Consider the following 57,671-nt stretch of genomic DNA (forward strand, 5'->3'; position numbering starts at 1 on the left):
TATTTCATTGGGTCACTTCACTTAGTATGCGAATTCAGGAGGTGTTTTTTCATGTACCACTATTCGGGTTCACTTCATTCTTTGTTGCTTTTTCTATATTTAAGGCAGGATTGTAGTGTAATTGGCGAGAAGGGGTATATAAGGAGATGGGAAAAATGATAAATAATACAATTCCAAATTTTTTAAAATTATGGGAAAGTGAAGATGTAGAATTAGAAATTCTTAATCAATACTTCATTTTACATCCTGAGGTATTTGAAGAATACTTTAAGTATCATTGTCCTAAAACGAGAGAACGTATTTCTACTGCCATTAAACAATATCCCGTGAAACTAGAAGATATTCATATCATTGCAGAAACATTACCGAGTATTATTCAAGAGATAACGAATGAATATCATAATAAATATAATCTTGATGTAAATATGCGGTTTCATTTATTTGTTGGAACTTTTGGCTCTAATGCATTTGTAGAAAGGGAAATCATTGGTGACATATTTTTTGCAGCAGAAAAATTATCTTCAGATGTAAATCATCTTCGTGTTATTGTCGCTCACGAAATAGGCCATATATATCATAATGTTATGTTACAAAATGATGGGATGGATTGGGAAAAAGCTGAGTGGACTGACGCGGCAGTTATTTTGTATCGTGAAGGTGTTGCAACATATTTATCAAAACAAATTATAAAAGGCGTAAATGAATCAGTGTACTACTCATATAACAATGAAGGTGAACGTTGGTTACAATGCTATATAGAAAATGAAGAACATATAAAGAAACGTTTTTTGGCAGATTATATAGAAGGATGGACGTTCGAAAAAGAGAAAGAGTGGTTTCGGTTATCTGGCGGGCAATACTTTGGATACAACCGACTTGGTTATTTTTTAGGAACAGCTTTTGTAGAGGATGTTGTACAAGCACTAGGAGAAAGTGAGGCATTTACTTTTGGGAACAAATATAATTTGAAAAGTAGCGTAATGGATTGGTTATCAAAATGAATAGGATTACAATAGGAGGCTGAAATGTATGAAAGTGTATGTAAAGATAGCTATGTTATTTCTCGCTTTTACGTGCCTATTTGCATTAGCAGCATGTAAAGGGACCGATGAACAAAAGGAAACAAGCCGAACATCAGAAAATAGTAAAAATGAACATAATAATTCTGCTGAAGAAAAGAAAGAATCTGATGCAAAATCAAATAATGAAGGATCAACAAAATCAGGTACAGATTCACGCTCGAAAGATACAGTAATTAACCAAAAATCAATTAACCACGTTAAAGAATTGTTTGAATTAGCGAAAGAAGGAAAAGTACCTAACGTTCCGTTCGCAGCACATACAGGAGATATTGAAGAAATAGAAAAAGCATGGGGAAAAGCTGATAAAACGGAACAAGCAGGGAATGGAATGTACGCTACCTTTACAAATAAAAATGTTAGCTTTGGTTTTAATAAAGGATCACAAGTTTTTGATGTACGCTCCTATCATGCTGAACTAAAATCAATTACATTACAAGATATAGAGAAAGCATTAGGAAAACCAGCTGCAGTTAAGATAAATGGGGAAGACAAAATATATGTATATAAAGTAAACAATCAGTTTGAGTTAAAATTCATTATTCCAAAATCGATTGGTAAAGTAAATCATATTTCGGTATTTTCGCCAGAAGATAGTATTAATAAAATGGCAGGGTAATAAAAAAGGATGTCACAATAGTCTCGGGACTTTTGTGACATCCTTCTTTTTATAAAGAAAGCATCCTATAAAATATGAGTAGTATGCTCCGAAACGTTTTTATTTATTTTATTACGTTCTACATTTTGGATAAACAGTGCTTGAATAATTCCTCCAGCTACTAGGAAACAAGCACAAATATAAAATAGCATGCTACCGTTTAATTGACTTAATAAAACCGCACCTAGTACAGGACCACACGTTCGAGATATATCCCAATGTAACCCGTGAATTGAGAAATACAATCCGCGTTTATCCGTAGGAGCGATTTCTGAAACGAATCGAAGTAAATGGTTGAAAGCAATACTTTCTCCAATGACTAAAAAGAGTAATGTGAAAAATAGTGACAAGATTGTTGCTGAAAACCCATAGCCAATTGCAGCTATCGTAAAGCAGATATAAGAAATAAGTATAATTTTCGTCATGGAAAATCGTTCAGACCATTTCACGAGGAAAATTTGTAGAATGATTTCCATAATAGCTTTGCATGTTGAAATAAAGGCGAGTATGAATACGAAATCTGGAAATATATCTTTAGCGAAAATGCGATAATTTGTCTCAGTTTGTGCATAAAAAAAGCTAATAGGAAGTGTAGTAATCATAAGTCCCAAAACAGCGTAATGTTTGTGTACAAATTGTTTTGGAGATGATACTTCAAGTTTTTGCTTAGGTTTTGTAAGTACTGGAGCGGTTTCTGGAAGCTGTGTCCATACAACTACTGCATATACCATAAGTGTAATGCTTTGCATGATAAATAAATATTCAGGATGAGTTTGATAAAAGATAGCACCAATTATGGGACCAATTACGGAACCAATTGCAGCCATCGTATGCAAAAGAGCAAAAATTGCTGCTTGCTGTTTTTGTTTTGTTAAATCAGCAATTTGTGCACGTTGAGCGGGAATATATAAGGAACGGCCAACCCCATTTATGACGTATAACAATGCAAATATAAAAACAGATTGAGCAAAGACGAAGCTGCCGATTGCAACGCCTTGCAGCAATAAGCCGAGTAACATAATTTTCTTTCGCCCATATTTATCAGTAATTCCCCCAGCAATAAGTGTAAATATGATATCTGAAAGAGGTTGTAGTCCAAAAATGAGCATGGTGATTATTATATTACCGTTTAACATTTTATTAACGTAAATAATCATTATGAGGGCTAACATAGATTCAGTCGTGCGGGTTAATAATTCGCCGCCCAGTCTTATAATAATTGGTTTGTTATAACGTAGTAAGAGATTGTTCAATATTAATTCCTCCTTTCTATATTGAAATGATAAGATGAAAGGAGAAATGGAAAAAGGGTAGAAAGAATAGGGAGTATTTTTCACCTTTTAGGGGGATTATGATGTTTATTTTAGATCAATACATTGAACTATGGTATGCCTATGGTAAAGGGAGACGAGAAGGAGAACGATTAGAAGTAACCGTACAGATGATAGCAGAAACATTATTTTGTACGGAGCGTAATAGTAAATTAATAATAAAAAAATTAGAAGAACTACGTTGGATTGTTTGGTTTCCAGGTCGCGGGAGAGGGAATCGTTCTAAATTAATATTTCAAAAGCAACCAATTCCACTAATTTTAGAAAGAGGAAAAGAACTAACGAAAAAAGGAGATGTGAAAAGTGGAATTTCATTTGTGGAACGCTACAGCTCACAATTTCCATCGGTAAAGAAAGAGTATGAAGCTTGGGTAGATTCCATATTTGGTCATCAAATAGAACGGACACCTGAAGGAAGAAAAGATGTCCTTCGTTTACAAGTACAAATGAACCTGGACATCGCTTTAGATCCGGTTTACGCTACAATGCGCTCAGAATGTCATATGGTTAAACATATTTTTGATACACTTGTATATGTAAATGAAGAAACAAACTCTATAGAACCAAGGATTGCTTTTCATTGGGAATTTGATGATGTTGAAAAGGTATGGACTTTTTATTTACGAAAAGGAGTTCGTCTTCATAATGGAAAACGACTTACCGCACATCATGTTATACATTCATTGAATCGATTTATGAAAGCTGAAAACAACCCACATGCATGGATGTTGCAACATGTTGAAAATGTCCGTGCGGTGGATGAATATGTTGTTGAAATTCGATTACATACGGAAAATAAGATGTTTTTACATATGCTTAGCGCAGAACAGTGTTCTATCGTACATGAAGATGAAGCAGGAAACTTCATTGGTACAGGGCCTTTTTCATTACGAGAGAAGAATGCAAATCTATTTGTACTAGAAGCCCATGATTTATATTATCGCGAAAGACCTTTCCTTGACCGAATTGAACTATTGAATGTGGAGCGAAGTGTAAATACATATGACGTGTTAGTAAAGGCGCAGTATAAAGATAAAGAAAAACATAATAAAGAAATTTCTCGGCTTGAATCGAACGTGACATATGTAACGTGTAATCTTGTAAAAGAAGGGCCAATGCAAGATGAGCTATTGCGAAAGGCGCTACATCAAATTATTCATGGCGATAAAATTGTTCAAGAACTTAGCGGAGAACGTGGAGAAGTAGCGAAGAAACTAATATTAGCAAATGAAAGCATAGTAGAAATTGAGGAAGATATAGAAAGTTTAATTAAGAGAAGTATGTATCATAATGAAGTGCTACAACTCTATACATTTACAGGACGAGATCACGTTGAAGATGCACAATGGATACAAAAGGAGTGTGCGAAGTACGGGATTCGTGTAGAAACTAATTTTCTTGACATAGAAGAGTTATTGGAAATAAGTACGATACAGAAGGCTGATATGATGCATGATAGTGCAACTATTAGCGAACGAATTGAAGATAGTCTGCTATATATGTTTCTTACAAGAAATAGTTTTATTCATGGGCAAAGCAGCATGGACTTTCATAAAACGTTGTCCTCTTATTTTAAACAAGAACAATTAGAGAATAGAGTTACATTGTTACGTGAAATTGAAGACACTTTGTTACGTCACATTCATATAATTCCTTTATACCGTAACAAACAACAAGTGACTTCTCATGAAAAAGTACAAAATATAATGATTAATTCACAAGGCTGGATTGATTTTTATGACATATGGTTTACATGGTGATATATAAGGGTTTTTACGCATTTTATAAGATGCGTGAGAACCCTGTTTTTGTGTGTGAAACAGGGTTGTTTTACACATTGTTACGCTACTTATGATAAAAGTCTATTTACAGCGTAACAGTGTTATGTTACATTGTTGTCAGGAAGGAGTGTTATACAGTTGAGTACAGATTTAATTTCAAAAAAAGATTTATTAGAACTAACTGGTATTTCATACGGACAGTTATATAGGTGGAAAAGAAAAAATTTAATACCGGAAGATTGGTTTGTACGAAAGTCAACATTCACGGGTCAAGAGACATTTTTTCCGAAAGAAAAGATATTAGAGCGTATTGATAAAATCCAAACGATGAAAGAGGATTTATCACTTGATGAACTAGCAAATATGTTTTCACCGAGTGTAAGAGAAATCCTTTTAACAAAGGAAGACATATTACGTAAAGGGATTGCATCAGAGCCAGTTTTACAATTCTTTATAGAACAAACGAATAAAACAACAGAGTATCAGTTTGCAGATATTCTGTATGTGTATATGTTAGAAGAATTACTGCAATCGGGAGAAATTAGTTTAGAAGAAGGAAAAATGATCTTGCAAGTTTTATGTGAAAATTATGAAGCGATTAAGCATAAAACTTGTGATTTAATTATCGTCCGAAAGTTAGGGATTTCTACTTGTTTCTTAGTTTCAAACGTAGACGATTTAATTTTTGAAAAAGGCACCAAAATTGTTTTACGTGAAGCGATTATGAAATATACGGAAGCATTAAAAACGAAACTATTGTAGTGGGAGAGAAATTATGCGTACAGAAAATTTAATTATAAATGGTTACGGTTCATCGAATGGCGGCGAGTTTCATAAAGTGCAATTAAATGGAAAAGGGACTGTGAATGGAAATGTTGAATGTGAAAAATTTGAATGTAACGGTTACGGTGCCGTTACTGGCGATTTAAAAAGTAACAGTGCACGAATTAGCGGATCTGGTAAAGTCGATGGCACAGTTCATGCTGAAACGATGCGAATAGATGGAAAAGCAACTATTACGAAAGATGTGAAGGCAAACAGTTTGAAAATTGCAGGAAAAGGTACGGTAGGTGGGAATGTCACTGGTGAAGAATTTAAAATCAATGGTCAAGCGACGATTGATGGCAACTGTGAAGTGGATACTTTTTCTTCTGATGGACAGTTTACAATTGGTGGATTATTAAGCGCGGATGAAATAAATATAAATATTCACGGTACATGTCGAGCGAAAGAAATTGGTGGTCAAACGATTAAAGTAAAACATAGGATGGGTACTTTTAGTAGATTGTTTAAATCAGTATTTGGTTTACAATTAGAAGCTGAACTGTTAGAAGGTGATAATATCGATATTGATTATGCTCACATAAGAACGGTAAGAGGAAATAATGTTACAGTAGGACCGAACTGTGAGATTGAACTCATTGAATATACCGGTGTTCTTACTGTTGATAAAAGCGCAAATGTAAAAGAAATAAAGCAGGTTTAATAGGAGGGAGAAAGTAATATGGAACATTCACATAGTCTTACTGTCAATGGTTCTGGTAGTTCAGCAGGCGGGGATTATAACAAAGTGAAGATACGCGGTGAAGGAACAATTTCTAATGATATGAGCTGTAATGAATTTAAAACGTACGGCACGAGTGAAGTGCGCGGTAATATGAAAGTGAAAAACTATGTCGTGTATGGTGATAGTGAAGTACAAGGAAATGTAACTGCGGAATATGTAAAAGTATATGGAAACACACAAATGCATAGTGATGCACATATTGAAAAAACAAAAGTAAGAGGTATGATAGAAGTTAAGGGAAAGTTTACTGGTGATTTCGTAGATGTGAAAGGCGCTTTAAATGTGAAAGGAGATATTGAAGTAGAGGAATTATCACTAACGGGTGGTCTTGAAAGTGATGGATTACTTAATGCTGAAAATATTGAAATTTCACTTCGTTATGAAGGGAGCAAAGTGAGAGAAATCGGTGGTAAAAAGATTTCTGTTCGTAAAAAAGCGAGATTTATTCCATTTACAAGTCATGCTGGAAGCCTCCAAACGTCTATCATTGAAGGAGATGAAATTTATTTAGAGCATACTATCGCTGAAGTAGTAAGAGGAAACAACGTTACTATTGGTCCAGGGTGTAAAATTAGTGTTGTAGAATATCATACTAGCTTTAACCAAAAAGGTAATGCAGTTGTAAAAGAACATAAACAAATATAAGTAGTACGAGGGAGAGCAAGGTTATGGTTGAAAAGAATAATAAGCTCGGCTTTGTTGTGGCGGGCTTATTGCTAGGCATTTTAATGGCATCAATGGATAATACCATTGTCGTAACAGCGATGGGAACGATCGTTGGTGACTTAGGAGGCCTTGAAAACTTTGTATGGGTCGTTTCTGCCTATATGGTCGCAGAAATGGCAGGTATGCCGATATTCGGTAAACTATCAGATATGTATGGTAGAAAGAGATTCTTTATTTTCGGTTTAATTGTCTTTATGATTGGTTCGGCACTTTGTGGTACTGCTGAAAATATTACACAGTTAGGTATTTATCGTGCCATTCAAGGTATTGGCGGCGGGGCATTAGTGCCGATCGCGTTTACTATCGTTTTTGATATTTTCCCTCCAGAAAAGCGCGGGAAAATGGGTGGATTATTCGGAGCGGTATTTGGTTTATCCAGTATTTTTGGTCCATTACTTGGTGCGTATATTACAGATTATATTAGCTGGCACTGGGTATTTTATATTAACTTACCGCTTGGCGTTTTAGCACTTATTTTTATTACATTCTTTTATAAAGAGTCACGAGTTCATAGAAAGCAAAAAATTGACTGGTTTGGTGCAATTACTTTAGTTGGTGCAGTAGTTTGTTTAATGTTTGCTTTAGAGCTTGGTGGACAAAAGTATGATTGGGATTCTAGTTTTATTTTAAGTTTATTCGGTGGATTCGCTATTTTAATCATTGCATTCATTTTTATTGAACGTAAAGTAGAAGAACCGATCATTTCATTTGAAATGTTTAAACAGCGATTATTCGGCATGAGTACTATTATTGCATTATGTTACGGTGCTGCGTTTATGTCAGCAACTGTGTATATACCGTTATTCATTCAAGGTGTATACGGCGGGAGTGCAACAAACTCGGGATTATTACTTTTACCGATGATGTTAGGCTCAGTCGTAACGGCGCAATTAGGTGGATTTTTAACGACGAAGCTTAGCTACCGAAACATTATGATTATTTCTGCGGTTATTATGCTAATTGGACTATTTTTATTAAGCACATTAACACCAGAAACAAGTCGTGCATTATTAACAGTGTATATGATTATTATCGGGTTTGGAGTTGGATTCTCATTCTCTGTACTAAGTATGGCAGCTATTCACAACTTCGGTATGGAACAGAGAGGATCTGCGACTTCAACGAGTAACTTCATTCGTTCGTTAGGAATGACATTAGGTATTACAATCTTCGGAATGATCCAAAGAACAGGTTTCCAAGATCAATTAGAAGAAGCGTTTAAAGGGATGAGCGGGGGAATGAATACAAACGCTTTAGGAGATTCAAGAGCTATTCTATCAGAATCGGCAAGATCTCAAATCCCGCCGCAAATATTAGATAAAATTATTGACGCTCTTTCTAGCTCAATTGTTCAAACATTTATGTGGGCATTGGTACCAGCTGGTTTAGCATTCATATTTATTTTCTTTATGGGAAATGAGCGTATGGTAATTAAGAAACAACAAACGAATAAAAAGAATGAAACATCAAAAGCGTAATGAAAAAGCTCCTTTCCAATTGGAAGGGAGCTTTTTCGTATGTACGGATTTAGATTAGCCTTCAATGATTTCGTATTCTTCGTCTGCTAATAATAAAATTTGTGTTTTCTTACCTTTGTTTTGTACTTCGATTACATCATAAGCACCTAAGTCTCTTACTTTGTTTTGAGAAGCGTTAACCATAACTTCAATAGAATCAATTAAGATATCTTCTTCAATGTATGATTCAGGCAATGCCATATCTTCAGTATCTAATACACATGCGTATAGATTTTGTAAGTTTTCAGCAGTTGGATTTTGTTCTTCAACATCAATGATGTTCTTTACTGCTTCCATATTTTCTTCTTTTGCTTGATATACTTTAATTTTAGCCATTGTTTTAATCTCCTTTATAACGTAATCGTAGAGGCTACACTTCATTATAACGTTTTTTTCATGAAAGATGAAATTGTTATATGTATTTATAGCGAAAAATATGTATGATTCCTTAGTGTTAGTGTAAATTCCTTTCGTTAAAGTTATATTGTCCAAGCTTTTTTCATATTCCGCTCATATTATATGAAAGTGAAAGTGGGTTGTGAGCCGAAACGAAACTATCGATGTTGCCAAAATAGGATTTGTGAATTTTTGCGAATTCTAGAGCCTTTTACAAAAGTTGAGAGTATTGTAATCGCCGGAAGCGGGATTGTTGTATCTTATACTTATTATTAGATGTTATAATAATTTTATATTTATGAATATTTTAACAACATGTGGAGTTTAGAAGACGTTTGCTTGTATGTAGCATAAAAGGAATTTTGAAAAAAGTAGAAGTACATTGATGCTAAGGAAAGTGGGAATGTAAATGATATATGAAGCGAATATACATACAAGAAAAAAATTAGTTACTATGTTCCAAGATTTCAATAACGTTGTTTTACTTTCTTATTTACAAGGGCATATGGGTACCGCTTGGGTAAATGATCTTGAAAATCCAACAGTAGCACAAGTTACGGTAGGGATTTTTACATTTTACGCTGGGGATTTGAATGCAAAAGAAACAGAAGAATTACTAGGTAACATTCCTGAGAGAATGTTAGTAATCGTAAATAGTGAAGAGTGGAAAAAGCGTTTAGAAACATACTACGAAACAAAAATAGATAAGTTTTTACGCTATAAATTCAAAAGGAAGGCAGAAGTTTTTGATTGTTTAAAATTAGAATCTTTTATATCAGTGCTTCCAGAAGGATATGAGTTACGAAGAATTGATGAACATATCGTAAATATCCCTACATTACATAAGGTTTCAGAAGATTTTACAAGTCAATTTCAATCAGTCGAAGATTATTTAAACCGAGGTATAGGGTTTAGTATTTTGTATAAAGGAGAAGTTGTATGCGGTGCATCATCATATAGCATTTATGATGATGGGATTGAAATCGAAGTGGCGACTGATCACAATCATAGAAGAAAAGGGTTGGCAACTATAGTTAGTGCGGCGTTAATCTTGGACTGTTTAGAAAAAGGGATATATCCAAACTGGGATGCAGCAAATACTACATCTGCTAAACTAGCAGAAAAGTTAGGATATATTTTTGATAAAGCGTATGATACGTATTTTGTGGATAATAGATGAATTCATTTTTAAATAAAAGAGCAGCTAGCAAAAGCTAACTGCTCCTCTCCAAAGGAGAATGGAGAAATACAATCATGTAATTTACATTATTGACGAAACAGTAATTTTTAATCAAATAACTATAAAAGTTTAGATAAAATATCTTTGATTAAACCTGAGGCTCCGATAAAGAGTACTGATAGAAAAACGATTGAGAATATACTTTTTTTAGGTTTTTTACATTCTAAGTAAATGTTAAAAATGGCACCAATTGCAACTACAATAAAAATAACGAGTCTTACTACATCTATCATGAATAACGCTCCTTTTTATCACTTAATTGTATTATATAGGAATTCGCCTTCTGATTAGTTTGTTGGAATACGATTTAAGGTAATTTTAAACAAAATAATCTTTTATACGAAAGTAATGAGAGGAGAAAAAGGAAACGTATGTAGTAATTGTATAACTTGTAGAAGCTGATGGCGATCAAATTAAGTACGGTTATTATTTGAGTGGTATAGTAATTTGTATTTTTATAGACGCTCTCTTTAGGCGTACTTACAGTTTAAATAATAAAACATGCTTATCATAATGATCTAAACACCAATTATATTTTTTTAGAATAATTGGATGAACTACTTCTTTGGCGGTATCAACCTCAGTATAGCCATATTTCTTATAAAAGTTTTCTAATTCCTCAAAAGGAAGACAATATACATGTTGTACTTGTAATTTCTTCGCAGTTTCTACTAAAAATGAAACAAGTTCCCCAGCTAATTGTAGACCTCTAAATTTAGGGAGAATAAGTATCCCACCCATTTCTATAGTATCTTCATCTATTTGGACTAAACGACCAACACCTGCATATTCATTGTTGTATGTAATGATTGCGACTTTATCCCTTTTTAAATCACTTCGTACAAATCCTATTGAGTCATATTGATTATTAATCCATTCCAGATCATTAGATGTGGCCAGTTGAATATTCATATACATCCTCCCTCCGAATACTAGCTCTATCTCCATATAAATTTAAAATGATTAAATAAAATTAAAGAATTAAATACAAAAACTCAAAAAATTATTCGTGTTATAGAAAAAAATAAAAAGTGCTTAAAATGGCATTACTTTTATTAACAGTTCAAGTTTTGAAGAATAGTGCATACAATATAAAGTCTTTTCCTTTCTTCATTTAAGTTTTACGTATATAATTTAAAAGTACTATTTTTATTTTATATTTTTTATATTTATAACAGAATAGAGGTTTAAAAATGGGTGTTAAAATCATTACGGATAGTGCGGCGGATTTACCTGTAGAATTGCTGCAAGCATATGATATTGATTTAATTCCACTCCGTGTTTATGATGAAGCAGAAACAGAGTATTTAGATGGAGTTACATTAGAGTCAGTTACATTATTGCAAAACATGAGAGAAGGCGCTGTTTATAGAACGTCATTGCCTTCACTTGAAACTTTCCAAGAAAAATTTGTTTCTTATGCAAAAGAAGGTAATCCTTGTATATATTTAGCTTTTTCATCTGAACTGTCCGGTACATATCAATCGTCAGTTGTTATTAAAGAAGAAGTGAAAGAAACATATGCTAATTTAGATTTAGAAATTATTGATACGAAATGTGCTTCGCTTGGCCAAGGGCTTGTCGTATTAGAAGCTGCTAAAATGGCGAAAGAAGGCGCATCAAAAGAAGATATTTTAAAACGTGTTGATTTTCTAATGAACCATATGGAACATATCTTCACTGTAGCTGACTTACAGTATTTAGTGAGGGGTGGGCGTTTAAGTAAAGTAGCAGGCTTTATCGGTGGTTTACTAAACATTAAGCCAATCTTAAACGTGGAAGAAGGAAAACTTGTACCACTTGAAAAAGTACGAGGAAAAAAGAAAGTATTAAGCCGTATTGTAGATATTATGGAAGGGCGCGGAAAAGACCTTCAAGGTCAAACAATCGCTATGACTCACGGTGATGACTTAGAAACAGCTGAAGCATTAAAAGCATTAATTACAGAAAGATTTGGCTGTAAAGTATTTATCGTAAATACAATTGGTGCAGCAATCGGAGCACATACAGGGCCTGGCGTTATAACGTTATTTTTCTTAAATGAAGTAGAGTAAAGGATTGATCTTTTGATCAATCCTTTTTTAATCTAATTTATATGTAATTATTTATTAGCTTTCTCTTTAAAAGGTAAGAAGGTAGATAGGAAAATGATAATCGCGAGTCCAAAGCCGAATCTTTCAGTTTGATCAATTACTAAGTCATTTTTCCACTGATAAATGAAAGAAGCCAATATTAAAAGTAAAGCAGTGCCTCCAGCATATCTAATTATTTTTCGTGAAGATTCATCTTTAATTCTTACAAACATTTGTATCATCCTTTCATTTTTATTGAATAATTTGATAAATTAATTTCTAGGATTTGATATTAATAATTCGTCTATTATATTTATTTAATTTTTTCGGTTTACAATAAATATCTTCTATGTACTAGGTAAATGTAATGAACTATAACTATCTAAATGAAGAATGATAGTTTACATGTAGTTAAATCCTTTTCATTAGTTTGATCGTAATTCAAGTATATGATTCTGGTTTTGTTAATAACAAGTAGTAAAATCATATGAAAAAAATGGACGAAAATCCCCAATTTTAACCATGAAATTTAACAAGCCATCTAGAAATAATCATAGTATGAATGTAAAATTAAAATATGTGATACATTTTTTTACATTTGTAAAATTATACATTTTTTTAATATGAAAGATTAAGCAATACATAATGGCTTATTTAGTAAAAAAGTAAGAAATGGTTAAGCAGGGAGAGTAGAAAGATGGAAATAGGGGAACGTATTCGCCATGTTCGAATGCATAAAGGATTAACACAGGGGGAACTCGTATTAGGAATATGTTCAATAACATATTTAAGTAGAATAGAAAGCGGAAAAATAAAACCGTCATCTTCTTTTATAAAAAAGGTTTCTAAGAAGTTAGAAGTTAAGAGTGATTATCTTATAAATGGAAATTTCGAGGAGATACAGCTTACTATATTAAAGATATGTAATAAATATAAAAAAGATAAAAGTATTACAGAAGGTGACTTATCTTTGTTAGAATTATACGTTCGTGAAGTGGATTCAATCCCTTTATTACTAAAGGTATATGGTGTACTTATATACTATCATGTCCGACAAAAAAAACTGTTATATGCGAAATCGCTTATAGATCAAGCTTCGCAAATGATACCAAGTAAGGTCGAAATGCAAGATCCTGAAGATTATATTTATTATTTAAAAGCTCGAGGTTTATATTTTTATAATTAACAAGACTACAGCGCTGCGCATGATATTTATGTACAAGCTGAGAGTTTACTTGGCATAGAAGAAACTGAACAACATGGTCATATATACTATAATTTATGTCATGTATATAAGGAGCTTTATAAAGATAAAAGTATTAGTCGTTTGTATGCCTTAAAAGCTTACAATATATACAGAAAAAATGGTATGCAGAAAAACGTAATAAATACACTTTTAATGATTGCAATATTGTATATTATGGATGAGTTATATGAAAAGGCACTTGAAATTTTACAAAAAGTAGAAAATAGTTTGGCTACTAATGGTGATTCAAAGTATTTACCTATTATTTCATATGATTACGGTAAAATTTATCAAGGTTTAAAAGACTATACGAATGCCATTAAATACTACGAAAAAACTTTGGAATTAAGTGAATTTTTATCAGAGAAAGATCAAAAAGTATATGCGTTACGTAACATGTTGGAAATTTACATAGAACTTAAAGATTGGAAAAATGTTAATAAGGTTATGAATGAAGCATTTCATTTTTTATCGATTTATGATGTGCCAATTGCATTTGTCCAACTATATGGGTTGAAAGCTAAAGTATTCAAAATACGTGGAGATTATTATGAGTATGAGAAAAATATGCAAAAGGCAATTGAAGTGGGATTAGAAAAAAAACAACATCGCTTAGTTGCTGAACTATCCTATGAACTAGGTAACTTTTATAATGAAAATCGCTCTTATAAATTATCTGCGAAATATTATAAAATATCAGTTGAAAATAAAATGGATTTATAGGGAAGTTTAGTGAAAAACTCAAATGAATTGTAAGGTGTTATCCAAAAGAGTAGTATATTTTATACTTTTTGGATAACCTTTTTATTGCTATTCTATAAGTACTGATCGATATGGTATTGGTGAAGATAAAATCATAGAAGTTTTAACTGTTCCAAATGGTATAACGATATCAATTAATTCTTCTAATTCCTTCATAGAGTGAACTGCTACTTTTAAGTAATAGCTGCTTTCACCTGTTACTCGGTGGCATTCAAGAATCCTCTGTTCTTCGTATATTTTCTCCTCAAATTTTTTGCATGGAATCTTTAAGTTTTCGATTCTTAGAAATGCTTGAATTGATTTTCCAATTATATCAAGTGATATTCGAGCTGTATACTTTTCAATTATTCCTGCATCTTGTAATCTTTTTAGTCTTTCTGTGACACTAGGGCGACTGAGGTGCAGGTGATCAGTCATTTCTGTAATTGTCATTCTGGCATCCTCTTGTAATAAAAGGGTTATTTTCTTATCGATTTCATCCATGAATTATGCTCCTTTACAAAATTGAAAGTAAATTTTTGAAATAAATACATAATATAAAATCTAATATTAAATTACATACACTTTTGTATATTGAATAGACTGATAAGTTTCTATAATTAAAATATAAATGGAGGTGTATGTAATGTCCAATCATTTTAATGAAACAATTTCTATTAAAAAAGGAACAGCTCTATACGTCGGAGCGGTTCTAGGATCAGGAATTCTTATATTACCTGGTATGACAGCGAGTGTAGCAGAGGGGAATGCAATTGTTTCTTGGCTTATTATGATATCACTTAGTATTCCACTTGCATTCACATTCGCATTTTTATCGATTGAGCATCCAAGTGCTGGTGGAATAGCTACTTTTGCAGAAAAAGCTTTCGGTAAAAATATAGGTACTATTATAGGATGGTGTTTTTTTATTGCAGGTAGTGTTGGGCAAATTGTTGTCTCAATGACTGGTGGAATGTATATAGTGAGAGTGTTTGATTTATCATCATATTTTTCTTATGTTATAGCACTTATTATTTTAAGTATTTCAATTGGTTTCAATTTATATGGGTTAAAAATGACTGGGTGGTTTCAAGTATGTATTGGTGTATTAACTTTCTTTATTTTAATTGTAACAATTATTAGTTCACTACCTTATATTGAAATGAAAAATACAAACGTACATATTTCTATGCAAGAAATAGACCCAATCATAAAAGCATCATTATTAATTTTTTGGTCTTTTTTCGGCTGGGAAGCTATTGCAAGTTTAGCTCCTGAATTTAAATCACCTAGAAAAAGAAATATTATTTTATCTACGGGATTTGCGATTGTTATTATTGGAGTTTTATATATAGGTATTGCATTATCAGAAATTGGAACGAAATCCTATCATATCAATGCTGATAATACTACAGCTCTTGTGCTTGTAATGAAGCAAGCATTAGGCGACCAATTTGCATGGATAATTGGATTTGTAGCTTTTATCATTTGTCTAGGGACGACAAATGCATTTATCGCAAGTATGGGGCGCTTAGGTTATTCACTAGGAAAAGAAGAAGTTGCACCGCGTTATTTAGCACATATTAATAAAAAAAGAGGAACACCAACAAATGCAGTAAAAGTTGTAAGTTTTATTGCAATAATAGGTTTGTTAATAAGTTTCGTTTTCCATATTAGCATAGATAAAATTGTTTTAATACCGAATTCGTTAGGAATTGTTACATATATAGTCGGTACTGCCGCTGGGATGAAATTAATAAAGAATAAGTTAGGTAAAATTCTTTCTATAGTGGCTTTTACATGTTGCGTAGTAGTTTATCCTTTTATTGGAGGAGTAATATTGATTCCAGTAGCCGTAGCATTCATATTTTTATGGTATGTGCGTTTCAGTAGCAGAATAAAAGAATATAAATAAGAATGCGCTTATAGAAATCTAAATATTTAAAGATGTTAAAATTTTACCATTTCATATATAATTGTGTAGGGAGAAATATCTGTAACTATTTGTAAAAATAGGGGGCGGCTATAAAAATGCATGAAATCGCTAGGTGGAATTTAGATCGATTGTATCCGGTTGAGGATATTCTAACTCCAATATTGGAATTGAAAGAACAATATTATGAGACAAAGGATGTAGGTGTCCTTTCAAAACTTATACAAGCTATTGAAAAAGCAGAATACTATTTGTATTGCCGAACGGCTGAAGAAAGTGTTTCATCTGACAATACTATATTGACTGTGAAGGTAAAGGAACTAAAAAGCGAAGTACAGCAGGTAATAACACAAAGTGAAGTGGAAATTACCGATAATACTAGATTAATAAAAGATGAACTAAGTGCATGGGAAAATATGTACATACAATTAAGAAATAAATTAGAAATAGAGCACAATAATAAGCAATTATCATTCGGCCAAGCAAATAATATTGCAATGAATAGTAATAATGAAAAGGAAAGAGTAGAAGTATTCGAGTCATTAACATCTGCTTTACATAAGGAAAAAGAAATTTTTGCTACTGTATTGAATCAAATAGGGAGATTACGTAATACAAAGGGTAATGAATTAGAAGACATAGATATTTTAACTCAATCTTTACATGCGAATGGCATTTCTGTAAATGGATTATTACAAATGTGGAATGTGGCAGAAGAAAACCTTAATAAATTAGCGAGTATTGTAAACGTGTATAAGAAGGAAGAAGCTACGATTACATGGCATGAACTTATGACCGTAAAGGAAAATAATGAGGTTCATATCCCTTTTTCAGAAGCGGTTCAAAACATATACGATGCGTTTGAAAATATAGATAAAGAATTAGCAGAATTTGCACGGAATGCAATAGAGAATGGATGGGTAGATGCGGAGCTGAGAGATAATAAAGCACCAGGTGGGTTTTGCGCTCCTTTCTTCAGTGAGAAAGAATCGCGAATTTCAATGCGTTATGATGGAAGTATTGATAGTGTAAGAGTACTTGCACATGAACTAGGACATGCTTGGCATTTTTATAATATGAGCTTTGAACAATCTACTTCTTTTTTAGATGATTATTTGCCAATGAGTACAGCTGAATCAGCGTCTATTTTCTTTGAAACGGTACTCTTAAATTATCTAATTCAAACAACAGATTGTATAGATATGAAAAAGTCAGTGCTTAGTTGGAAAATAAGGAACTGTTTTAATTATGTAATGGCAATACGATCATCATTTGAATTTGAGAAGAACTTTTATGAAAAATGTAAAGAGAGCCCTTTAAGTGCTGATGAAATCGAGAAATTATGTATTGCATCGCAAGAACAAGCATACGGGAATGCATTATTAGAATATCAGCCATTTGTTTGGATGAAATATGTTCAGTTTTACATAGCAGATGTTCCTTTTTATAATTATCCATACACATTTGGGTATTTAGCTAGTTTTAGTTTATTAGAAATAGCTCAAGAAAGTAAAAGTACTTTTCATTCGAAATATAAAGAGTTTTTACGAGAAACAGGAAAAGCTCCAGTGGAAGAGCTTATGAAAAAACATTTTGAAATAGATATAACAAGCTATGCATTTTGGGATAAAGCTTTTAGACAAATTTCTAAAGATATTGATGAATACTTGAGGCTTATGTAAGGAGAGAGTATAGTGGATCACCAACTTATAAAGGGAATACCTTTTTCAACTTTAGAATATGAAAAAGCTATAAGTTTGCTAAAAGGTTGGTTACATGAACAACAAGAGAAACCAAGATTTGTAGTAACTGCAAATCCTGAAATTGTTATGTCTGCAAAGGAAAATACAGAAAAATCAAAGCAGTTTAAAAAAATGTTACTATCTGCGGATCTAATAACAGCGGATGGGATTGGTGTCATAATAGGCTCGAAAATATTAAAAGGAAGTTTGAAAGAACGTGTTACAGGGGCAGATATTACTCATGAGTTAATAAAGTATTGTAATGACAATGAATATCGTGTTTTTCTTTTTGGAGCTGCGCCAGAAAGTAATAAAAAGGCGCTAAAAAAATTAAATGAGCAGTTCCCAGGGGCACAGTTTAAAGGACAACATGGTTTTATAAATGGTGAAGAAATAGAAGAAGTGAAAATAAAAATTAAGCAATTTAAGCCGCACTTACTACTAGTAGGACTAGGTTCACCCAAACAAGAAGAATTCATCTATGAAAACATGCAAACATTAAACGTTCCGCTATCTATTGGTATCGGAGGCATGATTGATATAATATCTGGTACTGTAAAAAGAGCACCAAAAATCATGAGGGATACTGGAACTGAATGGCTGTATAGGTTACTCTCACAGCCGAAAAGATTAAAGAGACAACTTGTACTTCCGAAATTTTTAATTTCAGTTATGGTAGAGAGGATGAAAGGAACACCAAGTTAAGAAAGGATAAACAAGATGATAGTGCCATTATCTAATGAAAAAGCTAAAAAAATTTTTCAAGAGCTGAAAGTGGAGTGCGAATCTTTATTTGAGTTTGAAATTCGAAATGCAATACCTATTCATCGTGGTTGGCTAAATTTGAAGTGGAAACTCGAAACAGATGCAGGATCTTTTGTATTAAAGCAATATAATAAAGAACGATACAAAATGTATAACCCAGAACTTTTAATACAAGCGTTACATCAACAACAAAGATTACATGATAATGGTGTAAGTTGTCCGAAGCTCCTAACTTATAAAAATAATGTAATGCATTTATCAAAAAATAATGAAAGATTTATAGTTTTAGAACATAAAGAAGGTAATCTAATTTCACCTGGAAAATTGAATGAAAAGGAAATCTACTCTCTTGGTAAAACAATAGGTCAAATGCATAATTTGTTAAATGATGGCTCTTTAATAAAAGGAGAAAAACCTAAATTTGTTCTGCCAACTAAAGAGGAAAGGTTAAAACATTGGGAAAATAAAAGGAGAGAAGCAGAACAGTTAGGAAAAGAACATATTCTCTCCCATATAAAATTACAGCAAGACGCAACACAATTAGTAAATATAGATCAATTTTATAGTAGTAAAAAAGGATGGGTGCACCGTGATCTATGGGTAGATAATTTCTTATTCCATAATGATGAAGTCTCAGCCATTCTAGATTTTGATCGTATGGATTATGATTATGTAGAATTGGACATTGGGCGTGCGGTTATATCTTGTGCCTTACATGATGGAGTATTAAATAAGAGTCTTGTTGCATCATTTTTAGCGGGATACCGTAATAAATTAGACTTTCCAGTAGGGAGTATTGTTCGGTCAATTCAAATGCTTTGGTATATGGAGAGTACATGGTGGATTCATACCAATATGGATCAGCATAGTGTACCACCTTCACGTTTTGCGGATGAAATGAATTGGATAGCTAAAAATTACAGTGCATTACATAATATATTAGTAGATTTATAAGAAAAGAGGGGACAACATACATGAACAGAATCGGCATTATCGGAGCAATGCAAATTGAAATAGACTTACTTTTAGAAAAACTAGCTATACAAGAGGAACAGACGATTGCGGGAATGCCATTTTACGTTGGAGAATTCATGGGAACTGAAGTAATTGTTACAAAATGTGGTGTAGGGAAAGTAAATGCAGCCGCATGTACGCAAACATTAATTCATAAATTTGATGTAGATGCTATCATCAATACAGGTGTTGCTGGAGGGTTACACCGAGATGTAAAAGTTGGTGATATTGTTATTTCAACGAATGTTACCCACCATGATGTAAGTAAAACACAAATGAAAAACTTATTCCCGTTCCAAGAAGAATTTGTCGCAAGTAAGAAATTAGTAGAGTTAGCACGTACAGTATGCAACAATAGTAATTTACATATAGGGGTTCATGAAGGAAGAATTGTAAGCGGTGAATGTTTTGTTGAAGACTCAAAACTAAAAGCGAAATTAATAGACGAATATGCACCGCATTGTACAGAGATGGAAGGTGCAGCAATAGGACATGTTGCTCATATAAATGACGTACCATTTCTCGTTATAAGATGTATTTCTGACAGTGCCGACGATGACGCTCAAATTTCCTATGATGATTTCGCAAAAACAGCCGCAAATTATTGTTCAGAAATTATAGTTGAGATGCTGAAAAATATACCGAGTAAAACATATAGAGCCAAAGGAGAAAATGACATGTTAGAAGCATTAATTTTTGATATGGACGGAACGTTATTTCAAACAGATAAAATTTTAGAATTATCGTTAGATGATACATTTGATCATTTAAGATCATTACAGTTATGGGATAAGGTAACACCTATTGAAAAATACCGTGAAATTATGGGGGTTCCATTACCGAAAGTCTGGGAAGCTTTATTACCGAACCATTCTCTTGAAGTAAGGGAACAAACAGATGCATATTTTTTAGAAAGATTAATTGAAAACATTAAAAGTGGAAAAGGTGCTTTATACCCGAACGTAAAAGAAGTTTTTACATATATAAAAGAAAATAATTGTTCAATTTATATTGCTAGTAATGGTTTAATTGAATATTTACGAGCCATCGTATCTTATTATGATTTAGACCGATGGGTTACTGAAACGTTTAGTATTGAACAAATAAATTCACTTAATAAAAGCGATTTAGTGGAAAGTATTTTGAACAAATATGATATAAAAAAGGTAGCGGTAGTTGGGGACCGGTTATCTGATATAAACGCAGCGAAAGATAATGGTTTGATTGCGATTGGATGTAATTTTGATTTTGCACAAGAAGATGAGCTTGCTCAGGCGGATATAGTAATAGATGATTTATTGGAGTTGAAGGGGATGTTGTCAGCTGTGCAGAGATAGTAAAGGTGTTTAATTTATAATAGAGCTATTTAAAAAATAATATAATTGTTAAAAAATTATTCTTCCACTAACGAAGTAGATTAGCTGAATAAGGAATTAAAATAAGAGTTTATAGCTCCTGAAGAAGTGGAAAGAGTAAGGTTTTCTAATTCAAAATAGATGCTGTTATGCAGAGGTAGAATAAGATTTTAATTCATTTACGATGAATTTGTAATAGTTTAATTTCTTAAAAATTGAGTGGTGCATTTTACAGTTTCTGTAGTTTTTGCTAATTCTTATATGTCTTGTTTTACGGAGGAAATATGATTAAAGATTACTTTAAAATTGGTAATATTCCAGTGGTTTTATGGGGAGATAAGAGTGGAAAAATTTTTATTGCAGTACATGGAAATATGTCAAATAAGGAAGATGCAGTTATTCAAATATTAGCTGAAGAAGCTAATCAAAAAGGCTATCAAGTATTAAGCTTTGATTTACCTGAGCATGGAGAAAGAACAAATGATAATACACTTTGCAAAGTACAGGTTTGTGTTAGTGAATTATCTATAATTATGAATTACGCAAAAGAACATTGGAAAGAAGTAAGCGTGTTTGCATGTAGTATCGGAGCTTATTTTAGCCTTGTAGCCTATCAAAATGATGTGATAGAAAAGGCATTATTTTTATCACCAGTAGTTAATATGGAACGAATTATCGAAAATATGATGAGATGGTTTAATGTAACACCAGAACTTTTGCAAAAAGAAATGACTATAGAGACACCGATTGGTCAAAAATTATATTGGGATTATTTATGTTATGTAAAAGAACATCCTATTAATACATGGGATACGGATACATATATTATGTACGGAGCCAAGGATGAACTGTGCGAATTTGAAACTATTAATGATTTTAGAAAAAAACATCGTTGTGAATTAGAAATCATGGAGACGGGTGAACATTATTTTCATACTGCAGAACAGTTAAAGATATTTGAACAGTGGTTACACAAACATATCAATTAACAAAGTATAATTTATCTTGGGTCTGTTTGAGAAGAATGGCGAATATATAAACTAATATAATATTTGAAAGATGTTATAAATGTATTTACTTAAATGGCTTTATCTCATCATATTTGAGTATAAATAGTTTTAAACGTATAGCAATTAGACAATTATATTATCGATTTACATCTGGGGTGAAGAGTAGCCATTCTAAGAATTGAATAGAGCAACAATCATAAAAATGCTCAGAATAAATAATTCTAGGGCATTTTTACGTATTTTCATATTAAGGGGGAATTTATTTGAAAGATATACATATTCAACAAATTGAAGAGTTAATAAAATACGAGCACGATTATCTTGTTCAAGAAAGCAAAAAAGAAGGATTTAATTTCTTAATAAAGCTAAAAAGTGAATATAAAAATAAAACAAATACATTTAATAAAACTGGCGAATGTTTATATGGCCTTTTTCAAGGGGAAAAGTTAATTGGAATAGGAGGGTTAAATGAAGACCCATACTCAGAAAATAATAAGATTGGCCGATTAAGGAGATTTTATATTGCAAAGGATTACCGTCGTATAGGGCTAGGGAACTTGTTATTAAAGCAGCTATTATCTCATGCGGAAAAGTATTTTAAAGTGGTTGTTCTACATACAGATACGAAACAAGGTGATGCGTTTTATATTGCAAATGGATTTGTGAAAGGGGAATTATTTAAAGGATCTAGTCATTATAAAGTATTATATTAGTAAAAAAGGAGACCTCAGCTTCGAAAAATAAGCTTATGAAGTCTCTTTTTTCTAGTCAATTATGTTTAACATTCATTTTTTTCAATAATCCCTTCGGATCACCTTTCACATAATAAAAATGCGGATTATTTTCATCATCGTAAAGCATAATATAAGGCTTTTGATTAAGCGGGAGAAGAATAAGTACTTCATCAATTGTTGTATGTAACCATTGATTTGTAATAGAAACTGGTTTAGATAAAGGGATTTTTATCATGTGACCATCTTTTGGAACGACGTTTAAGTTTTTGAACGGGCCAGTAATGGATTTAGCGTATTGAATAGCTTCTTTTTGAATAACTGGATCTAAAGATTGCTTTTGAACGACCATTTCTTTTTGACAATCAAATACTTCAATTTGTTGATTACTATTTGCGAACACATTTGTCGATAATAAAAAACAAAGTAGAGTAATGACCCCGATTTTTTTCATCATAGTACAACACCTCGTCTTTACTATACCCTTAAAAGGTTCAAATATTTTTCTGTCACATTGATGTAACAAAGAAGTTGTATAATACAATTGGTTTTTGTTTAAAAGTAATGGAGGATCATGTATGAGAGTATTAATCGCAGATGATGAACAAGATATGTTAAGGATTTTAAAGGCTTATTTTGAGAAAGAAGGCTTCGAAGTTTTATTAGCGAAAGATGGAGAGGAAGCACTTCAAATATTTTATGAAGAGAAAATTGATTTAGCTATTTTAGATTGGATGATGCCGAAACATAGTGGTATTACTGTTTGTCAGGAAATAAAAAAGAACTCAAGCGTTAAAGTATTAATGCTTACGGCGAAAAGTGAGAGCGAAAATGAATTAGCAGCGCTTCAAAGCGGGGCAGATGAATATGTAAAAAAACCATTTCATCCAGGCGTATTAATAACTAGAGCGAAAAAGCTAATACAGCATGATGATGTCATTCAAGTTCAAGATTTGAAAATAGATTTCGCTAAAAATAAAGTTTATAAAAATGACAAAGAGTTAGATATTACAAAAACAGAGCTAGAATTAATAAAGTGTTTTTTAAATCATAAAGGCATGATTTTAACTCGTAAAAAATTGTTAGATATCGTATGGGGATTTGATTATTTTGGTGAAGAGAGAACTGTTGATACACATGTAAGAAGATTACGTAAAAAAGTTGGAGAAAATATTATAAAAACGCACCGCGGGCTAGGATATAGTTTGGAGGAACAGAGTGAATAAACTTGGAAAAAAGCTATTTTTCAGCATTTCCTTAACTGTTATTCTTATTTTTACGATATCTTTATTATTAATTAACTATCTTTTACCGAAATATAATATTTACAAAACGCGAGAAAGTTTAGAAGGTATTACAGCGCAAATACAGTCCACATCGAGCAAACAACTGGATGAATCAATTACCAGTATTGAAAATGAGGGGAATGTTACGATTGCGTATACATCTATAAAAGACTCAGAAGATCATATAAATGATGAGTTACGTATGCAACTTACCAAAAAGAGAGTTGCCCTTAATAAACTCTGGATTACAAAAGAAGAAATAATGAAAGTAAAGAACGTCGGGCAATCGAATAAAATATATGATCAAGAGAAGATGAAATCTAGCTTTTTTGTAAAATACATTGCGAAAGACGATATGTTGATTTTAGTAGGGGTTTCGATTGCAAATTCTAACGAAGTAATAAAAACGTTAAATTCATTTTATTTGTACATGTTAGGCATTACGATTTTTCTTATTATCGTACTTGTATGGATACTTTCAACAACAATTACCAAACCATTAAAGGAATTAAGTGATGTTGCAGAAGATATTTCAAATTTGAAATTTGAACGAGCGAAAGTGAAAACAAATGATGAAATCGGAGACTTAGCTACTAGTATTAATATTATGAGTGATAAACTACATGAGGCACATGAAGATTTAACAGATCGAAATGAACATTTAAAACGATTTATGGGTGATGTGACACATGAATTAAAAACGCCAATCGCATTAGTGAAAGCATATTCTATGGGAATAAAAGATGGTTTAGATGACGGTACATACATAGATACTATTATTAAACAAACTGATCACATTTCGAACTTAATTGAAGAATTATTGCGATTTTCTAAACTAGAAAGAGATGTTTTACAAAAAGAAGAATTCTCTATTAAATCACTAGTTCAAAGTATATTACATAAGCATAAGATTGAGTTAGAGTCGAAAAAAATTGATTTGCATGTGAACTATAATGTTGGCGATGCAGTTATTTATGCAGATGTAAATAAAATGAGAATGGTGTTTCAAAATTTAATTTCAAATGCGATAAAATATACAGCAAATCAACATATAAAAATTACTTTAGAAGATCGAAATGAAAGTGTATATTTTCAAATTCAAAATGGTATGAATGCGGAACAAATGAAAGATATCGATAAAATTTGGGAACCTTTTTACGTCCTAGAATCTTCTCGTAGTAAAGACCATTCTGGTACGGGACTAGGTTTAGCGATCGTGAAAAGTATTTTAGAAAGACATGGTTTTGATTATGGGCTCTCTACAATAGAGGGAGATATACGATTTTATATTAATATGAAGAATGACTAATTCAAATACTATCAGAAACATCGTTTATTATTAGGCGATGTTTCTAATAGTAGTAAGTCAGAATATATAATCTTGAAAGAGTGATCTACAAATTTCTCAAGTGGTTGTATAAAATAAAAACTGAATTTTCAGTAATTTTATCGTATAGTAAAAGGAGAAATATATGGGGAGGAAAGAGTATGGGGAAAAAGAAAATAGCAATTACATTATCAACAATCTTATCTTTATCAGTTACATCGGGAGTTTCTAGTATGACTGTGTATGCAGACAATAAAGAAACAAACTACATAAATGAGAATGATGTGAAGTTAAATGGGAAAGTTTCTGAAGGGTTACAATCCAATACGAAGATCGAATTAGAAAACGGGATGACAAAACCGATTTACTCGCTTGATGAAGCAATCATCGAAAATCTATTTGTAGAGACGGAAGTTGATAGTGATCGAGATGGTAAAAAAGACAGAGTGTCAGTAAAAGTTATGCGCCCCAAAACAAATCCTAATGTGAAAGTTCCCGTTATATATGAAATGAGCCCATATCGAGCGGGTTTAAAAGATGTTCCTGTATATAATGTAGATGAAGAATTGTATGCGTATGAAGGCAAACCGTATGGAGCTGTTAATCTCGGTTCATACGGAAATTATTATGTACCAAGAGGCTATGCAGTTATTTTAGGTGAAAGTATTGGAACTGGAAAATCAGATGGATGTCCGACTACTGGAGACGAACAAGAAATATTAGGGACGAAATCTGTCATTGATTGGGTGAATGGACGTGCGAAAGCATATGCAGAAAATGGTGAGGAAGTTAAGGCTGATTGGTCAACAGGAAATGTAGGTATGACAGGTGTTTCTTATAATGGTACCTTACCGAATGCTGTTGCGACGACTGGTGTTGAAGGTTTAAAAACAATTATTCCAATCGCAGCGATTAGTAGTTGGTATGATTATTATCGTGCAAATGGTGCAGTCATTGCGCCAGGTGGATACCAAGGAGAAGATACAGATAATATGGCAGAGGCAGTATTAACAAGAGAAAATCCAGAAGTTTGCGGACAAGTAATAAAAGAGCTAACAGCTGGACAGGACCGGAAAACTGGTAATTATAATGATTTTTGGGATAAACGTAATTATGTAAAAGACGCTAAAAATGTAAAAGCAAGCGTATTTGTTGTTCATGGTTTAAATGATTGGAATGTAAAGACGAAGCAGTTCGCGCAATGGTGGGATGCACTTGGAGAAAATAATGTTCCTCGTAAAATGTGGTTACATCAAGGTGGACATGGTGGAACATCAACGAATGACTGGCAAAGAACACAAAATAAATGGCTCGATTATTGGTTGTATGGAATTGAAAATGGAATTATGAATGAACCAATGGTTGATGTACAACGTGAAAATAAAACGTGGGAAAAATTAAAAAATTGGCCAGATCCATCAGCGGTGCCGTCCAAAGTTCGTATGTATTTAAGTAACAAAGCAGTTAATTTGCCATTAAGTATGGGCTCTGCAAATAAAGTTTTCTCATTCGCAGATGATGCAAAAATGAAATCAAATCAATTAATAGCAAACCCAGAACTCGAAGTAGCCAATCGTTTAGTGTATACAATGCCTGTATTGCAAAAAGATACACGTATAAGCGGTACACCAAAGATTTCAATTACAGGAAATATTGATCGATCTGTATCAAATTTAACTGCTTTACTTGTTGATTACGGAGGAACGAATCCGGAAATCGTAACAAGAGGCTGGATGGATCCACAAAACTTAAAGAGTATAGAAAATTCAACAGCGATTCAACCAGGTAAAGATTATAAATTTACATGGGACATGCAGCCAGATGATTATATATTTAAAGCGGGGCATCAAATTGGGGTCATTTTAATTGCTAGTGATTATGATTATACAATTAGGCCGAAAGCGGGCACGAACCTTACAGTAAAATTAAGTGAAGTAACATTACCGATTGTGAAATAAATAGTTATGAATAAAGAGCTTACTGCAAAGTAAGCTCTTTATATTTTGAAAAGGGGAGTTTATTATGATTTTCTATTGGAAGAGACAAAAATGCTTATAATAAATAAAAAAATTGCATTCATAATTAATAGACCACTAAAGGTAAGGTCAGCAAAGCCTCCCGCGAATCCATCTCCTACTTTTTCACCAATAATGTGCAAAGTGGCAAAGAAAACAACGGGGGAAGAAAGTATGAAAATGCCACTAGCTATTTTCCATATTTGTTTATCCCGCGTTAACGGACAGTAAAACTCCCACCTCAAAATTCAGTTGGAGCAAAGAAGTTAGGTGGGAGATCAACTGTCCGTAAACGTCCGATTGATTCAACTAATAATCAGTGGGGGATGAACAAAACCCCCACTGATTAAAGTTTCACTTTATACTGCTTTGCTATTAAGAAAACGAGTGTATTAAAAGATATAAGAAGAAAAATAAATCCAATTAATGAATTCATCACATTCTCCTTTCAGTAAAAGTCTGAATTTTCATGTGTTATTTTTTAATGAAATATTATAAAATATAATTATATTGTATGGGAAGCGAGTGATATATTATGACAGTCAGCTCTTTCGAATTTTTATTAAAAATAAAGGTACAGGAAGATTAGTTGAATGAAAATCTTCCGTACGTAAAAAACGGAGGAGAAAATAAATGTTTAGTTTTTATAGTACACTTTGCACGGAACTTTATGATTACACAAAGCCTGTCGGTTATTCTTTAAATGGTGATATTGAGTATTACGAAGAACGTTTAAAAAATTGTAGAGGAAGAATTCTCGAAGCAGCGGTAGGATCAGGGCGTGTCATCATCCCACTTCTAGAGGCTGGATTTAAAGTAGATGGGATTGACTATTCACCTGAAATGCTAGAATCGTGCCGCGTTCGATGTAAAGAGAGAAGCTTACATCCTAATTTATATGAAGGAAGCTTACAACAATTTTCAATTCCACATAAATATGAGGCAATTATCATTCCTACTGGATCTTTTTGTTTAATTGAAAATCGTACAGATGCTATAAACGCATTGAAATGTTTTTATGAACATCTTATTCCAGGCGGGCGATTAATCGTAGATATTATGCTTCCACATGACTGGAAAACAGGAGAGATTCATACATCGACTTTTTCTTTGCCGAGCGGAGACGGAATTACATTAGAAAATAAATCAATTGAAATAGATTGGCTGAACCAAGTTACTCTATCCTATTTAAAATATGAAAAATGGAGTAAAGGGCAGTTAGTACAAACGGAATTGCAACGCTTTGCGGTGCGCTGGTATGGAATAGAAGAGTTTAAACTTCTGTTAGAAAGTATAGGTTTCTCTAACATTACGTGCTCCGCTGACTATGTTTATGAAAAAGAACCGTCAAATGCAAATCAAATGTTTACTTTTGAAGCTGTGCGAAACGAAAAATAAAGAAATATTTATGAAAATAAGGCAATCGATATAGTATCGATTGCCTTATTTCAATTGTATATTACTTACATGTTATTACGTTCCAGTTGTCCAAGCATCCTTCTACTAAATACATATACTACTTATATTAAAGGGAGTTACTATTTTAAATAGAACCGTTATTTTTTGTAAATGATATTTTAGAGAAGTAGGGGGGATAAATTTTGGAAAACGAAGCACAAGATAGAGTTGAAAATCAAGTGTATTCCAATCGTGTAGTAAGATCAGAATTTGATGCAAATTGGGAAACGTGTATATCAAAAAGCGGTTATGTAATTTATGTAGCAAAAAGTAACAATGCCGAAGTAATAGTACTTCTTGCAGATGGTTCAAGTAAACTATTAATTTTTGAAAAAGGCGGTAAAGTAGTAGTAGGCGGTGGTGGAACAAGTCATTATAGTAAGCCGCATATTGCAAGGAATATTTAAGATAGAACATATTAATTGAGAAGAAACCAATAAGTAACATAGAAAAAGCATTTCCTATTTCGAGAAATGCTTTTTCTATGTTATAGTATAATAGTGTTTTGGAACAGTGTTATTTTAATATACCTCAAGTTTTGTTGTGTATTATTTTTATATTAAATTAGTTGCGTAAGTATTTTTTTATATAAGGAGTAATAATTAGAGAAATGAAAAATATCGACTTTATACTAGAAAGTGATGAGGCATTAAAACCGTCTGAACGATTAGTACTATTATTATTAGAGAAGCATAGAATGTTATATACGAACGATCTATTAGCATTATCTAATTTATCATATAAAACATTAACGGATTCATTAACGTCGCTCGTATTAAAATCGTATGTGTTAAAGGAAACAGGTAAGGGAAGAAGACAGAATTGTTATAGATTGGTATGATAAGACTGCTGATTTTAGAGGGTTTATATTCATGTTTTTCAAATGTAAGGATAAGTGAGAAATTAGCTTTCAAATGAAAAACGTACCGCAATTCGCATTTAAATATTCGCATTTCATTTTTATTAATGGAAATGAAATCATTAATGGAAATAGAAAAATAAAATAAACTGCACAAAAAAGAAATAAAAAACAATCCATTTTTAAAATGGATTGTTTTTTATTGGAATAATATTATTTGATATATTGAAATTGAATCATAGTTCTCACTATTTTAAAACAAAAAATAGATAATATTATTATGTAAACTACTGTGTTGACAGGAAAATATAATAATCAATAGAACATATAGAAGAGTATACTTAAATATTTTGAGAGATGGGAGATTATTATGGCGATTTTACAATCAATAGTACAAGCTATTATAAGTGGTAATAAGGAAGAAGTGGTGGAGTTTATAAAGACGAATCCAAGTTCTATTAACGAATTTAGTGACGATGGTTGGACTCTAATTCATTTATCGGCTTATTTTGGACAAAAAGAGATAGCAAGTTTTCTTTTAGAAAGTGGTGCAGATATACATATTAGAGCAAAAAACGAAAATGAAAATGAAAATACACCTTTGCAAGCGGCAATCGCGAATAAACAAAGTGAGCTTGTTGCTTTCTTAATTGAAAAAGGATCAGATGTAAAAGCTATACAAAGTGGTGGTTGGACAGGGTTACATGAAGCAGCATTATTAGGAAGTGAAGAAATAGTTATGCTACTTCTTGAAAATGGAGCTAATAAAGCGATTAAGAAAAATGATGGAAAAACAGCGTATGATATAGCGTTAGAAAAAGGGTATAATCACCTTTTACATCATTTAAAACAGGAAGTGAACGTATGATAAATAAATGGAGCGTAGGTATATTTTTATTTAATGATGTAGAAGTGTTAGATTTTGCAGGACCATTTGAAGTTTTTTCTGTAACCGAAGTGGATAAAGAAAAACCATTTACTGTTTATACAGTAAGCCAAAATGGAGAAATGATTACAGCAAGAAACGGATTAAAGGTGAAGCCGGATTATAGTATTGAGGATTTACCACCAGTTGATATTCTAATCATTCCAGGTGGTAAAGGTGCTCGGGAAAACGAAGTGAAAAATGATATTATAATAAATTGAGTTTGTCAGCAAATGAAAGAAGTAAAACTAATGACTTCAGTTTGTACGGGTGCATTATTACTTGCGAAAGCCGGTCTACTGGAAGGCTTAAATGCAACAACGCATTGGGCTAGTATTCAAACTTTCAAAAAAGATTTTCCGAATGTAGAAGTAATGGAGAATGTGAAATTTGTAGATGAAGGTCACATTATTACATCTGCAGGTATTTCAGCTGGTATTAACATGTCATTTCATATTGTGAAAAATTTGTTAGGTGTGGAGATTGCTGAGGATACGGCAAAAAGCATGGAATATGATATTGATTTGTAAAATAAAAAGCCCAACTTGGGCTTTTTATATTTAGCAAAGTTTCGTAACAGGTAATCTATGCTTAAAACTTTAGTTCAGAAACAGTAATTTCAGTTTTAGCGAATATACGACAATTTATCCCGCATTAATGGGCAGTAAGATCCTCAACTCAAAATTCAGCGAAAGCANNGATTGGTTCAACTAATAATCAGTGGGGATGAAGAACCCCCACTGATTAAAGTTTCACTTTATCTTTTTTTCCTTGTAAGCATGTTATTACAAGGAGAAATTTCGTATGTAAAAAAACTCTTCTACAATAGTAGAAAAAGAATAACAGAAACTACTATTTTATGTCAGCATACATAAAAAAATTCAATGTAAATATGGAAATGTCGTCGAATGCTATCTTTAATTGGTTAATTTGTGAGATATTTTTGTGAAGGAGCTTATTTTATAAGAATAGAATTACAGTTAGTAAGAGATCATGCCGATGGTAGTGAAAATATATGTGTTAGGGGGATTTCATAATGAGGAAACTCAAGCGAATAAATGTTCCTAATATACAAGAAGAACTATCACAGTTTAATGAGAATCGAGCAGTTAATAAGAAAAAACTAAGGCGATTTATATTCATGTTTATATTTATTGCGGCGGCTACTTTGTACGTTCAATTTATTTTAACGAAACAACAAGAAATAATCGTAGAAAAAAAAGATACAATAACGAATCAAAAAAAACAATTGGTTTCTTTAAAGAAAAATGAGGCGTCTTTAAAGACTAACATAGAAAATTTAACAGACGATGAGGAAGAAATTTTGAAGTTTGCCAGAAAAGAATATCAATTTTCTAAGTCAAATGAAACTATATTTGTGTTGCCGAAGTAGTGTAATTGAGCAGTTAGCGATAGCTAACTGTTTTTTTATGTACGAATGGCATGGTACAAGAAACAATTACATATTGTAAAAATGAAGAGTTTGAGCTGTCTTTATACTTATGGAATATATACGAAAATAAATGTTGTTAGAATTCTGTCAATTGTATTATAATACAAGGTAAGCGGATACATTTTTTAATCAACGTTGAGTTAATCACTCATACGACTATTAAGAAAACCGTTATCCCGTATTAGAAAGGAAGATAGCTGTGTATGCTTCAAATACAATTTATGTCGTAGGGGATGCGAAAGCACCTCAAAATAATCCCATTACTGAAAAGTTTAAAAGCTATTTTGTAGCGTTTGTGCTTGTTAAGGAAACTGGGGAAATTGTAGATGCAGATTGCTCAGCGACAATTACATTAACATCTCAATTCGTTAAATATTTGTTTCTACATAAAAATATTAATGATCCAACGTTAGTAATGGAAATAAAAGATCGTTATTTCGGTTCGTCTCAAAAGGCACTACTTGTAGCGTTAAAAGATGCGCAGAAAAAATATAATCAAATCGCTGCTTTGTCTACACATTCCTAGACAAAATCCAGCCGTAAGAGTCTTCTTATGGCTGGTTTTTTTTATTTCACATTAACCTTCTACGTGAAAAGTAAGTGAAAGGGGAGATTTATTGCTCCAAAAATTAGGAATTAAGGTTCCACTTTGTTAGACAACGAAAGGATGAACGATATGAAAATTACTGATTTAAAAGTAAATCGTAGACGTGTAAAACTTCACACACCGTTTAAAACGGCGCTTCGTACCGTAACCGAAATAGAAAGTATAGATGTATATATTCATACAGATGAAGGGATTGTTGGTAAGGGTGCTGCTGCTGCAACACCAGTTATTACAGGTGATTTCGCAAGTGGGATTGAAGAAGCCATTTTAGGGCCAATGCGTTCTTGTTTAATTGATCAAGATATTATTCAATTTCAGCAGTTAATACAGCACATTCAAATGAGTTGTATTGGAAACCCAAGTGCAAAAGCGGCGGTAGATATCGCTTTATATGATGTGTATTGCCAATATCAAAGCGTCCCACTTTACGCATTATTAGGCGGGAAGAAAGAAATTTATACAGATATTACCGTTAGCGTAGATGAGCCTTTCATTATGGCGAAAGAGGCAAAGCAACATGTAGAAAAAGGATTTCAAACTTTAAAAATTAAAGTGGGGAAATCTGCTCCTTTAGATTTAGAACGTATTGAGGCGATTCGAAATAGCGTACCAAAAAATACGACGTTACGATTAGATGCAAATCAAGGGTGGAATCCAAAAGAAGCGGTTACTATCATTAAAGAGATGGAAAATCGCAATTTAAATATTGAATTTATTGAACAACCTGTTCATGCGAAAGATTGGGATGGATTAAAGTACGTCAAAGATCATGTGCAAACGCCTATTATGGCTGATGAAAGCATATTTTCAGCAAGTGATGCATTGAAAATCGTTCAAGGAGGATATGCAGACTTAATTAATATTAAATTAATGAAATGCGGCGGTATACGTGAAGCGTGGCGTATTGCCGATATCGCTGAAACAGCTGATGTGAAATGCATGGTCGGAAGTATGATGGAATCCTCACTTTCTGTTAGTGCTGTAGCCCATTTAGCAGCTGCCCATCCTAATATTCATTACTTCGATCTCGATGCACCGCTTTGGTTAATGGAAGAACCAGAAGGAATGACGTATTCTGGGGCGAAGGTAAACCTTCAATCGACAGTGAATAGTAAATCTTAGGAGAAAAGGCTAGTAAACTATCTTTTAAGGGGGATATGTATGAAAAAAGTAGGAACTGCATTTTTAACAACTTTATTTATATTTTCATCGTTTACATCAGCACATGCTGAAGAGAAGAAAGATAGTAAGGCGTTTATCGATGTATCTGCCGCAACACTTTGGACCACGCCTGATTCATTACGGCCAATTGATGCACCGAGTGCTACAAATCCAGTTGATTTGTGGAAGTGGACGAAATCAATGACGCTTGATGAGAAACTTTGGTTAACAAATGCAAATAAATTAGAAACGCAAGCGCTATTAGGTCAAGAAGTAACAGTTGTGGATAAAAAAGGAGACTGGGTGAAAGTGTTAGTCCATGGTCAGCCGACACCTCGAAATGAAGAGGGCTACCCAGGATGGATGCCCGAAAAACAGTTAACATATAATCAAGAATTTGCTGATAAAACAAATGAATCTTTCGTATTAGTAACAAAACCGACAGCCATTTTATATATAAATCCTTCTGAAAAACATAAATCACTTGAAGTGAGCTATAATACGCGATTGCCATTACTTAGTGAAGATACGATTTCATACCGCGTGTTGTTACCAAACGGACAGAAAGCTTGGCTACGAAAAAATGATGGCACAGTTTACCGTTCGCAAAATGATATTCCAACTCCAGCGGCTGATGATTTAATAAACACTGGAAAAATGTTTTTAGGATTACCTTATATATGGGCTGGTACAAGTGGCTTTGGATTTGATTGCTCTGGATTTACACATACGATTTATAAATCACACGGTATTACAATTCCGCGAGATTCAGGTCCGCAATCGAGAAATGGAGTTGCAGTTGATAAAGAAAATTTACAAAAAGGAGATTTAATCTTCTTTGCACATGATCAAGGAAAAGGTAGTGTTCATCATGTGGGGATGTATATTGGTGACGGAAATATGATTCACTCGCCGAGAGCTGAAAGATCAGTAGAGATTATACCGCTCAATACACCAGGATATATAGAAGAATACGCTGGTGCTCGTCGTTACTTACCTTAAAAAGTAGAGGGGGTTTTCAAATGAAAAAAGTTGTTCGTTACTCATTAGTTAGTACTTTATTAGCTTCTTCATTTTTAGTTGGCTGCGCAAAAGAAAAAACAACGACAAAGCCGAAAGATGAGAAAAAAGTATTACAGTTACTAGAAACGGGTGAAATCCCGTCTTTACATTCAGGGAAAGTAACAGATGCGGTATCGTTTAACGTTTTAAATAACGTAATGGAAGGATTATTCCGTTTATCAAAAAATGATGAAGTGATTGAAGCTGGAGCACAAAAATATGAAGTGAGTCAAGATGGGAAAACATATACATTCCACTTGCGTGATGCGACATGGTCTAACGGAGACCCAGTAACAGCACAAGATTACGTATACGCTTGGAAGCAACTTATTAATCCGGATATAGCTTCTCAATATGCATACATTGCGTACGATGTGAAAAATGCGGAGAAAATAAATAAGAAACAATTAGGGTTAGAGGAATTAGGAGTAAAAGCAAAGGATGATAAAACGTTCGTTGTAGAGTTAGAACATCCTGTACCGTATTTTACAAAACTACTTATTTTACCGTCCTTCTATCCAATTAACGAAAAATATGCGAAAGAACAAGGTGATAAATACGGATTAGAAGCAAATAAAGCGGTATATAACGGACCGTTTACATTATCGGAGTGGAAGCATGAAGCGAGTTTTACAATGAAGAAAAACGATAAGTATTGGGATAAAAAAGAAGTGAAGCTAGATGAAATAAACTATCAAATTGTAAAAGAAATTTCAACTGCGGTAAATTTATATGAAACAGATAAAGTTGATAGAGCTGTCATTTCAACAGAATTCGTAGATAAATATAAAAATAATAAAGAGCTTAAACAATATACAGATCCGGTTATGTACTTCTTCCGATTCAATGAAAATGTACCGATTCTTAAAAATAAAAATGCACGTCTTGCGCTAAGTACAGTGTTTGATAAGAAAGGACTTGCGACTTCGTTTTTAAATGATGGTTCGGTAGCAGCGAACTATTACGTACCTAAAGGGTTCTTAAAAGGCCCTGATAAAAAAGACTTTAGAAGTACGGCAGGTGAGTTTAATAAGACGGATGTAAAACAGGCGAAAGAATATTGGGAAAAGGCGAAGCAAGAAACAGGTACAAATGAAGTGACGCTTGAGTTATTAAACTATGACTTAGAAAACTTCAAAAAAGTAGGAGAATACATTAAAGAAGAGCTAGAGAAAAACTTACCAGGCTTAAAGGTAAATGTAAAATTACAACCGCATACGCAAAAACTAGCGTTAGAGAAGAAGAAAGAATATGAAATGTCACTATCACGCTGGTTACCGGATTATCCAGATCCAATGACTTACTTAGAAGTATTCCTTTCTGGAAGCAGTGTGAACAATACAGAATATGCAAATCCGGAATATGACGCTTTAATTAAGAAGATTAAAACAGAATTAGGTAATGATGAAAAAACTCGTTGGAAAGCAATGCAAGATGCGGAAAAAATGCTGCTAGATGATGCAGTAATAGCACCGGTATTCCAGCGCGGGTTATCATACTTACAAAAGCCATATGTGAAAGATTTATATGTACATCAATTCGGCCCGGCAACTAGTTTAAAATGGGCAGATGTACAAAAATAAAAGTATGGAGAAACAGACTTCACCTATGTGATAGTCTGTTTTTCTTATTTAAAGTTAGAGAAATAGTCCGTGGTATAATTTACTGGTCTGTATAAAACGTTTGGATGGGAATGATGTTTATGTTTGAAGAAAAGGAAGTAATATGTACAAAAAGATTGTTCATGAGGAAACCAAGTATAGAATATGTTGATCAATTTTATAACATATTAAAGCAAGAAGCTGTTGGCAAATGGCTTGCTAAATCACGAGGAATGTCAAAAGAAGAAGCAAATGATTATATCAGGAATCTTATATTACATTGGGAACAGTATAATTTTGGTGTATGGTTGTTATTTAATAGTGAAACAGGAAAGCTTTTAGGACATTGTGGTTTAAGAAAAGTGGATGAAACTGATGAAATAGAGATTATGTATCTACTTGATCCAGACTATTGGGGAAATGGATATGCATCAGAAGCGGCAGGGGCTTCTATTCAATATGCAAAAGAGACGATGGGTGTAAAAAGAGTAATTGCTAGGGTGAAAATAGCAAATGACAATTCGAAAAATCTTTTACGAAAGTTAGGTTTTACATATACTCATAATGTTGATTATAGTGGACGTACCTTATCTTATTTTGAATTTAATATAGCTTCTGATGAATTATAGACATTTTATATGTTTTTTCATGTCTTAATAATAAAATTATTACTAAATTTCCAGTGTGAAATTTATGTAGAATCTTGTATAATTAACGTGTTTCTATGGAAACATTTTCTTGCGCTATTTGTATAGGGCTTAATAGAACAAGGAAAGAAAGAAATACATACATGTATATAATAGATAAATAGAATGGAACATGTATAGAAAAAGGAGAGAAATGATGGCGTGTCAAAAACAAGGGTTACAATTTAATAGCAATAGAAAGAGGAAGATACGATGAAGATGAAGCATGCTTTTGGTCCGATAATTTTAGCATGTGTGCTTTTTTTTATTATCATATTAATCCCATCGGAAAGTTTCGTATCACTTATTAGTGATACGAAGGTAGAAGATGCGGCAACTTCCTTACAAAAAGAAAAACTACAAAGTGTTTTCTTACAGCAAAAAATGTTAGAGAATTCACAGTATTTACCGATGTATGGTTCATCTGAATTTTTACGAATGGATGCATATCACCCATCTAATTACTTTAAAGTAAATCCGGCAGGTTTTACGCCATATTTAATGGGGGTTGGCGGTACGCAAAGTTTAGCTCATATATTAAATATGACGTCTACTATGGATGGATTAGAAGGTAAAAAGGTAGTCTTTGTTTTATCACCACAATGGTTTACAAAGACTGGGGTATCACAGGGGGATTTTACGAACAACTTCTCTAAGCAACAAGCATATCATTTTATTTTTAATGATAAAATAAATGTTGAAATGAAGAAGCAAATTGCGAAACGGCTATTAGATTATAAAGTTGTTCAAGAAGATGATATATTAAAAAATTCATTAGAAGGTATTGTATATAATGATACGAAACATAACATAAAAGCAGGATTAGTTAAACCACTTGCTTATATGCATCGTAATATTTTAGATCATAGAGATTTATTTAACTCCTTATTTAAGATTGAACCGATGAAAGAAAAAACAAATATGGGATTACGTTCAATTTCTTGGGTAGATGCACGTAAACATGCAGAAGAAGAAGGAAAAGCGGAATCTACTACAAACACATTCGGAATTGAAAATCCGTATTACTATAAACATAATTTAAAGAAAAAATTAAAAGGGTTAAAAAACTTTAGAGCAAATGAATCATATGAAGAATCACCAGAATATGATGACTTACAAATTGTTTTAAATATATTTAAAGAGAAAAATGTTAAGCCACTATTCATTTCTGTACCTGTAAATGGAACGTGGTATGATTACGCTGGTTTCCCTAAAGAACGCCGTGAAGTGTATTATAAAAAAGTTCGGGAACAAGTTGAGAAAGCAGGATACCCAGTAGTTGACTTTTCTGGCCATGAATATGATAAGTATTTCTTAAAAGATACAATTCATTTAGGTTGGAAAGGCTGGATTTACTTTGATGAAGCAGTGCAAAACTTTTATACTGAAAAATAAGTGTGGAGAAAAAGGAACGGCTATAAGCTGTTCCTTTTTTAGTATAGAGGATTTTGATGTGGGCAATTCGGAAAGGCATGTATATCTTGAATTTGTCTAAAATCATAATGCTTCATTGCGAACTGAGCTTGATAAAGGTATTCATACACATATAATTGACCATCATGTGCTGAACATAATACACCAGAAGTCCCCTGCCCATTTATGAAGGAAATACCGATAGGGCGTCCGATTAAGTATTGTATTTTTTGTTGCCAATGCATAGGGAAACCACTCCTTTTAGAGTTAATATACGAAATGGATGAGTGAATTGTTGCTTATCCACATAATTATGGAGGCTTTTTATATAATTCCTAGAAGATATTCATATGAATGAATTACAAGTGCGAGAAAGGAATGCATAATGAGGAAAGAAAATATTTTAGAAGAAAAGTTAAATATAATAGAATGGTGTCAAACATTGAAGGAAGTACCTGATGATATATGGTTTCAATCATTTAAAAATGGTTCGTGGGGAATTGCAGATGTGATTTCACACTTTATTATTTGGGATGATTTTGTAATGAAGAATCGAATTCCTTATTTTGTTAGTACTCAATCAGTACCCCATTTTCCGACAGATGTAGAGGAAATGAATAAGAGTGCAATTATATATGCAAGATCAGGTATTTCAAGAGAAGAGCTTATCAATCAGTTTAGCTATACTCGTAAACAATTAGTAGACGAAATTGAGCGGATTCCTGCCGATAATTTTTATAATGACTTTCAAATTGGTACTAAAAAAGTCATGCTGAATCATTATTTTTCATCACTCATTCAGCATGACTTAAGGCATAAGGAAGAAATAATCCAATTTTTAATACATAATCAAGTCTAATATAAAAACCGCTAACATTCGTAATGAATTATTAGTGGTTTTTATATTGTCTTAAGCAAGATTTTTACGTTTTTTTGTCCATTTTTTAAGGATGAAGTATAGTAGGATAAGTATGACGCCGCCAATTGCGAAAGACTTCACATACGGTCCCGCAATATCATTTATATTCTCCCAATTTTGACCTAGTTTTTCACCTAAATAAATAAAAATAATAGACCAAGGGATGATTGCAAGTGCTGTTAATGTAGTGAAACGTAATAACGGCATTTTTGTAATACCAGCAGGAATTGAAATCGCATGACGCACTACTGGAATAAAGCGGGCAGTGAAAATTACACCAGTCCCGTAACGGTTAAACCAATCTTCAGCTGCATCAATATGTTTTTTATGAATGAAAATATATTTTCCGTATCGTTCTAATATAGGTCGTCCACCGTATCGTCCAAGCCAATAAATAAAGATTTGAGCAATAACGCCGCCAATTGTACCGAATACAACTGCGCCCACAAATGAGATACTACCATTGAATACTAGGAATCCCGCATAAGCAAGGACAATCTCACTTGGGATAATCTCAATCATAAGTCCAAGCATAATGCCCCAATAACCTAATCCCTCAAAAAACGTTAATACTGAATGAATAAAACTACTTACCATTGTTGCACCTTCTAGTTTATGTATTTTTGAATAGGTGAATCTTATACTTAATAACATAAAAGATTCACTATGTGTAGATTATACCTTATTTGTATAGGGGATTGCTATTTCAATTCTTTTATGTCTCTGATAAGTATAATAGTAAATGCTAGTGTATTGAAAATTTCCTATAATGATATGGGCTTTTAATTTACAAAGTGAGAAGGATAATATATGCATAATAAGAATCGAAATTATGGATCATTATCTACTTGGGATAGAGATATAATTTGGTTGATAAAAAGTATTTCAAAGGTTGGCTTATAGGTTCAAAAATATACAAATAATTCAGGGAGAATAAAAACATAAATATTCTCTTATCACCTAGACAGGTACTTCACTTTCGAATAACGAATTATAATGTTAATAAAATTTTATAGAAAATTAACGTGATGAAGGTGAAAATATGAAAAAAGCATTATTAGAAAAGGCCTCATACCTAAATAAAGCAGAATTAGAAAAATTACATAAAGCTATGTTAGTTTCTGAGAAAGCTCATGAAGGACAATTCCGCGTTTCCGGTGAGCCGTATATTACTCATCCATTTGCAGTTACAGAAATTTTGTTAGATTGTAAGGCGGATATAATAACTTTAGTTGCAGCATTACTACACGATGTGGTGGAGGATACAGATTATACAATTGAGTATATACGTGATATATTCGGTAAAAAAGTTGCAGATATTGTAGAAGGGTTAACTAAAATTGATAAAAAACAAATCTCTAATAAAGAAGAGTATGAAGCAATAAATTTAAAGAAATTATTGTTAGCTACGCAAGGAGATATAAGAGTAGCTATTATAAAAGTGATAGATCGTCTACATAATATGAGAACTTTACAGGTGAAAGCTGTAAAGAAACAAGTTCCTTATGCAAATGAAACACTCAAAATTTTCGCTCCGATTTGTAAAAGACTAGGGCTAGTACATATTCAACACGAGTTAGAAGATTTAGGTTTTTATTATCTTAACCATTCTAAATATAAGGGAATGAAAATTCTTTTACAAAATTATGTTAAGTTATTAGAGGGTTTGTCTCAAAATATCATGCAAGATATAAATAATTTTCTAAACCCATCTTTAATATTTGAAGTTAACTATGAAATAAGCCCTATTTATACAGCTTATTCTCGTCTTCAAGATATTCAAGACATTACAGCAGTGTCAAAAATAATTATCACGGCCTCAAATAATTTAGACTGTTATAAAATATTAGGAGTTATACATCAACTATACCAACCAATTCCATATCAATTTGAAGATAATATAGCAATTGAAAGTGATGTATTAAACAGATACTTAAAGACCAAAGTGGTGATCAATAAACATGAAATAGTGATATGTATTCAAACAAAAATAAATCAGGAGATACGAGATAAAGGAGTATTTCATATTTTTACAAAAAGTATGACTGATAAGGAGATGCAGAATATAATTCATAAATTGATGGATCATTTTATTAAGACGAATAATCTAGTAACTCAAGATGTGGTTGAATTTTATGATTTAGTATCATATGAACTATTCCAAGATAACATTGTTGCATTTACTCCTAAGTTAGATTCCATGAACTTACCGCAAGGTGCTACAGTAATTGATTTTGCTTTCGCATTAAATCCTAAGATCGCTAAGTATATGTCAGGTGCTAAAGTTAACGGTATAAATAAACCGATAACAACGAATGTTTCACATCTAGATATTGTTGAACTTGTGGTAACTGAAAACATAAGTAAAGTAAGACCGGATTGGCTAAACTTTGCTAATAGCTCAAAAGCTCAAATTGAAATTTATAAAGAGTTACAATGATGAAGGAATGAAATTTATCGAGAAAACCAGTTCGAAATTTAAGAGAATGAAATGATTATTTTTGAATTAATGGTAGGCGATTATGATTTTTCATAATTAATACCTAGAAAAACAAGTATCCACCTGTTATATATTAGGACAGGTGGATACTTATTTTCATTATAAAAAAATAGAAGCATTTCTGCTCCTATTTTTTTACGGCTTCACATCTAAGTTCTGTAAAAATAACGTTGCTGTTACGTAACGTTTCGCTAACATTTGTACATATGCGGTATGTACAGAAAGTGTGGCGATAATAATGGCGTTACGAATTGCTTCACGTTGTTCGTTGTTAACTTGATCGAACTTGCTTGCAATTTTATCAGCTCTTTCTTTTACGATGTTTTCAATTGTATGGATTGTATCTGTTGCATTTAGTTGTAAGCAATTCCCTTGATTGAGTTCTTCAAATAGGGAAGAGTATGCTCCATATAAATGAACAGGATTGATTAAGTCATCACTTCGATCGGCTGGGTCATTTACGATAAGGCGTAATAGCTTACGAATGGATTCAAAATCAAGTGCTGTTTTTAAATCTTCGACAATGAATAGTAAGGCTGCTTGTTCAATCGAATATTTTTTTCCTTTTTGAGGAGAGCCAATCATTTCTTTTATATCTCGTTTCACCCAGTTTTGCATGGCCGTTACTGAGAAACTTGTGTTTTCAATTTGATTTCCAAGCGCAACTATTTCATTTAATGAAAAACCAACGTCCGTATCTTCAATCTTAATTAGTTTTTCAAAAATAGGTGAAAGTGCGGTAGTAATAAAAGCAGTTACGCTTTGTCCGCTTTCAATATCTTTTTTATGTGACTTCGCCCATGCTTCTTGTAAAATACCGAGAGGCTTTTTCGTATTCCATCCTCTTAATGATAGAAGAAGGGTAGCCATTTCGTTTCGTGTGAGATGAAATGTTTCCATCTTTTCACCTCCAAAAATAATAAAAAGTTCTTATGAACCTATAATATGTTTTGTTTCATTTAAAGTCAATTCTGTTTTGCTTAATTTTTCCTTTGTCACCAAACTGTCGGAAGTAAATAATACTTGCATATTCCGAAAAAAGTTCATATAATAAGTTCATAAGAACCTTTAAAATGTTTTTAAAAACAAATCTATCATTCTGAATTTACTAGAAAGGTAGATTTCACATATATCTATATAAAAGGAGAATGGATATAATATGTTGAAAAAACTTGTAGCAGTCATGACAGCATTCATGGTTATCTTTGGAGCTAGTAGCTTTATGTTTGTAGACCACGCAGCAGCGAAGGGTTACAAATCTGGTAAAAAATCATACACACCAACTTCTGGCCAAAAGTCAAAAGTTGATTTGAACAAAAAAGATAATAATGTGAATTCACAAAAAACGACAACAGATTCAAAAACAAAAGCAACAAACACAGCACCAAAAAGTAATAAAGGAAGCTTTATGAAAGGTTTATTACTAGGTGGTCTTGGTGGTTTACTAATGGGTAGCTTATTTGCAAATATGGGAGCTCTTGGTTCTGTATTAGCATTTATGGTAAATATGTTAGTAATGGCTGGTATCGTAATGTTAGCAATTCGTGCATTTAAATACTTCAAAGATCAACGTAAGAAAAAGGAAGATGAAGTAGCATGGAAACAATAAAAATTTCTGAACAAGAATTAATAAATGCGCTTTGCGTATATATTGCTGAAAAAAGACAAGTTGGCCCAGAAGAAGTTTTAGTTGAACTCATGTACGACGATGACTACGGTTTCTCTGCTGAAGTAGAGGTAAATGGTCGCCAGCAAATTTTAATTCAAGCGAACTTAATCGAAGCACTACGCTTATTACTTGACAGAGAATATAATGTCAATTCATTTGCAGCAAGATTACAACTTGAATTAGATGATGAAGAAGGCATTTACGCATTAGCGAAATTTAATAACTCAGATGAGTAGGAAAAAGAGCTGTTGAGAGAAATCTCAACAGCTCTTTTTAGTATGTGCATACGCAAGGGAATAATCACGCCAAATTTCATTCATTTTGTGTCTACCAACATCAACCATCGGATTAAATTGAATGGCAGCTTGATGACGTACGGTATGTATATGTTGAATCGCTTGTTGCAAGTGTTGTTCAACCGAATGAGATTTTTTATTTGTATGTTTTACGATAGAATATCCAGCAACAGTCCCTTGTGCCATTGCAATTTTCCCGCTTTCAATGCCAGTTATATTGCCAGCTACAAATAAACCGGGAAGAGGGGTTTCCATTGTTTCGGAATGGAGAGGAACATGTCCGCCTAATTCCGGAATGTAACGGAACGGACAACCAGCTACAGCGGCTAGCTCAGCAAGAGGGTATAAGCCGCCGGCAATACAAACGAAGTCTGCCTCATATACTTGTTCCGATCCAGTTATGACGTTTCCTTTCGTATCAATATTAGCAACGCGTACACCTTCAACTTGATCTGTTCCGATAATTTCTAGAGCTGCTTTTCGAAGGTGAAGAGGTGTACCGTTTATTTTCATACCTTTATTTGGATAGAAGTTTAATCCAACTTGTTTCGCCCAATTATATTTCATCAATCGACTACCTATACGTAATAAAGGTGATGGAGCAAGGTGGGCAGCATGTAAGAGAGAATTTAATACTTCTTCTGGTTCACCAGCTTTTTGACTTAATTCACTTTTTTCAGGAAGTACAATATGTTCCACTTTAATTCCTGCTAATTGTAATTCATTTAAAATAGCGAATGACAAAATGTTAGCACCAATAATTATTCCTTTTTTCCCAACTTGAACGCGATGTACATTTGTCATTACTTGTGCTGCCCCGATTGACATAACTCCTGGAATTGTCCAACCAGGAAGGGGAATGGAGTACTCAGCAGCTCCAGTAGCAAGTAGAACGAACGGTGCTTCTAACGTACCGATATTCGTATGTACGAACCAAGTGCTTTCATCTTTATCTAAATTATAGACGGAAATACCACAGCGAATATCAACTGAAAGTGATTTTGCTTCTTCGTGAAGGCGTTTTGCTTCTTCTATCCCGTTCCACCATTCTCCAGTAGGTTCTTGATGTAATTGACCGAGCAACCTTCCGCCAGGCTTCATAAATTCATCAATAACAAGTACATTGAATCCAAATCGAGCGCAAGAGATGGAGGCTGATAAACCTGCTGGTCCAGCACCGATAATAATGACATCGTTCATCGTTTTTTCACCATCTCTCTCACGATATTTGGATGCTGTTTGCCGCTATCAACAACCATATCTTTTTCTACAACAGTTAAGCATGCTCGTACGTTCGTTTGATTATTTACTGTGACGCGGCACTCAGAACAATGTCCAATATTACAGTAAATACCTCGCGGCGTCCCGCTGTCTTCATGCACTCTTAAAGTTCTTATTCCGTTTGCAAGTAAAGCGGCCGCAATCGTTTCATGTTCATATGCCTCATATTGTTGACCGTTAAATTGGAAAATGATACGTTTACTACTATTTAAACTCCCTAAAACAGGGTGATGGGTAATTCTATTCATTTATTTTCACCTACCGCTCCAAAGGTAACTGCACGCACTGGTGGTTGATATTTTAATGGAATTTCATTAGTAGTTACGTCAGGATTTGCACTTTCAATCATTCGATCTATCATCATTCTACATGTACGGCCACCGCAAAATCCCATACCAGCACGTGTTCTTAGTTTTAATTCTCTCGCCGAGCAATTATATTCAGCAATTGTCGATTGAAGTTGACCGTATGTAACTTCTTCACATCGACAAACAATTACATGATCTTTATTCGTCATATGTATTCCTCCTCTAGTTCGGTTTGCACAAATTATTATGCAAAAACTATGCCAATATAGAGGAGGGAAACGGTTATTGTAACCCAAGTTTTTTTAAACGGTTATATAAGGTAGCCCTCGTAACACCGAGCTGTTTTGCGCATTCTAATTTATTCCCATTCAAAATGCGTAAAGCCCTCTCAATGACTTTCTTCTCATGTTCATCCATCTCTTCTTGCAAAGAGAGAATCGTATTATTGTTGCTGAGTAATAGGGAATGAGCCGTATGATTCTCTAACGTTTCAGTTGTATGAAATGGTAAATACTCTTGTTTTATAATGCCGTCAGTCGCAAATACGACAAGTCTTTCAACAACGTTACGAAGCTCGCGAATATTACCTGGCCAATTGTAATGAAGCAGTTCATGCATAATGCTGGAAGGTAAGTCACGAATTGGTCTGTTATAGTTGATTGAAAAATCGTTTAAGAAAGAATAAGTTAATTCAATAATATCCTCACGTCTTTCGCGCAGCGGTGGAATATGCAAGCTAACTACATTTAGGCGATAGTATAAATCTTCTCGGAACGTGCCTTTTCTCATTTCTTCTTGTAAATCACGATTTGTAGCAGCGATAATACGGAAATCAATCTTTATTTCTTTTTCTCCACCAACTCGGTAATATTTTCTTTCTTGTAGTACACGCAAAAGCTTTACTTGCATATCGAGCGGCATTTCTCCTATTTCATCAAGGAATAATGTACCGCCTTGGGCGAGCTCTATTTTACCTTTCTTACCTTTACTATTTGCACCAGAAAATGCCCCGCGCTCATAGCCGAATAATTCACTTTCAAATAATGCTTCTGGAATGGCACTGCAGTTAATTGAAATGAACGGAGCTTTAGCTGCTTCACTTGCATCATGAATCGCTTTCGCAAATACTTCTTTTCCAACACCACTTTCGCCGAGTATTAAAACAGTTGATTTCACCGAACAAACCTTTCTAGCTAATTGTATCGTTCTTTGTATAACAGGGCTCTTTCCATTCATCGCAAGGAAAGGGTCTGATTCATCTTTATACTTTGCGACCTCTTGTTCTAAACGGTGCATTTCATGTGACATATTAAATAGTTTTTCATTTAAAGCAACTTGATTTGTAACATCAGTTTCTGAAACGACTGCTCCAATAATTTCATCGTTACAATACACTGGGTTTGAGTTAATTAATACAAATAAATCTGGACGAGGCTGATGAAACTGAGCAATTATGCTTTTTCCGTCATGTAATGATTGTAAAATTTCCAAATCTTTATAGTCAAAAAAGCGAGTGATAGGTTGTCCAATAATTTCATTATGACTGACTGAAAAAATTTTTTCGGCGCCATCTGTCCAAGTACGAACACATTCTTTTTCATCGATGACTGTAACGGAAGAATCAGTTGTTTGTATTACGGTGTTATAAAAAGATTGCAGTTCATTGTACGACTTAACAAGAAACGGAATGATTTGCTGAGTCGTGATACAGCATAAAGGCTCTTTATTTTCGTTCATTATGATAACGACTATTTCATTAGAAAACGCGTCAATTAATGCGGTGAATGAGTCATCTTCATATATTACTGCGCAGTTATATTCTTCTGCAGTAGAAGGGCGGTAATAATACTTTTCGTTAACTTGCTGGGTGTGTTGCAAGCTGCATGTATGATCAATGGATAAAATTTTTAGAAATTCTTTTATTGTGGGAAATGAGAATGCCATATTGTCCTCCTGTTATGTATAAAAATTTTGACAGTGATAAAAAAATAATACACCTATTTGCGATAAATTTAAAATATTTTTACAAATAAAAATATTTTTATAAAAATTGTATATATGTACAGTTGGCACGTCAATTGCATGAAAGAAAGTGAGGGAGTAAAAAGAAGGGAGGATGCTACGTGAGGCACTGTGACGTTTTAATAATAGGCGGTGGTATTATTGGCTGTTCTATCGCTTATTACACTTCAAAATACGGAAGAGACGTAACAATTATTGAAAAAGGAGAATTTGTCAGTGGGACGTCTTCACGGTGTGACGGAAATATTTTGGCTATTGATAAAGACCCAGGGTTTGATAGTCAAATGTCGTTAGTAAGTCAAAAATTAGTAACTGATTTAAGTGAAGAGTTAGAGCACTCATTTGAATATAGGGCGCCAGGAAGTATTCTCGTATGTGAGTCGGACGAAGAGATGGAAGCAGCACAGCAATGGGTGAATCGTCAAAAAGAAGCGGGTTTACCGTTTCGAATGCTTGATAGGCAAGATATAAGAGCGGAATCGCCATTCTTTGCAGATGATTTATTAGGCGGGTTAGAATGCGCAACGGATTCGACTGTAAATCCATATCTTCTCGCTTTTTCACTTCTTGCAGAATCGAAGAAATTTGGTACGAAAGCATTTAATCATACGGAAGTAAAAGAAATGAAAAGAGATATAGACGGTTCCTTTATTGTAGAAACGACAAATGGGACGTTTACTGCGAAGCAAGTAGTAAACGCAGCCGGTGTGTGGGCTCCGAAAATCGGACAAATGCTTGATGTAAATATCCCAATTGAACCGAGAAAGGGGCATATTATTGTAGCATCAAGGCAACAACACGTTGGTTGCCGTAAAGTAATGGAATTTGGTTATTTAATTTCTAAATTTGGCGGAAAACGAAAAGTAGATGCTTTAACTGAAAAATATGGGGTAGCTCTTGTATTTGAGCCGACAGAAAGCCAAAATTTTTTAATTGGTAGTAGTAGAGAGTTTGTAGGATTTCATACGAGGATAAATAATGAGGTAATTAAATGTATTGCGAACAGAGCAATTCGTTTTTATCCGAAAATGGCGGATATGATGGTAATTCGTTCATATGCTGGGTTACGCCCGTGGACAGAAGATCATTTGCCGATTATTTCACGTGTGGAACATATCCCGAATTACTTTATTGCAGCAGGGCATGAAGGGGATGGCATTAGTCTTGCCGCAGTTACAGGGAAAGTGATTGAAGAGTTATTAAATGAAAAAGAAACAATCATTCCTATTGAACCACTTCGTTTAAGTCGTTTTACAGAAAGGGTGTTAAACGGATGAGGTCACAAAGAGTCTTTACGACGATTGATACACATACGGGCGGAAATCCAACGAGAACATTGATTAGCGGACTGCCTAAGTTAATTGGAGAGACGATGGCAGAGAAGATGTTACATATGAAAAAGGAGTATGACTGGATTCGCAAATTGTTAATGAATGAACCGCGTGGTCATGATGTAATGTCAGGCGCATTATTAACAGATCCATGTCACTCTGATGCCGATATTGGTGTTATATACATAGAGACAGGCGGATATTTACCGATGTGTGGTCACGATACAATTGGTGTATGTACAGCTTTAATTGAATCAGGTTTGATACCGGTAGTTGAACCGATTACTTCGCTAAAGTTAGATACGCCAGCCGGCTTAGTTGAAGTGGATATCTTTGTTCGAGATGGAAAAGCGAAAGAAGTCTCCTTTTGTAACATACCAGCTTTTTTATTGAAAAACATTACGGTAGACGTCGAAGACATTGGAACTGTAGAGGCTGATATTGCGTATGGAGGAAATTTTTATGCCATTATTGATGCGAAATCAGTAGGGTTAGAGTTAGTACCAGAAAACGCATCTACAATTATCGATAAAGCGATTCTTATAAGAAATACAATTAATGAGAAATTTGAAATCATTCATCCGCAGCATTCGTTTATTAGAGGATTAACTCATGTTGAATTTTATACAGCTCCTACTCATGAAAGTGCTCATGTGAAAAATACAGTTGTCGTTCCGCCAGGAGGAATTGATCGTTCTCCATGTGGTACAGGAACATCAGCGAAGTTAGCAGTATTATACGCTAATCAAAAAATTGAGATTGATGAAGAGTTTGTTCATGAGAGTATTGTTGGTTCTTTATTTAAAGGGTGTGTTATAAATACGACAAATGTTGAAAATATTGAATCTGTCGTAACGAAAATTACAGGTTCAGCTTGGGTTATGGGGATGCATAGATTTTTTTACAATGAAAAAGATCCACTGAAAGAAGGATTTTTGCTAATTCCGCCGATGGAACATGAAACGGAGGATGTAAAATGAACATTCAAAAAATGTATACAGCAGTAGACGTACACGTAAATGGCGAGGCATTTCGTGTAATAAAAGATGTACCATGCAAGTACTACTACAGTTTAGAGCAATTAAACGAACAATTTTCAGGTGAGTTAGCAGAAGAAATGCAGCTTTTATTAAACGAACCGCGTGGTTTTATCGGTTTAAATGGATGTATCGTCGTTCCTTCTATTCATACGGAAGTCGATGCAGCTGTATTATTTTTTAATCATGAAGGATCAATTCCTCTCCATTATGGAGGTATTGTCGCAGTCATAACGATGTTACTAGAAAGTGGGTATGTAAAAAAGAGAGAGACGAATCAATACAAAATCGAAACGTTATCTGGCATATTTTCAGTCCTTGCGTATGTAGAGAATGATGAAGTTGTATCTGTTTCGTTTGAAAGTAAACTATGTTATATGATTGAGAAAAATTTACAAGTTGAAAATATAAGTTACTCTCTCATACAGGCAGATAAAGTATACGCAGTTGTAGAAAAAGGTGCATATTCACCAGAAATTTGTATTGAAAATATTTCTGAATTGAAAAAATGGGGGGGAGCTACACTCCAAGCTATACAAAAACAGTCGTTAATAAAAAGGCTTATTTTAGTAGATTTTTCGCAGAAAGAGAAGAACCGTATAAAGTCGATTACATTTCATGAAGATAACTTTATCATACGTTCACCAGGTTTTATTTCGACTATAGTTTCTTATGTTCACGCATTATTTAAAAATGATCATATAGCGGATAAACCTTTTATAAATGAAAGTATATTTAATAGTTTTATAGCAGTTGAAAAAGTGAAGAAGGAGGAAACGGGTTATATTTTTCGTTTTGAAAGTAGAGGATTTATTACAGGGATGCAGACGTTTCTATTAGACCCTACAGATCCGTTTCCGACAGGATTTTTATTAAAATAACATGGAAAAGGGAGAGATACGTATGAAAAAAATTAAAGGGGCATTTCCAGTATTAATCACACCGATGGACGAGTTACAAGAAATTAATTGGAACGGTGTAAAACAAAACGTAAACTACTTTATTGAGCAAAAAGTAGCTGGCATTATTATTAATGGAAGTACGGGGGAATTTGTTAGTTTATCAAAAGAAGAACGATTTAAAATGGTAGAAACAGTATTAAAAGAAGTTGATGGCCGTATTCCAGTTATTGTTGGAACTGCAGCAGAAACAACGAAAGAGACGATTGAATATACGAAACATGCAGAAGCGCACGGAGCAGACTGCGCATTAATTATTAACTCATACTATTGTAAGCCGAAAGAAGAAGAAATTTATTTTCATTTTAAAGAAATCTCAAACGCTGTAAATATACCAATTATGTTATACAATAACCCGTTTACATCTGGTGTTGATATGAGTACAGATCTCATGTTACGCATTGGAAAAGAATGTGAAAATGTTACACATATTAAAGAATCTAGTGGAGATATTCGAAAAGCTAGAGATTTAGTAAGACAAGGCGAAGGGGCTTTTCAAGTATTTTGCGGATCTGAAGATTTAGTTATGGAATCTTATTTAGTTGGTGCGACGGGATGGGTTTCAGTAGCAGGAAATATCGTACCGGGACTTGTTACGAAAATGTATGGGCATTTCCAAAATGGCGAATTAGAAAAAGCTTGGGAAATTAACGATGCGATTTTACCACTTTGCGAGTTTCTTGAAGGATCAGGAAAGTATGTACAAATCGTGAAACGCTCAATGGAATTACATGGGCAAGCTGGAGGGCCTTCTCGTTATCCGAGACTCGGATTAACTGAAGAAGAAGATCAAAAACTTCAAATGCTTATTTCAAAAATCGCAACTCATGCAGCTGTTTAAATAAGGAGGAAATCATATATGTTAACGACAAACATTGAGCTGAAACCAAAAGTGAAAGCGTTTTTAAATGAAGAGATTAAAATGTTTATTAATGGTGAATTTGTTCCTTCCATTAGCGGAAAGACGTTTGAAACATATAATCCAGCGACAGAAGATGTTCTTGCAGTTGTTTATGAAGCACAAGAAGAGGATATTGATGTGGCAGTAAAAGCGGCGAGATCTGCATTTGAATCAGGACCTTGGGCAGAAATGACTACTGCTGAAAGAGCGCATCTTATTTATAAATTAGCAGACTTAATTGAAGAGCACCGGGAAGAATTGGCGCAGTTAGAAGCTTTAGATAACGGGAAACCATATCAAGTAGCACTGGATGATGATATTGCAGCGACTGTAGAAAATTATCGCTATTATGCGGGATGGGCTACGAAAATTATTGGGCAAACAATTCCGATTTCAAAAGATTACTTAAATTATACACGCCATGAACCTGTTGGGGTTGTAGGGCAAATTATTCCTTGGAATTTTCCGCTTGTTATGTCTTCTTGGAAAATGGGAGCTGCACTAGCAACAGGTTGTACAATCGTATTAAAACCAGCAGAACAAACGCCTTTATCATTATTATATACAGCGAAGCTCTTTAAAGAAGCAGGTTTTCCAAGCGGTGTCGTAAATTTTGTGCCAGGTTTCGGCCCTGAAGCAGGGGCTGCAATCGTAAACCATCATGATATTGATAAAGTAGCTTTTACAGGTTCAACAGTTACAGGAAAATATATTATGCGTCAATCTGCAGAAACTATTAAACATGTAACGTTAGAACTTGGCGGTAAATCACCAAATATCATTTTAGAAGACGCTGATTTAGAAGAAGCGATTAAAGGCGCATTCCAAGGCATTATGTATAATCACGGCCAAAATTGTAGTGCCGGTTCTCGCGTGTTCGTTCACCGAAAACATTACGAAACAGTCGTAAATGAACTAGTGAAAATGGCGAATAACGTGAAACTTGGAGCAGGTATGGAGAAGGAAACGGAAATGGGGCCGCTCGTATCTAAAAAACAACAAGAACGCGTGCTACATTACATTGAACAAGGAAAAGCAGAAGGCGCGACTGTTGCTGCTGGTGGTGAACGGGCATTTGAAAAAGGGTATTTTGTACAGCCAACGGTATTCACTGATGTTACGGACGATATGACGATAGTTAAGGAAGAAATCTTCGGTCCTGTTGTCGTTGTACTTCCATTTGATTCGACGGAAGAAGTAATCGAAAGAGCAAATCGTTCGTCATATGGGCTTGCAGCGGGCATATGGACACAAAATATTAAAACAGGACATCAAGTCGCCAATAAGTTAAAGGCAGGAACAGTATGGATTAATGATTATAACTTAGAAAATGCAGCGGCACCATTTGGTGGGTTTAAACAATCTGGTATCGGTCGTGAGTTAGGTTCATATGCGCTTGATAACTATACAGAAGTGAAAAGCGTTTGGGTAAATATAAAATAATATAGAGTCTAAATGTTAATGAATAAAGATACGGACAACTGGAAGGTTTCATAATAGTTGTCCGTTTTCTTATATATGAAATAGCTTTCAAAAGAATGATAAGGGGGATTTGGATGGAGCAATTAGTAGAGTGGTTAGTAGGGCAAGTATGGAGTATTGGGTTAGTTGTTTTTGCATTAGGGGCAGGTGTGTATTTTACAATTGCAACTCGTTTTCTACAAATTCGTTATTTTAAAGAGATGATTAAACTATTATTTGAAGGGAAGAGCTCGGAGACCGGAATTTCATCCTTTCAAGCATTTTGTTTAGCTTTATCAGGTAGGGTTGGAATAGGTAATATTGCAGGGGTCGCGACGGCTATCGCTTTCGGCGGACCTGGAGCTGTATTTTGGATGTGGATAATGGCTCTTTTAGGAGCAGCTAGTGCTTTTGTTGAATCAACATTATCTCAAGTGTATAAAAGTAAAGTTGGAAATGAATACCGCGGTGGTACACCTTATTTCATTGAAAAAGGCTTGAAAATGAAATGGTTTGCAGTCATTGTAGCGGTCGTTGTAACACTTTCATATGGTGTTTTATTACCAGGTATTCAATCTAGTAGTATCGCAGTTGGATTTGAAAATTCCAATGGCATTAGCAAGTATATAACTGGTATATTGTTAGTCGTATTATTAGCAGCAATCATTTTTGGCGGCGTAAAGAGAATTGCTGGCGTTTCGCAAATGCTTGTTCCATTTATGGCAATTGGTTATGTAATTGTTACATGCATCGTATTAATTGCGAATGTAACAGAAATTCCAAGTATGTTTGCTTTAATTTTCTCTAGTGCTTTTGGTGTAAATGAAATGTTTGGCGGAATCGTCGGTGCGGCAATCGCATGGGGCGTAAAACGCGCTGTATTTTCAAATGTTGCTGGTGTTGGAGAAGCGACGTATAGCTCCGCTGCTGCTGAAGTATCCCATCCTGCAAAACAAGGGTTAGTTCAAGCATTTTCTGTATACATTGACACAATTGTTGTTTGTACAGCGACAGCTCTTATGATTTTAATAACAGGTATGTATAATGTTATACCGGAAGGAAAGAGCGCTATTGTAAAGAATATAGGGAATGTTGATGCAGGTCCAATTTATACACAGCAAGCAGTTGAAACCGTTATGACAGGGTTTGGTCCATTATTCATTTCAATCGCAATTTTCTTCTTCGCATTTACAACATTACTTGCATACTACTATATCGCTGAAACGACACTTACTTATTTAGATCGTGAGCTTAAACATAGCTGGTTAAAACCAGTTTTGAAAATTGGATTTTTAATTATGGTTTACATCGGTAGCGTAGAATCAGCATCGCTTTTATGGAATCTTGGAGATTTAGGAATTGGTAGCATGGCATGGTTAAACTTAATCGCGATTCTATTATTAAGTAAAATCGCATTAAAAGTGTTAAAAGATTATGAAGCACAGAAAAAAGAAGGGAAAGATCCAGTGTTTGATCCTAAAAAAGTTGGGATTGAAGGATTAGTTTTTTGGGAGGAGAGAAGTAAAGAGATTGAAAGGAAAAACTATAAAGAACAATCAGTAGTGGATGATAGTCTGAAATTGTAGTTATAATAAACTGAATATTCATTCTTTTTAGGTGACGTATATTGCCTTCTTTTCATCACATACTACAATAGGTACATATAATTGGAATGGAGGTAATAATAAAATGGCACACGAACAACATAGTTCAGTAAATGACGTTCTACATCATTATAAAGAAGGAATCGGTAGTTTTACAAACCAAATTCCTGAAATTGCTGAAACATATAATGCATTCACGCAAGCTTGTTTTCAAGAGGGTTCTTTAACGAAAAGAGAAAAACAACTTATTGCATTAGGAATTAGTCTAGCAACGCAAGATGAATATTGTACCGTTTATCATACAAAAGGTTGTCTTGATCAAGGGTGTTCAGATAAAGAAATTCTGGAAGCGTGTGGTGTATCAGCAGCATTTGCTGGCGGAGCTGCAATGAGTCAAGCGGTAACTTTAGTACAGGAATGTTTAACAGAACTGAAAAATCAAAAGCATTGAATGTAAAAAAACGTTTTAAACATAAAGTTTAAAACGTTTTTTTATGGAAATTAAATTTTTATTCACTTTAATATTCTATATCTTCATAAATCGAATTCTCTACATCAGGAAGAATTGTGTATATGCTTTTACCGATTAAAGCTTCTAATTCTTTCTTAATTGCATAAAACCCTTTCCAATGTAATGATGTATGAGACGTTGTACCATGACGTAAACCAACGGAAATCAATCTTCTTTCCAGCGTAGTAAAACCATCCGCGTCAGCAAGAGCATCACAAAGAGTAATTATCTTATTGTATAAATCGTATTTACAATGTTCATTCAATATTTCAACTAACTGGATTCTCATATGGTCAGGAACGAGACTCCACTCTGCTGCGATATCTATATGTTCATTTTTGCATGGGAATGAGTGTGTAACACAAATAACAGCGTTTCCTGTATACCCTAAATCATTCATATACATATAACCATCATAAGAATGAATGACCGATTTGGTAAAACCTTTGTATCTTCCGATATCATGCAAAAGGGCAGCATTATATGCTATATCAGCATCTAGGTTATACCCATTTTTAATAAGTTCTATAATTATGTTTTCAGTTGCCTGAGCAACATTTATTGAATGTTCAAACCAAGGGCCGGGATTTTGTTCATATGCCCATTCGAGTAATTCTTTTGCATATGTTCTATCTAATATATATTTCATATCGTTATCCTTTCCCTAAAAAATCATGTTTTAAAGAATTTCATCTTAGTATATCATTATTCCTGCTTTAAAAATTGGTACAATGAAACAAAAGGGGGATTAGTAATGCGGAATTTAGTAATTGAAGAGATTAAGCAAATACAAGATGAGGTGGAAGAGCTTTCTAACCTTTTGAAAACAGTTGTAGATGATGGGGCGTCAATTGGTTTTTTACCTCCACTGGATCAAAAAGAATCAGCGAAGTATTGGGAAACTGTTTTAGCACCAGAAGTGATCTTATATGTTGCTAAAATAAATAATGAAGTGGCAGGGAGTATTCAATTACATTTAGTTACAAAGCCTAATGGGATTCATAGAGCTGAAATTTGTAAGTTAATGACTCATCCAAACTTTAGACGTAATGGCATTGGACGTTCACTTATGCACAAAGCAGAGGAACGAGCGAAGCAAGAAAATAGGTCTCTTTTAGTGTTAGATACGAGAGAAGGAGACCCTTCAAATAGATTATATAAATCATTAGACTATCAAGAAGCTGGAAAAATACCAGAATACGCAATTTCTCCAAATGGTAGTTTGGATGCTACAGTTATTTATTATAAAGTTTTATAAGTTATGATTAAAAAGCTATCATGTTCAAAATAATATACTTCAATTTTTAAAAACGTCTATATTTCTCTAGCGGTGTTATTTGAATTTGTATAATGGATGAAATGAATTTGAGAAAGTTTTTAGAGGGTTCTTTTCGTTATGCTCCTCGACTTATAATGGATGTAGAGAAGATGACTAGCCAACTATAGTTATTTTCGCTTTATTATGAGAAAGGGGATGACGTGATGAAAACGAAAGGTTTACAGAAGGTGAAGAAAGTTATATTAAGTGGTGGCATATTACTTACGGGATTGTTAACTTTCGGTTTTTCAGAAAAAGCTTCAGCTCATGGATATGTTGAATCACCAGCAAGCCGTTCTTATTTATGTAAGCAAGGGGTAAATGTAAACTGCGGACCAATTCAATATGAGCCGCAAAGTGTAGAAGGAATAGGTGGATTCCCGCAATTAGGACCTTCTGATGGACAAATTGCAGGAGCTGGTCATTTCCCTGCTTTAGACGTTCAAACAGTTGATAGGTGGAAGAAAGTTACGTTAAACGGCGGCGCGAATACATTTAAGTGGAAATTAACCGCACCTCATAGTACGAAAGAATGGAAATACTATATTACGAAAAAAGATTGGAATCCAAATAAACCTTTAACAAGATCTGATTTAGATTTAGTACCATTCTATGTAAAAAATGATGGTGGAGCTAGACCAGGAACTTTGGTAACACATGAAGCAAACGTACCAACTGATAGAAATGGATATCACCTTATTTTAGCTGTGTGGGAAATTGCAGATACTGGGAATGCATTTTATCAAGTTATAGATGTTAACCTTGTAAATAACGGTTTGGCATCGAATTTCGCGCTA

58 protein-coding genes and 4 pseudogenes (1 of these 62 running past the window's edge) are annotated in these 57,671 nt (G+C 33.6%); 46 read left to right on the forward strand and 16 right to left on the reverse strand.

What is annotated here, in order from left to right:
- Nucleotides 1-155 precede the first annotated feature (155 nt).
- Both COL05_RS18845 and COL05_RS18850 read left to right on the forward strand, forming a co-directional pair.
- On the forward strand, nt 156-1,001 hold the full coding sequence (locus COL05_RS18845) for an aminopeptidase (protein ID WP_098669704.1): 846 nt from the start codon (nt 156-158) through the stop codon (nt 999-1,001).
- Between the two features lie 28 nt (nt 1,002-1,029).
- Entirely contained in the window at nt 1,030-1,698 is a 669-nt protein-coding gene (locus tag COL05_RS18850; RefSeq protein ID WP_098669705.1) for a YjgB family protein, read from the forward strand.
- 65 nt (nt 1,699-1,763) lie between these two features.
- Here the strand turns inward: COL05_RS18850 and COL05_RS18855 are convergent, their stop codons facing one another.
- Nucleotides 1,764-2,990: an MDR family MFS transporter gene (locus tag COL05_RS18855; RefSeq protein ID WP_098669706.1), complete on the reverse strand. Its 1,227-nt coding sequence runs from the start codon at nt 2,988-2,990 to the stop codon at nt 1,764-1,766.
- Nucleotides 2,991-3,091: 101 nt separating this feature from the next.
- Here COL05_RS18855 and COL05_RS18860 point away from each other — a divergent pair, with 101 nt between their 5' ends.
- The 5 genes from COL05_RS18860 (at nt 3,092) to COL05_RS18880 (ending at nt 8,620) form a co-directional block, all read left to right on the forward strand.
- Complete coding sequence (locus COL05_RS18860; protein ID WP_098669707.1) at nt 3,092-4,828, forward strand: ABC transporter substrate-binding protein; 1,737 nt, start codon at nt 3,092-3,094, stop codon at nt 4,826-4,828.
- A 159-nt stretch (nt 4,829-4,987) separates the two neighbouring features.
- Nucleotides 4,988-5,611, forward strand: a complete 624-nt coding sequence (locus COL05_RS18865) for a YhbD family protein (protein WP_098669708.1) — start codon at nt 4,988-4,990, stop codon at nt 5,609-5,611.
- Nucleotides 5,612-5,624: 13 nt separating this feature from the next.
- Nucleotides 5,625-6,335, forward strand: a complete 711-nt coding sequence (locus COL05_RS18870) for a bactofilin family protein (protein WP_098669709.1) — start codon at nt 5,625-5,627, stop codon at nt 6,333-6,335.
- 18 nt (nt 6,336-6,353) lie between these two features.
- A complete protein-coding gene (locus COL05_RS18875; RefSeq protein ID WP_098669710.1) occupies nt 6,354-7,061 on the forward strand; it encodes a cytoplasmic protein in 708 nt (235 codons plus the stop codon).
- A 23-nt stretch (nt 7,062-7,084) separates the two neighbouring features.
- Nucleotides 7,085-8,620 carry an MDR family MFS transporter gene (locus COL05_RS18880; RefSeq protein WP_098669711.1) on the forward strand — a complete coding sequence of 512 codons (1,536 nt, stop codon included), beginning with the start codon at nt 7,085-7,087 and terminating at the stop codon, nt 8,618-8,620.
- A gap of 54 nt (nt 8,621-8,674) precedes the next feature.
- Here COL05_RS18880 and COL05_RS18885 read toward each other — a convergent pair whose 3' ends face one another.
- Nucleotides 8,675-8,995, reverse strand: a complete 321-nt coding sequence (locus COL05_RS18885) for a hypothetical protein (protein ID WP_098669712.1) — start codon at nt 8,993-8,995, stop codon at nt 8,675-8,677.
- Nucleotides 8,996-9,190: 195 nt separating this feature from the next.
- Here COL05_RS18885 and COL05_RS32455 point away from each other — a divergent pair.
- Together COL05_RS32455 and COL05_RS18895 are read left to right on the forward strand one after the other, a co-directional pair.
- Nucleotides 9,191-9,319, forward strand: a pseudogene (locus COL05_RS32455) (BC_2878 family exosporium-associated protein); the annotation flags it as partial.
- Between the two features lie 145 nt (nt 9,320-9,464).
- Complete coding sequence (locus COL05_RS18895; protein ID WP_098669713.1) at nt 9,465-10,235, forward strand: GNAT family N-acetyltransferase; 771 nt, start codon at nt 9,465-9,467, stop codon at nt 10,233-10,235.
- Between the two features lie 119 nt (nt 10,236-10,354).
- Here the strand turns inward: COL05_RS18895 and COL05_RS31440 are convergent, their stop codons facing one another.
- Nucleotides 10,355-10,528, reverse strand: a complete 174-nt coding sequence (locus COL05_RS31440) for a hypothetical protein (RefSeq protein ID WP_098669714.1) — start codon at nt 10,526-10,528, stop codon at nt 10,355-10,357.
- Nucleotides 10,529-10,775: 247 nt separating this feature from the next.
- The gene (locus tag COL05_RS18905) at nt 10,776-11,207 is read right to left on the reverse strand and encodes a GNAT family N-acetyltransferase (protein WP_098669715.1); all 432 of its coding nucleotides are present in this window, start codon (nt 11,205-11,207) and stop codon (nt 10,776-10,778) included.
- A gap of 281 nt (nt 11,208-11,488) precedes the next feature.
- Between COL05_RS18905 and COL05_RS18910 the strand changes: the two genes are divergently transcribed.
- Nucleotides 11,489-12,349, forward strand: coding sequence for a DegV family protein (locus COL05_RS18910; protein ID WP_098669716.1), 861 nt, complete (start codon nt 11,489-11,491; stop codon nt 12,347-12,349).
- A 47-nt stretch (nt 12,350-12,396) separates the two neighbouring features.
- On the opposite strand, the gene COL05_RS18915 is transcribed toward COL05_RS18910, so the two are convergent.
- Nucleotides 12,397-12,600 (reverse strand): hypothetical protein, encoded by a 204-nt coding sequence (locus COL05_RS18915; protein ID WP_098669717.1) that lies wholly within the window; start codon nt 12,598-12,600, stop codon nt 12,397-12,399.
- A gap of 464 nt (nt 12,601-13,064) precedes the next feature.
- Between COL05_RS18915 and COL05_RS31955 the strand changes: the two are divergent.
- Nucleotides 13,065-14,336: pseudogene (locus tag COL05_RS31955) on the forward strand (helix-turn-helix domain-containing protein).
- An 87-nt stretch (nt 14,337-14,423) separates the two neighbouring features.
- Here COL05_RS31955 and COL05_RS18930 read toward each other — a convergent pair.
- A complete protein-coding gene (locus COL05_RS18930; RefSeq protein ID WP_098669719.1) occupies nt 14,424-14,858 on the reverse strand; it encodes an Lrp/AsnC family transcriptional regulator in 435 nt (144 codons plus the stop codon).
- 142 nt (nt 14,859-15,000) lie between these two features.
- Between COL05_RS18930 and COL05_RS18935 the strand changes: the two genes are divergently transcribed.
- From COL05_RS18935 to COL05_RS18965, 7 genes are all read left to right on the forward strand, one after another.
- Nucleotides 15,001-16,269: an APC family permease gene (locus tag COL05_RS18935; RefSeq protein ID WP_098669720.1), complete on the forward strand. Its 1,269-nt coding sequence runs from the start codon at nt 15,001-15,003 to the stop codon at nt 16,267-16,269.
- Nucleotides 16,270-16,385: 116 nt separating this feature from the next.
- Complete coding sequence (locus COL05_RS18940; RefSeq protein WP_098669721.1) at nt 16,386-17,969, forward strand: M3 family metallopeptidase; 1,584 nt, start codon at nt 16,386-16,388, stop codon at nt 17,967-17,969.
- Nucleotides 17,970-17,981: 12 nt separating this feature from the next.
- Entirely contained in the window at nt 17,982-18,734 is a 753-nt protein-coding gene (locus COL05_RS18945) for a WecB/TagA/CpsF family glycosyltransferase (RefSeq protein WP_098669722.1), read from the forward strand.
- A 15-nt stretch (nt 18,735-18,749) separates the two neighbouring features.
- On the forward strand, nt 18,750-19,748 hold the full coding sequence (locus tag COL05_RS18950; RefSeq protein ID WP_098669723.1) for a phosphotransferase: 999 nt from the start codon (nt 18,750-18,752) through the stop codon (nt 19,746-19,748).
- Between the two features lie 20 nt (nt 19,749-19,768).
- The gene (locus COL05_RS18955; RefSeq protein ID WP_098669724.1) at nt 19,769-21,145 is read left to right on the forward strand and encodes a 5'-methylthioadenosine/adenosylhomocysteine nucleosidase; all 1,377 of its coding nucleotides are present in this window, start codon (nt 19,769-19,771) and stop codon (nt 21,143-21,145) included.
- Between the two features lie 302 nt (nt 21,146-21,447).
- Nucleotides 21,448-22,152 (forward strand): alpha/beta hydrolase, encoded by a 705-nt coding sequence (locus tag COL05_RS18960; RefSeq protein ID WP_098669725.1) that lies wholly within the window; start codon nt 21,448-21,450, stop codon nt 22,150-22,152.
- 284 nt (nt 22,153-22,436) lie between these two features.
- Nucleotides 22,437-22,886, forward strand: coding sequence for a GNAT family N-acetyltransferase (locus tag COL05_RS18965; RefSeq protein ID WP_142337566.1), 450 nt, complete (start codon nt 22,437-22,439; stop codon nt 22,884-22,886).
- Between the two features lie 55 nt (nt 22,887-22,941).
- On the opposite strand, the gene COL05_RS18970 is transcribed toward COL05_RS18965, so the two are convergent.
- Nucleotides 22,942-23,361 carry a hypothetical protein gene (locus COL05_RS18970; protein ID WP_098669727.1) on the reverse strand — a complete coding sequence of 140 codons (420 nt, stop codon included), beginning with the start codon at nt 23,359-23,361 and terminating at the stop codon, nt 22,942-22,944.
- Between the two features lie 121 nt (nt 23,362-23,482).
- Here COL05_RS18970 and COL05_RS18975 point away from each other — a divergent pair, with 121 nt between their 5' ends.
- From COL05_RS18975 to COL05_RS18985, 3 genes are all read left to right on the forward strand, one after another.
- Nucleotides 23,483-24,130 carry a response regulator transcription factor gene (locus COL05_RS18975; protein ID WP_098669728.1) on the forward strand — a complete coding sequence of 216 codons (648 nt, stop codon included), beginning with the start codon at nt 23,483-23,485 and terminating at the stop codon, nt 24,128-24,130.
- On the forward strand, nt 24,123-25,499 hold the full coding sequence (locus COL05_RS18980) for a sensor histidine kinase (RefSeq protein ID WP_098669729.1): 1,377 nt from the start codon (nt 24,123-24,125) through the stop codon (nt 25,497-25,499). The genes COL05_RS18975 and COL05_RS18980 overlap by 8 nt, the downstream gene beginning before the upstream one ends.
- Before the next feature lie 179 nt (nt 25,500-25,678).
- Nucleotides 25,679-27,475, forward strand: a complete 1,797-nt coding sequence (locus COL05_RS18985; protein ID WP_098669730.1) for a Xaa-Pro dipeptidyl-peptidase — start codon at nt 25,679-25,681, stop codon at nt 27,473-27,475.
- A 62-nt stretch (nt 27,476-27,537) separates the two neighbouring features.
- On the opposite strand, the pseudogene COL05_RS18990 reads toward COL05_RS18985, so the two are convergent.
- Nucleotides 27,538-27,741, reverse strand: a pseudogene (locus COL05_RS18990) (hypothetical protein); the annotation flags it as partial.
- A gap of 424 nt (nt 27,742-28,165) precedes the next feature.
- On the opposite strand from COL05_RS18990, the gene COL05_RS18995 reads away from it, so the two are divergent.
- The 12 genes and pseudogenes from COL05_RS18995 to dltD all read left to right on the forward strand — a co-directional run bounded on the left by COL05_RS18995 (nt 28,166) and on the right by dltD (nt 38,739).
- The gene (locus tag COL05_RS18995) at nt 28,166-28,930 is read left to right on the forward strand and encodes a class I SAM-dependent methyltransferase (protein WP_098669731.1); all 765 of its coding nucleotides are present in this window, start codon (nt 28,166-28,168) and stop codon (nt 28,928-28,930) included.
- A 203-nt stretch (nt 28,931-29,133) separates the two neighbouring features.
- The gene (locus tag COL05_RS19000) at nt 29,134-29,397 is read left to right on the forward strand and encodes a hypothetical protein (protein ID WP_098669732.1); all 264 of its coding nucleotides are present in this window, start codon (nt 29,134-29,136) and stop codon (nt 29,395-29,397) included.
- Nucleotides 29,398-29,600: 203 nt separating this feature from the next.
- Nucleotides 29,601-29,831, forward strand: a complete 231-nt coding sequence (locus COL05_RS19005; RefSeq protein ID WP_000789033.1) for a hypothetical protein — start codon at nt 29,601-29,603, stop codon at nt 29,829-29,831.
- Nucleotides 29,832-30,219: 388 nt separating this feature from the next.
- Nucleotides 30,220-30,717 (forward strand): ankyrin repeat domain-containing protein, encoded by a 498-nt coding sequence (locus COL05_RS19010; RefSeq protein ID WP_142337567.1) that lies wholly within the window; start codon nt 30,220-30,222, stop codon nt 30,715-30,717.
- A pseudogene (locus COL05_RS31005) lies at nt 30,714-31,304 on the forward strand (DJ-1/PfpI family protein). Before COL05_RS19010 ends, COL05_RS31005 begins: the two are co-directional and overlap by 4 nt.
- A 506-nt stretch (nt 31,305-31,810) precedes the next feature.
- Nucleotides 31,811-32,167: an FtsB family cell division protein gene (locus COL05_RS19025; protein WP_098669736.1), complete on the forward strand. Its 357-nt coding sequence runs from the start codon at nt 31,811-31,813 to the stop codon at nt 32,165-32,167.
- A 259-nt stretch (nt 32,168-32,426) separates the two neighbouring features.
- Nucleotides 32,427-32,753: a DUF3870 domain-containing protein gene (locus COL05_RS19035; RefSeq protein WP_098346942.1), complete on the forward strand. Its 327-nt coding sequence runs from the start codon at nt 32,427-32,429 to the stop codon at nt 32,751-32,753.
- Between the two features lie 141 nt (nt 32,754-32,894).
- Entirely contained in the window at nt 32,895-33,956 is a 1,062-nt protein-coding gene (locus COL05_RS19040) for a dipeptide epimerase (RefSeq protein ID WP_142337568.1), read from the forward strand.
- A gap of 39 nt (nt 33,957-33,995) precedes the next feature.
- A complete protein-coding gene (locus COL05_RS19045; protein WP_098669738.1) occupies nt 33,996-34,997 on the forward strand; it encodes a C40 family peptidase in 1,002 nt (333 codons plus the stop codon).
- Between the two features lie 20 nt (nt 34,998-35,017).
- Complete coding sequence (locus COL05_RS19050) at nt 35,018-36,640, forward strand: peptide ABC transporter substrate-binding protein (RefSeq protein WP_098669739.1); 1,623 nt, start codon at nt 35,018-35,020, stop codon at nt 36,638-36,640.
- Between the two features lie 119 nt (nt 36,641-36,759).
- Nucleotides 36,760-37,287 carry a GNAT family N-acetyltransferase gene (locus COL05_RS19055; protein ID WP_070807308.1) on the forward strand — a complete coding sequence of 176 codons (528 nt, stop codon included), beginning with the start codon at nt 36,760-36,762 and terminating at the stop codon, nt 37,285-37,287.
- 270 nt (nt 37,288-37,557) lie between these two features.
- Complete coding sequence (dltD, locus tag COL05_RS19060; protein ID WP_098669740.1) at nt 37,558-38,739, forward strand: D-alanyl-lipoteichoic acid biosynthesis protein DltD; 1,182 nt, start codon at nt 37,558-37,560, stop codon at nt 38,737-38,739.
- A gap of 38 nt (nt 38,740-38,777) precedes the next feature.
- On the opposite strand, the gene COL05_RS19065 is transcribed toward dltD, so the two are convergent.
- Nucleotides 38,778-39,002 carry a hypothetical protein gene (locus COL05_RS19065; RefSeq protein ID WP_000558703.1) on the reverse strand — a complete coding sequence of 75 codons (225 nt, stop codon included), beginning with the start codon at nt 39,000-39,002 and terminating at the stop codon, nt 38,778-38,780.
- A 140-nt stretch (nt 39,003-39,142) separates the two neighbouring features.
- On the opposite strand from COL05_RS19065, the gene COL05_RS19070 reads away from it, so the two are divergent.
- Complete coding sequence (locus tag COL05_RS19070; RefSeq protein WP_098669741.1) at nt 39,143-39,616, forward strand: DinB family protein; 474 nt, start codon at nt 39,143-39,145, stop codon at nt 39,614-39,616.
- 51 nt (nt 39,617-39,667) lie between these two features.
- Here the strand turns inward: COL05_RS19070 and uptA are convergent, their stop codons facing one another.
- A complete protein-coding gene (gene uptA / locus COL05_RS19075) occupies nt 39,668-40,273 on the reverse strand; it encodes an undecaprenyl phosphate transporter UptA (RefSeq protein ID WP_061664652.1) in 606 nt (201 codons plus the stop codon).
- A 445-nt stretch (nt 40,274-40,718) separates the two neighbouring features.
- Here uptA and COL05_RS19080 point away from each other — a divergent pair, with 445 nt between their 5' ends.
- Nucleotides 40,719-42,116, forward strand: a complete 1,398-nt coding sequence (locus tag COL05_RS19080; RefSeq protein ID WP_098669742.1) for an HD domain-containing protein — start codon at nt 40,719-40,721, stop codon at nt 42,114-42,116.
- Between the two features lie 195 nt (nt 42,117-42,311).
- On the opposite strand, the gene COL05_RS19085 is transcribed toward COL05_RS19080, so the two are convergent.
- Complete coding sequence (locus COL05_RS19085) at nt 42,312-43,076, reverse strand: DUF1836 domain-containing protein (RefSeq protein ID WP_000447235.1); 765 nt, start codon at nt 43,074-43,076, stop codon at nt 42,312-42,314.
- A 259-nt stretch (nt 43,077-43,335) separates the two neighbouring features.
- Between COL05_RS19085 and COL05_RS19090 the strand changes: the two genes are divergently transcribed.
- Nucleotides 43,336-43,785, forward strand: coding sequence for a hypothetical protein (locus tag COL05_RS19090; protein WP_098669743.1), 450 nt, complete (start codon nt 43,336-43,338; stop codon nt 43,783-43,785).
- Nucleotides 43,773-44,081 (forward strand): YxcD family protein, encoded by a 309-nt coding sequence (locus COL05_RS19095; protein ID WP_000447759.1) that lies wholly within the window; start codon nt 43,773-43,775, stop codon nt 44,079-44,081. The genes COL05_RS19090 and COL05_RS19095 overlap by 13 nt, the downstream gene beginning before the upstream one ends.
- A 24-nt stretch (nt 44,082-44,105) precedes the next feature.
- On the opposite strand, the gene COL05_RS19100 is transcribed toward COL05_RS19095, so the two are convergent.
- From COL05_RS19100 to COL05_RS19115, 4 genes are all read right to left on the reverse strand, one after another.
- Nucleotides 44,106-45,341 carry an NAD(P)/FAD-dependent oxidoreductase gene (locus COL05_RS19100; protein ID WP_098669744.1) on the reverse strand — a complete coding sequence of 412 codons (1,236 nt, stop codon included), beginning with the start codon at nt 45,339-45,341 and terminating at the stop codon, nt 44,106-44,108.
- Complete coding sequence (locus COL05_RS19105; RefSeq protein ID WP_098669745.1) at nt 45,338-45,670, reverse strand: (2Fe-2S)-binding protein; 333 nt, start codon at nt 45,668-45,670, stop codon at nt 45,338-45,340. Before COL05_RS19105 ends, COL05_RS19100 begins: the two co-directional genes overlap by 4 nt.
- Nucleotides 45,667-45,939 carry a (2Fe-2S)-binding protein gene (locus COL05_RS19110; protein ID WP_098669746.1) on the reverse strand — a complete coding sequence of 91 codons (273 nt, stop codon included), beginning with the start codon at nt 45,937-45,939 and terminating at the stop codon, nt 45,667-45,669. Before COL05_RS19110 ends, COL05_RS19105 begins: the two co-directional genes overlap by 4 nt.
- Nucleotides 45,940-46,012: 73 nt before the next feature.
- A complete protein-coding gene (locus COL05_RS19115) occupies nt 46,013-47,674 on the reverse strand; it encodes a sigma-54 interaction domain-containing protein (protein ID WP_098669747.1) in 1,662 nt (553 codons plus the stop codon).
- A gap of 179 nt (nt 47,675-47,853) precedes the next feature.
- On the opposite strand from COL05_RS19115, the gene COL05_RS19120 reads away from it, so the two are divergent.
- The 7 genes from COL05_RS19120 (at nt 47,854) to COL05_RS19150 (ending at nt 55,496) form a co-directional block, all read left to right on the forward strand.
- Complete coding sequence (locus tag COL05_RS19120; protein WP_098669748.1) at nt 47,854-49,029, forward strand: NAD(P)/FAD-dependent oxidoreductase; 1,176 nt, start codon at nt 47,854-47,856, stop codon at nt 49,027-49,029.
- Nucleotides 49,026-50,063: a proline racemase family protein gene (locus tag COL05_RS19125; protein ID WP_098669749.1), complete on the forward strand. Its 1,038-nt coding sequence runs from the start codon at nt 49,026-49,028 to the stop codon at nt 50,061-50,063. Before COL05_RS19120 ends, COL05_RS19125 begins: the two co-directional genes overlap by 4 nt.
- A complete protein-coding gene (locus COL05_RS19130; RefSeq protein ID WP_098669750.1) occupies nt 50,060-51,001 on the forward strand; it encodes a proline racemase family protein in 942 nt (313 codons plus the stop codon). Before COL05_RS19125 ends, COL05_RS19130 begins: the two co-directional genes overlap by 4 nt.
- 1 nt (nt 51,002) lies before the next feature.
- The gene (dapA, locus tag COL05_RS19135) at nt 51,003-51,920 is read left to right on the forward strand and encodes a 4-hydroxy-tetrahydrodipicolinate synthase (RefSeq protein ID WP_142337569.1); all 918 of its coding nucleotides are present in this window, start codon (nt 51,003-51,005) and stop codon (nt 51,918-51,920) included.
- A gap of 18 nt (nt 51,921-51,938) precedes the next feature.
- On the forward strand, nt 51,939-53,423 hold the full coding sequence (locus COL05_RS19140) for an aldehyde dehydrogenase family protein (protein ID WP_098669752.1): 1,485 nt from the start codon (nt 51,939-51,941) through the stop codon (nt 53,421-53,423).
- 113 nt (nt 53,424-53,536) lie between these two features.
- On the forward strand, nt 53,537-55,027 hold the full coding sequence (locus tag COL05_RS19145; protein WP_098669753.1) for an alanine/glycine:cation symporter family protein: 1,491 nt from the start codon (nt 53,537-53,539) through the stop codon (nt 55,025-55,027).
- 31 nt (nt 55,028-55,058) lie between these two features.
- Nucleotides 55,059-55,496, forward strand: a complete 438-nt coding sequence (locus COL05_RS19150) for a carboxymuconolactone decarboxylase family protein (protein WP_180233469.1) — start codon at nt 55,059-55,061, stop codon at nt 55,494-55,496.
- A gap of 67 nt (nt 55,497-55,563) precedes the next feature.
- Here COL05_RS19150 and COL05_RS19155 read toward each other — a convergent pair whose 3' ends face one another.
- Nucleotides 55,564-56,205 carry an HD domain-containing protein gene (locus COL05_RS19155; RefSeq protein WP_098669754.1) on the reverse strand — a complete coding sequence of 214 codons (642 nt, stop codon included), beginning with the start codon at nt 56,203-56,205 and terminating at the stop codon, nt 55,564-55,566.
- 105 nt (nt 56,206-56,310) lie between these two features.
- On the opposite strand from COL05_RS19155, the gene COL05_RS19160 reads away from it, so the two are divergent.
- Both COL05_RS19160 and COL05_RS19165 read left to right on the forward strand, forming a co-directional pair.
- Entirely contained in the window at nt 56,311-56,814 is a 504-nt protein-coding gene (locus COL05_RS19160) for a GNAT family N-acetyltransferase (RefSeq protein ID WP_098669755.1), read from the forward strand.
- A 224-nt stretch (nt 56,815-57,038) separates the two neighbouring features.
- Nucleotides 57,039-57,671, forward strand: partial view of a lytic polysaccharide monooxygenase gene (locus COL05_RS19165; protein WP_098669756.1) — the 5' portion only. It continues 33 nt past the right edge of the window; the window shows 633 of its 666 coding nt (coding positions 1-633); its start codon is at nt 57,039-57,041; its stop codon lies off the right edge, out of view.

It is taken from the genome of Bacillus sp. AFS059628, assembly GCF_002571225.1.
Taxonomy (GTDB): Bacteria; Bacillota; Bacilli; order Bacillales; family Bacillaceae_G; genus Bacillus_A.

Excerpts from the sequence above, each read along its gene's own strand:
- COL05_RS19145 (WP_098669753.1), top strand. The coding sequence starts at position 53,537 with ATGGAGCAATTAGTAGAGTGGTTAGTAGGGCAAGTATGGAGTATTGGG.
- COL05_RS19100 (WP_098669744.1), bottom strand. The coding sequence starts at position 45,341 with ATGAACGATGTCATTATTATCGGTGCTGGACCAGCAGGTTTATCAGCC.
- COL05_RS18995 (WP_098669731.1), top strand. The coding sequence starts at position 28,166 with ATGTTTAGTTTTTATAGTACACTTTGCACGGAACTTTATGATTACACA.
- COL05_RS18905 (WP_098669715.1), bottom strand. The coding sequence starts at position 11,207 with ATGAATATTCAACTGGCCACATCTAATGATCTGGAATGGATTAATAAT.
- COL05_RS19105 (WP_098669745.1), bottom strand. The coding sequence starts at position 45,670 with ATGAATAGAATTACCCATCACCCTGTTTTAGGGAGTTTAAATAGTAGT.
- COL05_RS19115 (WP_098669747.1), bottom strand. The coding sequence starts at position 47,674 with ATGGCATTCTCATTTCCCACAATAAAAGAATTTCTAAAAATTTTATCC.
- COL05_RS19070 (WP_098669741.1), top strand. The coding sequence starts at position 39,143 with ATGAGGAAAGAAAATATTTTAGAAGAAAAGTTAAATATAATAGAATGG.
- COL05_RS18955 (WP_098669724.1), top strand. The coding sequence starts at position 19,769 with ATGAACAGAATCGGCATTATCGGAGCAATGCAAATTGAAATAGACTTA.
- COL05_RS18880 (WP_098669711.1), top strand. The coding sequence starts at position 7,085 with ATGGTTGAAAAGAATAATAAGCTCGGCTTTGTTGTGGCGGGCTTATTG.
- dltD (WP_098669740.1), top strand. The coding sequence starts at position 37,558 with ATGAAGATGAAGCATGCTTTTGGTCCGATAATTTTAGCATGTGTGCTT.
- COL05_RS18885 (WP_098669712.1), bottom strand. The coding sequence starts at position 8,995 with ATGGCTAAAATTAAAGTATATCAAGCAAAAGAAGAAAATATGGAAGCA.
- COL05_RS19080 (WP_098669742.1), top strand. The coding sequence starts at position 40,719 with ATGAAAAAAGCATTATTAGAAAAGGCCTCATACCTAAATAAAGCAGAA.
- uptA (WP_061664652.1), bottom strand. The coding sequence starts at position 40,273 with ATGGTAAGTAGTTTTATTCATTCAGTATTAACGTTTTTTGAGGGATTA.
- COL05_RS18975 (WP_098669728.1), top strand. The coding sequence starts at position 23,483 with ATGAGAGTATTAATCGCAGATGATGAACAAGATATGTTAAGGATTTTA.
- dapA (WP_142337569.1), top strand. The coding sequence starts at position 51,003 with ATGGAAAAGGGAGAGATACGTATGAAAAAAATTAAAGGGGCATTTCCA.
- COL05_RS18985 (WP_098669730.1), top strand. The coding sequence starts at position 25,679 with ATGGGGAAAAAGAAAATAGCAATTACATTATCAACAATCTTATCTTTA.
- COL05_RS19025 (WP_098669736.1), top strand. The coding sequence starts at position 31,811 with ATGAGGAAACTCAAGCGAATAAATGTTCCTAATATACAAGAAGAACTA.
- COL05_RS19045 (WP_098669738.1), top strand. The coding sequence starts at position 33,996 with ATGAAAAAAGTAGGAACTGCATTTTTAACAACTTTATTTATATTTTCA.
- COL05_RS18915 (WP_098669717.1), bottom strand. The coding sequence starts at position 12,600 with ATGTTTGTAAGAATTAAAGATGAATCTTCACGAAAAATAATTAGATAT.
- COL05_RS19055 (WP_070807308.1), top strand. The coding sequence starts at position 36,760 with ATGTTTGAAGAAAAGGAAGTAATATGTACAAAAAGATTGTTCATGAGG.
- COL05_RS19010 (WP_142337567.1), top strand. The coding sequence starts at position 30,220 with ATGGCGATTTTACAATCAATAGTACAAGCTATTATAAGTGGTAATAAG.
- COL05_RS19110 (WP_098669746.1), bottom strand. The coding sequence starts at position 45,939 with ATGACGAATAAAGATCATGTAATTGTTTGTCGATGTGAAGAAGTTACA.
- COL05_RS18935 (WP_098669720.1), top strand. The coding sequence starts at position 15,001 with ATGTCCAATCATTTTAATGAAACAATTTCTATTAAAAAAGGAACAGCT.
- COL05_RS19065 (WP_000558703.1), bottom strand. The coding sequence starts at position 39,002 with ATGCATTGGCAACAAAAAATACAATACTTAATCGGACGCCCTATCGGT.
- COL05_RS18870 (WP_098669709.1), top strand. The coding sequence starts at position 5,625 with ATGCGTACAGAAAATTTAATTATAAATGGTTACGGTTCATCGAATGGC.
- COL05_RS18940 (WP_098669721.1), top strand. The coding sequence starts at position 16,386 with ATGCATGAAATCGCTAGGTGGAATTTAGATCGATTGTATCCGGTTGAG.
- COL05_RS19140 (WP_098669752.1), top strand. The coding sequence starts at position 51,939 with ATGTTAACGACAAACATTGAGCTGAAACCAAAAGTGAAAGCGTTTTTA.
- COL05_RS18970 (WP_098669727.1), bottom strand. The coding sequence starts at position 23,361 with ATGATGAAAAAAATCGGGGTCATTACTCTACTTTGTTTTTTATTATCG.
- COL05_RS19005 (WP_000789033.1), top strand. The coding sequence starts at position 29,601 with ATGAAAAATATCGACTTTATACTAGAAAGTGATGAGGCATTAAAACCG.
- COL05_RS18895 (WP_098669713.1), top strand. The coding sequence starts at position 9,465 with ATGATATATGAAGCGAATATACATACAAGAAAAAAATTAGTTACTATG.
- COL05_RS19090 (WP_098669743.1), top strand. The coding sequence starts at position 43,336 with ATGTTGAAAAAACTTGTAGCAGTCATGACAGCATTCATGGTTATCTTT.
- COL05_RS19095 (WP_000447759.1), top strand. The coding sequence starts at position 43,773 with ATGGAAACAATAAAAATTTCTGAACAAGAATTAATAAATGCGCTTTGC.
- COL05_RS18860 (WP_098669707.1), top strand. The coding sequence starts at position 3,092 with ATGTTTATTTTAGATCAATACATTGAACTATGGTATGCCTATGGTAAA.
- COL05_RS18960 (WP_098669725.1), top strand. The coding sequence starts at position 21,448 with ATGATTAAAGATTACTTTAAAATTGGTAATATTCCAGTGGTTTTATGG.
- COL05_RS18875 (WP_098669710.1), top strand. The coding sequence starts at position 6,354 with ATGGAACATTCACATAGTCTTACTGTCAATGGTTCTGGTAGTTCAGCA.
- COL05_RS18910 (WP_098669716.1), top strand. The coding sequence starts at position 11,489 with ATGGGTGTTAAAATCATTACGGATAGTGCGGCGGATTTACCTGTAGAA.
- COL05_RS18850 (WP_098669705.1), top strand. The coding sequence starts at position 1,030 with ATGAAAGTGTATGTAAAGATAGCTATGTTATTTCTCGCTTTTACGTGC.
- COL05_RS19085 (WP_000447235.1), bottom strand. The coding sequence starts at position 43,076 with ATGGAAACATTTCATCTCACACGAAACGAAATGGCTACCCTTCTTCTA.
- COL05_RS18845 (WP_098669704.1), top strand. The coding sequence starts at position 156 with ATGATAAATAATACAATTCCAAATTTTTTAAAATTATGGGAAAGTGAA.
- COL05_RS19130 (WP_098669750.1), top strand. The coding sequence starts at position 50,060 with ATGAACATTCAAAAAATGTATACAGCAGTAGACGTACACGTAAATGGC.
- COL05_RS19040 (WP_142337568.1), top strand. The coding sequence starts at position 32,895 with ATGAACGATATGAAAATTACTGATTTAAAAGTAAATCGTAGACGTGTA.
- COL05_RS31440 (WP_098669714.1), bottom strand. The coding sequence starts at position 10,528 with ATGATAGATGTAGTAAGACTCGTTATTTTTATTGTAGTTGCAATTGGT.
- COL05_RS19050 (WP_098669739.1), top strand. The coding sequence starts at position 35,018 with ATGAAAAAAGTTGTTCGTTACTCATTAGTTAGTACTTTATTAGCTTCT.
- COL05_RS19155 (WP_098669754.1), bottom strand. The coding sequence starts at position 56,205 with ATGAAATATATATTAGATAGAACATATGCAAAAGAATTACTCGAATGG.
- COL05_RS18930 (WP_098669719.1), bottom strand. The coding sequence starts at position 14,858 with ATGGATGAAATCGATAAGAAAATAACCCTTTTATTACAAGAGGATGCC.
- COL05_RS18950 (WP_098669723.1), top strand. The coding sequence starts at position 18,750 with ATGATAGTGCCATTATCTAATGAAAAAGCTAAAAAAATTTTTCAAGAG.
- COL05_RS19160 (WP_098669755.1), top strand. The coding sequence starts at position 56,311 with ATGCGGAATTTAGTAATTGAAGAGATTAAGCAAATACAAGATGAGGTG.
- COL05_RS19125 (WP_098669749.1), top strand. The coding sequence starts at position 49,026 with ATGAGGTCACAAAGAGTCTTTACGACGATTGATACACATACGGGCGGA.